Annotated in this window: 43 protein-coding genes (1 of these 43 cut by a window edge); 18 read left to right on the top strand and 25 right to left on the bottom strand. The window is 42.7% G+C overall.

Annotated features, from left to right (window positions below):
- Positions 1-609 precede the first annotated feature (609 nt).
- Positions 610-900 carry a hypothetical protein gene (locus J2X69_RS05785; protein ID WP_310099860.1) on the top strand — a complete coding sequence of 97 codons (291 nt, stop codon included), beginning with the start codon at positions 610-612 and terminating at the stop codon, positions 898-900.
- A 146-nt stretch (positions 901-1,046) separates the two neighbouring features.
- Here the strand turns inward: J2X69_RS05785 and J2X69_RS05780 are convergent, their stop codons facing one another.
- From J2X69_RS05780 to accD, 7 genes are all read right to left on the bottom strand, one after another.
- The gene (locus J2X69_RS05780) at positions 1,047-2,372 is read right to left on the bottom strand and encodes a pseudouridine synthase (protein WP_310099857.1); all 1,326 of its coding nucleotides are present in this window, start codon (positions 2,370-2,372) and stop codon (positions 1,047-1,049) included.
- A 336-nt stretch (positions 2,373-2,708) separates the two neighbouring features.
- Positions 2,709-3,521 carry an N-acetylmuramic acid 6-phosphate etherase gene (gene murQ / locus J2X69_RS05775; protein WP_310099854.1) on the bottom strand — a complete coding sequence of 271 codons (813 nt, stop codon included), beginning with the start codon at positions 3,519-3,521 and terminating at the stop codon, positions 2,709-2,711.
- A 152-nt stretch (positions 3,522-3,673) separates the two neighbouring features.
- Positions 3,674-4,516 carry an N-acetylglucosamine kinase gene (locus tag J2X69_RS05770; RefSeq protein ID WP_310099851.1) on the bottom strand — a complete coding sequence of 281 codons (843 nt, stop codon included), beginning with the start codon at positions 4,514-4,516 and terminating at the stop codon, positions 3,674-3,676.
- On the bottom strand, positions 4,517-4,744 hold the full coding sequence (locus J2X69_RS05765; RefSeq protein ID WP_310099848.1) for a cytochrome b5 domain-containing protein: 228 nt from the start codon (positions 4,742-4,744) through the stop codon (positions 4,517-4,519).
- Positions 4,744-5,895 (bottom strand): formimidoylglutamase, encoded by a 1,152-nt coding sequence (locus J2X69_RS05760; RefSeq protein ID WP_310099845.1) that lies wholly within the window; start codon positions 5,893-5,895, stop codon positions 4,744-4,746. Before J2X69_RS05760 ends, J2X69_RS05765 begins: the two co-directional genes overlap by 1 nt.
- An 83-nt stretch (positions 5,896-5,978) precedes the next feature.
- Positions 5,979-7,283: an NADH:ubiquinone reductase (Na(+)-transporting) subunit F gene (nqrF, locus tag J2X69_RS05755; RefSeq protein ID WP_310099842.1), complete on the bottom strand. Its 1,305-nt coding sequence runs from the start codon at positions 7,281-7,283 to the stop codon at positions 5,979-5,981.
- Between the two features lie 132 nt (positions 7,284-7,415).
- Complete coding sequence (gene accD, locus J2X69_RS05750) at positions 7,416-8,258, bottom strand: acetyl-CoA carboxylase, carboxyltransferase subunit beta (RefSeq protein ID WP_310099839.1); 843 nt, start codon at positions 8,256-8,258, stop codon at positions 7,416-7,418.
- A gap of 288 nt (positions 8,259-8,546) precedes the next feature.
- On the opposite strand from accD, the gene J2X69_RS05745 reads away from it, so the two are divergent.
- The 7 genes from J2X69_RS05745 to J2X69_RS05715 all read left to right on the top strand — a co-directional run bounded on the left by J2X69_RS05745 (position 8,547) and on the right by J2X69_RS05715 (position 20,976).
- Complete coding sequence (locus J2X69_RS05745) at positions 8,547-9,191, top strand: sigma-70 family RNA polymerase sigma factor (protein ID WP_310099836.1); 645 nt, start codon at positions 8,547-8,549, stop codon at positions 9,189-9,191.
- A gap of 137 nt (positions 9,192-9,328) precedes the next feature.
- On the top strand, positions 9,329-10,372 hold the full coding sequence (locus tag J2X69_RS05740) for a FecR domain-containing protein (RefSeq protein ID WP_310099833.1): 1,044 nt from the start codon (positions 9,329-9,331) through the stop codon (positions 10,370-10,372).
- Positions 10,373-10,526: 154 nt separating this feature from the next.
- A complete protein-coding gene (locus J2X69_RS05735; protein ID WP_310099830.1) occupies positions 10,527-13,880 on the top strand; it encodes a TonB-dependent receptor in 3,354 nt (1,117 codons plus the stop codon).
- Positions 13,881-13,892: 12 nt separating this feature from the next.
- Positions 13,893-15,572, top strand: a complete 1,680-nt coding sequence (locus J2X69_RS05730; RefSeq protein WP_310099825.1) for a RagB/SusD family nutrient uptake outer membrane protein — start codon at positions 13,893-13,895, stop codon at positions 15,570-15,572.
- A gap of 130 nt (positions 15,573-15,702) precedes the next feature.
- Positions 15,703-17,364: an FAD-dependent oxidoreductase gene (locus tag J2X69_RS05725; protein ID WP_310099823.1), complete on the top strand. Its 1,662-nt coding sequence runs from the start codon at positions 15,703-15,705 to the stop codon at positions 17,362-17,364.
- A 44-nt stretch (positions 17,365-17,408) separates the two neighbouring features.
- Positions 17,409-19,091, top strand: coding sequence for an FAD-dependent oxidoreductase (locus J2X69_RS05720; RefSeq protein ID WP_310099820.1), 1,683 nt, complete (start codon positions 17,409-17,411; stop codon positions 19,089-19,091).
- 253 nt (positions 19,092-19,344) lie between these two features.
- A complete protein-coding gene (locus tag J2X69_RS05715) occupies positions 19,345-20,976 on the top strand; it encodes a carbon starvation protein A (RefSeq protein ID WP_310099816.1) in 1,632 nt (543 codons plus the stop codon).
- A gap of 39 nt (positions 20,977-21,015) precedes the next feature.
- On the opposite strand, the gene J2X69_RS05710 is transcribed toward J2X69_RS05715, so the two are convergent.
- From J2X69_RS05710 to rimP, 13 genes are all read right to left on the bottom strand, one after another.
- Positions 21,016-21,564 (bottom strand): peroxidase-related enzyme, encoded by a 549-nt coding sequence (locus J2X69_RS05710; protein WP_310099813.1) that lies wholly within the window; start codon positions 21,562-21,564, stop codon positions 21,016-21,018.
- A 3-nt stretch (positions 21,565-21,567) separates the two neighbouring features.
- Entirely contained in the window at positions 21,568-22,119 is a 552-nt protein-coding gene (locus J2X69_RS05705) for a peroxidase-related enzyme (protein ID WP_310099810.1), read from the bottom strand.
- Positions 22,120-22,122: 3 nt separating this feature from the next.
- The gene (locus tag J2X69_RS05700; RefSeq protein ID WP_310099807.1) at positions 22,123-23,376 is read right to left on the bottom strand and encodes an MFS transporter; all 1,254 of its coding nucleotides are present in this window, start codon (positions 23,374-23,376) and stop codon (positions 22,123-22,125) included.
- Positions 23,376-26,141: a TonB-dependent receptor gene (locus tag J2X69_RS05695; protein WP_310099805.1), complete on the bottom strand. Its 2,766-nt coding sequence runs from the start codon at positions 26,139-26,141 to the stop codon at positions 23,376-23,378. The genes J2X69_RS05700 and J2X69_RS05695 overlap by 1 nt, the downstream gene beginning before the upstream one ends.
- 16 nt (positions 26,142-26,157) lie before the next feature.
- The gene (locus J2X69_RS05690) at positions 26,158-26,724 is read right to left on the bottom strand and encodes a peroxidase-related enzyme (RefSeq protein WP_310099802.1); all 567 of its coding nucleotides are present in this window, start codon (positions 26,722-26,724) and stop codon (positions 26,158-26,160) included.
- 8 nt (positions 26,725-26,732) lie between these two features.
- Positions 26,733-27,881 carry a DUF3179 domain-containing (seleno)protein gene (locus J2X69_RS05685; RefSeq protein WP_310099798.1) on the bottom strand — a complete coding sequence of 383 codons (1,149 nt, stop codon included), beginning with the start codon at positions 27,879-27,881 and terminating at the stop codon, positions 26,733-26,735.
- Positions 27,882-28,159: 278 nt separating this feature from the next.
- Positions 28,160-29,281: a transporter gene (locus tag J2X69_RS05680; protein WP_310099795.1), complete on the bottom strand. Its 1,122-nt coding sequence runs from the start codon at positions 29,279-29,281 to the stop codon at positions 28,160-28,162.
- 18 nt (positions 29,282-29,299) lie between these two features.
- Positions 29,300-30,841 (bottom strand): phosphatase PAP2 family protein, encoded by a 1,542-nt coding sequence (locus tag J2X69_RS05675; protein WP_310099791.1) that lies wholly within the window; start codon positions 30,839-30,841, stop codon positions 29,300-29,302.
- A gap of 4 nt (positions 30,842-30,845) precedes the next feature.
- Positions 30,846-31,787, bottom strand: coding sequence for a transporter (locus tag J2X69_RS05670; RefSeq protein WP_310099788.1), 942 nt, complete (start codon positions 31,785-31,787; stop codon positions 30,846-30,848).
- A 136-nt stretch (positions 31,788-31,923) separates the two neighbouring features.
- Positions 31,924-32,469, bottom strand: coding sequence for a hypothetical protein (locus tag J2X69_RS05665; protein ID WP_310099785.1), 546 nt, complete (start codon positions 32,467-32,469; stop codon positions 31,924-31,926).
- Between the two features lie 384 nt (positions 32,470-32,853).
- Positions 32,854-35,787, bottom strand: a complete 2,934-nt coding sequence (gene infB / locus J2X69_RS05660; RefSeq protein WP_310099782.1) for a translation initiation factor IF-2 — start codon at positions 35,785-35,787, stop codon at positions 32,854-32,856.
- 62 nt (positions 35,788-35,849) lie between these two features.
- Complete coding sequence (gene nusA, locus J2X69_RS05655; protein ID WP_310099780.1) at positions 35,850-37,094, bottom strand: transcription termination factor NusA; 1,245 nt, start codon at positions 37,092-37,094, stop codon at positions 35,850-35,852.
- Between the two features lie 5 nt (positions 37,095-37,099).
- On the bottom strand, positions 37,100-37,576 hold the full coding sequence (rimP, locus tag J2X69_RS05650; protein ID WP_310099777.1) for a ribosome maturation factor RimP: 477 nt from the start codon (positions 37,574-37,576) through the stop codon (positions 37,100-37,102).
- A gap of 317 nt (positions 37,577-37,893) precedes the next feature.
- Between rimP and J2X69_RS05645 the strand changes: the two genes are divergently transcribed.
- The 5 genes from J2X69_RS05645 to rodA are packed head-to-tail and all read left to right on the top strand — an operon-like array spanning position 37,894 to position 43,353.
- Complete coding sequence (locus J2X69_RS05645) at positions 37,894-38,922, top strand: rod shape-determining protein (RefSeq protein ID WP_057939075.1); 1,029 nt, start codon at positions 37,894-37,896, stop codon at positions 38,920-38,922.
- 7 nt (positions 38,923-38,929) lie between these two features.
- Positions 38,930-39,766 carry a rod shape-determining protein MreC gene (mreC, locus tag J2X69_RS05640; RefSeq protein ID WP_310099766.1) on the top strand — a complete coding sequence of 279 codons (837 nt, stop codon included), beginning with the start codon at positions 38,930-38,932 and terminating at the stop codon, positions 39,764-39,766.
- Positions 39,756-40,277: a rod shape-determining protein MreD gene (locus J2X69_RS05635; protein WP_310099763.1), complete on the top strand. Its 522-nt coding sequence runs from the start codon at positions 39,756-39,758 to the stop codon at positions 40,275-40,277. Before mreC ends, J2X69_RS05635 begins: the two co-directional genes overlap by 11 nt.
- The gene (gene mrdA, locus J2X69_RS05630; protein ID WP_310099760.1) at positions 40,277-42,079 is read left to right on the top strand and encodes a penicillin-binding protein 2; all 1,803 of its coding nucleotides are present in this window, start codon (positions 40,277-40,279) and stop codon (positions 42,077-42,079) included. The genes J2X69_RS05635 and mrdA overlap by 1 nt, the downstream gene beginning before the upstream one ends.
- The gene (gene rodA, locus J2X69_RS05625; RefSeq protein WP_310099757.1) at positions 42,079-43,353 is read left to right on the top strand and encodes a rod shape-determining protein RodA; all 1,275 of its coding nucleotides are present in this window, start codon (positions 42,079-42,081) and stop codon (positions 43,351-43,353) included. The genes mrdA and rodA overlap by 1 nt, the downstream gene beginning before the upstream one ends.
- Here rodA and J2X69_RS05620 read toward each other — a convergent pair.
- The 3 genes from J2X69_RS05620 to J2X69_RS05610 all read right to left on the bottom strand — a co-directional run bounded on the left by J2X69_RS05620 (position 43,350) and on the right by J2X69_RS05610 (position 45,777).
- A complete protein-coding gene (locus tag J2X69_RS05620; protein ID WP_310099752.1) occupies positions 43,350-43,925 on the bottom strand; it encodes an HD domain-containing protein in 576 nt (191 codons plus the stop codon). The two genes, rodA and J2X69_RS05620, sit on opposite strands and share 4 nt — an antisense overlap.
- A 20-nt stretch (positions 43,926-43,945) precedes the next feature.
- On the bottom strand, positions 43,946-44,506 hold the full coding sequence (locus J2X69_RS05615; protein WP_310099750.1) for a Pycsar system effector family protein: 561 nt from the start codon (positions 44,504-44,506) through the stop codon (positions 43,946-43,948).
- Positions 44,507-44,652: 146 nt separating this feature from the next.
- On the bottom strand, positions 44,653-45,777 hold the full coding sequence (locus tag J2X69_RS05610; RefSeq protein ID WP_310099747.1) for a hypothetical protein: 1,125 nt from the start codon (positions 45,775-45,777) through the stop codon (positions 44,653-44,655).
- A 33-nt stretch (positions 45,778-45,810) separates the two neighbouring features.
- Here J2X69_RS05610 and J2X69_RS05605 point away from each other — a divergent pair, with 33 nt between their 5' ends.
- From J2X69_RS05605 to J2X69_RS05585, 5 genes are all read left to right on the top strand, one after another.
- Entirely contained in the window at positions 45,811-46,137 is a 327-nt protein-coding gene (locus tag J2X69_RS05605; protein ID WP_310099744.1) for a 2Fe-2S iron-sulfur cluster-binding protein, read from the top strand.
- Positions 46,138-46,145: 8 nt separating this feature from the next.
- Complete coding sequence (locus J2X69_RS05600) at positions 46,146-46,730, top strand: thymidine kinase (protein ID WP_310099741.1); 585 nt, start codon at positions 46,146-46,148, stop codon at positions 46,728-46,730.
- A gap of 225 nt (positions 46,731-46,955) precedes the next feature.
- Positions 46,956-47,645, top strand: a complete 690-nt coding sequence (recO, locus tag J2X69_RS05595) for a DNA repair protein RecO (RefSeq protein ID WP_310099738.1) — start codon at positions 46,956-46,958, stop codon at positions 47,643-47,645.
- Between the two features lie 205 nt (positions 47,646-47,850).
- Positions 47,851-49,659, top strand: a complete 1,809-nt coding sequence (gene rho, locus J2X69_RS05590) for a transcription termination factor Rho (RefSeq protein ID WP_310099736.1) — start codon at positions 47,851-47,853, stop codon at positions 49,657-49,659.
- A gap of 632 nt (positions 49,660-50,291) precedes the next feature.
- Positions 50,292-51,902, top strand: coding sequence for a hypothetical protein (locus J2X69_RS05585; protein ID WP_310099733.1), 1,611 nt, complete (start codon positions 50,292-50,294; stop codon positions 51,900-51,902).
- A 68-nt stretch (positions 51,903-51,970) separates the two neighbouring features.
- Here J2X69_RS05585 and J2X69_RS05580 read toward each other — a convergent pair whose 3' ends face one another.
- Both J2X69_RS05580 and J2X69_RS05575 read right to left on the bottom strand, forming a co-directional pair.
- Positions 51,971-56,326 carry a hypothetical protein gene (locus J2X69_RS05580; RefSeq protein WP_310099730.1) on the bottom strand — a complete coding sequence of 1,452 codons (4,356 nt, stop codon included), beginning with the start codon at positions 56,324-56,326 and terminating at the stop codon, positions 51,971-51,973.
- Positions 56,327-57,432: 1,106 nt separating this feature from the next.
- Positions 57,433-57,671: the 3' portion of an RluA family pseudouridine synthase gene (locus tag J2X69_RS05575; protein ID WP_409014395.1), read on the bottom strand. 790 nt of this gene lie beyond the right edge of the window; the window shows 239 of its 1,029 coding nt (coding positions 791-1,029); its start codon lies off the right edge, out of view; its stop codon occupies positions 57,433-57,435.

The raw sequence follows: 57,671 nt of genomic DNA, 5'->3' as shown, positions 1-57,671 counted from the left end.
ACTGAAGTTTTCGCCGAACCATCGCGGCACTATGCATCACTCTCCAAACAGCCTGATTTTCTTGCAATTAATATCTTTTCCCATTAACTAGGACAGGCTATAACGAAATCTACAATGCATAATCCGGGTTTAATTATGTCACTTTCTCTTACTCATTCTTTTTTCTTCTTCTTTCTTTTTTTTCTTGCTTCACTTTCTTGATTCTGCTTCTGAAAATTAAAAATGCGATAATGATAACCGCGGGTATGACCAGAAAAATGACCTGGTTACTAGTCTCGGAAAAGTTAATCGGCCCTGTTGGTTTTGGTATATTTGGTTGGCTTTGGGAATATGATATGCATGGGATTAGGAGGAATGCAAAAAGAAAAACCAAAGCGGAGGAAATATATTTTGAGAGTTTGTTCATCATCATTGTTAGTGGTTTTTATTACTATAGGGAAAACTGCACTGAACATTAAGTCTGGATAACAGGCTGAATTGGAGGCTTTAGTTTACACAAAATCTGATCCGGCTATGACATTCAGGTAGATGCAGGATAGGGCTGTCTTTGCCAAATATCTTCCCGGCTCATAAAACCTGCTCAATGTATCTTTGATTGACCGTTAAGGCATGTTTGAGACCAGAATACGATTGATGCGCGCTCTGTGGTGGTCTGTGACTTCGCCGACCGACTTCGTGTCTTTATCAGAAAGAAAATACCACAATTGGGGAGCTATTGCCTACCGGCATAAGCACGGACGATCCGTAGTCTCAACACTGCGGATGGACATTAAAGAGAAAGGGCACTTGGGTAGTGCTATCATTGGTTTCTGTATCAATAGTTTTTTGATGATTTCCGGATTTAAGCCCGGAGGGATGATAAAAGTTGGTTTTTCTACCTCATCCCGGTCTGACAAATAGCGACATCCTCCCTACAGGAAACAGGTCTGATAGACAATTATTTCCGAACTGTGCCCGCTGCGAAAACCTTGGTTGGTGAGCTGGCCGAACTACTGTGTCCTCCGTGGTTAAAAAAGAAAAAAGCTCCCGATTTGGGAGCTTTTATACTATACAAAGAATTTCAAGCGGATCACTTCCTGCTCAGAGAGGAAGCGGTAATGTCCTCGCTTTAGATCTTTTTTGTCCAATCCTGCAAAAACCACCCGATCCAGTGCTGTCACCTCATAGCCTAAATGAGCAAAGAGCCTACGCACAATCCTGTTTCTTCCTATGTGAATCTCCAGACCAAGAATAGTTCTATCCAGAGATAAAACCTGCATATCATCCACATCTGCCTTTCCATCTTCCAATGTCAAGCCTTCTATAATCGCTTCTTCGTCCTTTTTATTCAAAGGCTTATCCAAGGTCACTTGGTAAATTTTCTTGATTTCGTTAGAAGGATGGGAAAGCTTAGCCGCCAATTCACCATCATTGGTAAACAACAATAATCCAGTGGTATTCCTGTCCAATCGCCCAACAGGGAAAATCCGCTCCTCGCATGCATTGCCAACAAGGTTCATCACTGTCTTACGGTCCATTGGATCATCGGTAGTCGTAATGAAATCCTTAGGTTTGTTCAGCAACACATAAACCGGTTTTTCGGGATTGATTTTCCTACCCTGATATACTACGCGGTCAGTTTTCTTTACTTTACGGCCAAGCTCAGTGCAGATTTCTCCATTCAGCGTCACCAATCCTTGGCTGATCAGTGCATCCGCCTCTCGTCTGCTACATATGCCGGAATTGGCAATGTACTTATTCAAGCGAATCAGATTATCCTCGTTCTCCAGCTTTTTCTTCTTCTGGGGAAGGGAATCAAAATTATAATCCGGTCTTTCTACGTTCGTATCCTGATCTACAAATCGTTTTTTGCCAAATCCTCTTGTCTCTTTCTTATCAGACTTGTAGGTAGGCTTGCCTTCGGCAAAAACCGGCTTTTGGTCCCGGCCACGTCCTTTGTAAATAAGTCCACCTGTCTTCTCGGAAGATTCAGGCTTGCCGGATTTAGCATCTCTTTGGTAAGGCTTTGGTCCTTCTGCCCCATCCTTTTTGGCAAAAAACTGCTTTTTCGGTGAGCCAAAGTCCTTCTTGTCGGAAAAGTCAGAACCTTGTTCTTTTTTATTTCCAAAAGGCCCCTTAGAGCCAAATTTCTTCTCTCCAATATTTTTAAACCCTTCTTTCTTGGGTCTTGGCTTTTTGCTGAAGTCAGAAAAGTCATCTTCACTTTTCCCGAATGGCTTCTTTCCAGGAACGGATTTGGAATAGCCCGCATCTTTGGACTTTTTAAATCCTCCGGACTTCCCTTTAAAACCGCCTTTTTCTTCTGATTTAGAAAAATTGGAATCTTTTTTCCCTTTGCCGAAAAACGGCTTTTTTGAATTGTTATCTTTCATAGAATTGCAACATCACTGCTGTATTGATTGTGTATAATTAAGCAATTGGCTATCAATCGCTTAATCGGGCTGCAAAGATACAGCCTATCCGGAGATATCTAATCATCTCTCTCAAAAATATTCTGGAAGTATTAGTCCAATGTTACTTCTAAAAAAACGAAAATATGTGTATCCGCTTAGCTGCAAGTGTGTATATGGAACCAATTATAATTCCGGTACGTGCATTCATGCGGATAGTCATAAAAGAAAAGCCTGCCGGGTTTCATACTAAGCATCTTGCAAGCCGAAAATTTTATCAAATCCGGATCGTGCAAACCCAGCTGGTTTTGGCAAACACTATTTCAGGTTTTTATAAAAATATTCAGTTGCCTTACGCACAGAGCCTTCACTAAGCAAGAGCCCCTTGGCAGTCTCTTCATCAAGTCCTGTCGCCTCCATGATCATTTTGGTCCCTCGCTGCACCAATTTGGCATTGGAAAGCTGCATGTCCACCATTTTATTTCCTTTCACTCTTCCCAGCTTGATCATCACAGTCGTAGAGATCATGTTGAGAATAAGCTTCTGGGCGGTACCGGCTTTCATCCGTGTGCTACCCGTAATGAATTCCGGGCCTACGACTGCTTCAATCGGATGATCAACTTCCCCGGAAAGTGGAGAATCAGGATTACAGGTGATGCTTCCTGTCAAAATACCTTTTTCACGGGCTGCTTTCACTCCTCCAATCACATAGGGAGTAGTGCCCGAAGCCGCTATTCCTATGACAGAATCATTGGGGTTGAATCCGTACTCCAGAATATCATTCCATGCCTGATCAGGATCATCCTCAGCATTTTCAACTGCCTTTCTGATCGCTGTATCTCCTCCGGCAATAAGTCCTATCACCATATCAAAAGGAACTCCATAGGTCGGCGGGCATTCAGAAGCATCCAATATCCCAAGTCTGCCGCTTGTACCTGCTCCGATATAGATCAAGCGTCCTCCTTTTTGCATTCTAGGCACAATTTGATTCACTAATCCACTGATGTTTGGGATTACTTTCTCCACTGCAGCTGGCACTTTTTTATCCTCGTTATTTATATTATGCAGCAAATCCAACAAATCCATTTGCTCCAAATTGTCATAATGAGAGGTGCTTTCGGTTACTTTCATGTGTTTATAATTGTTTTCTATTGGCCACATGGAATCTCGCTCGGTGAATAATCATCCCTCTGTGTGTTGTCTTCGACATGCTCGATTTCATCTGATTATTTTTTGATTTTAGAGGTCAGACATGCCTGCCTGGCCGGTAGAAAGGCTCGATTTCATACGATTTCCTGATGGTAAAGTGTCAAACCTGCTATGGGACTTTCGATAATTAAATTCACGTTGATCTGCACATCTGCCGCAGCTTTACGGAGAATATCACTGTTATAGTAGGCAATCGAACCCACAAAATTCACCGGTTTTTCAGTATAATCACTGTACTTCATCACATGCTGCTTGAAGAAGTCCTGAAAAGAACTGTAGTAGAGCATGTAGCAATACGGATTGGATTTATGCTCCGTGATAAATCTACAAAAACTAGCCATGTATCTGTTAGGAAACGGCTTCTGGTAGACATGCTCCTGAATGGAGATATTGGTGAGATTGAAGTTGTCAATCAAATCTTTCCTGATCTGGACAGGCATCTCCTCATTGATAAAATCCTTCAACAACTTCCTGCCCACATAGCCTCCACCTCCTTCGTCTCCGAAAATATAGCCTGGAGAAGGACGGGTGTCAACTATCTGTACACCGTCATAATCACAGCTATTTGATCCTGTCCCCAAAATACAGGCAATTCCTGCCCCGTGAGCACAGGTAGATCTTGCGGCTGCAATGAGGTCATGATCCACCGTGATATTAGCATGCGGGAAAACTGTCCTAAGCGCCGAAGTAACCTCATTCTTTCTATCCGGGGAAGAGCAGCCGGCTCCATAGAAATAAATTTCTTCAATTTCACCAGCCAACTTAATCAGGATATCATCCTGCATCTGAATTGCCATCTCCTCAGCCGTTTGATAATAGGGATTAAACCCAATACCCCGATGTTGGCTAATTCTTCGGTCTGCATGAATTACTCTCCAGTCCGTCTTGCTGGACCCACTATCTGCGATTAATATCATCTATGCTAATTGCCCAATGGCTTGAAATTTCCCAAATACTTTCTCTGTGTGCGGCGCGTCGGGCAATTCATCCGTAAGGTCCTGCCCTGCCCAATGTTCGTAGTGCATCCCCTTCTTCCAAAGCTTGGAACTGCTTACATCATAGATTACACCTTGGAAAGCGACCCATATTTCGGGCTTATCCTGACCATTACGCAATGCTAGCTGCTGTTTGGTGTAGATCTTCATCAAAGGAGCTTGATTTGGGCATTTATCCAGCGCTCAGGAATCTCACCTTTTTGAGCCATTTGATAATCAGCATAGCTACAAGGCACAGTACTCACCCGATCAAACTTCTCCGTTTCGTTCTGTGGGATTTCCATCCACCATTTACCGCTTCTTTTACTTTTGTAGAAAACAAGTGTGTTCGGTTTAGTATCCAACGAAACAGTGTACTTGGTGTAATCACTGCTTTTGAATGAAAGGCTGTCCTTGCGGGAATAAAACCCCTCCAAGAAATACCAGATCATCACCGAGACTACTTTTGCAGTCTTATTTGCCGCATCGTCATAATAGGGTTCATAACCATAGATCCCTATGGAACTGAGCTTCTCATTGGTACCCGCAAACCAACAAATCTGGCAGGCTTCTTCTGCTGTCAGTCCAAAGGGTTCAGCATTCACTGCACCCGGAGCATCTGCAGACTGTATAGCACATAAATCAAAACTCAATAAATCTGCATTCCTGATAAGCGGCTCTACTTCCTTGAATTCACTTCTCAATTCTCCCAAACGTACATGCTCAAAATAGAGCTTTTCGACCACATTGATCAGCGAGGGATCCACCAGAAAACTCTGATAGGCCAAATGCGCTGAGGAAAAGAGAAAATTTGGCTGGTGAAGAATGATTTCCTGAGTATGCTGATCAGCCAGTGGTCCTTCTTCTTCCATATCCAATTTGGCATCCACCGTCAATAGACTTACCAGCTTTTTCATTTTCTGATAGGACAAATATTGTCCATAATCCAAATCATGGGATCCTCCGAAATAAATAGGCAGAATCTGATGCTTCATCAGGAAGTCTCCCACTTCCTGCATTCGTTGGTAAGTATCGCTTAATTTCTCTCCGGAAATCAAGTCTCCCAAATCCGCCACCCGATATGGCCCAAGACCCTTTTTGAGATCGTAAAGCTTCTCCCTAATCTCACTACTGCCCCGGTCTGCACTCTCTATCTTCGCAAGTCCCCGATTCTCTTTGATGCCCACGAGGGCAATTTGAACTCCCTTAAGGTCAGGAAATTCCTCTCCGAAAAAATGGATTTGTTTGAAGAATGAATTTTCAGGATATTTTTTCTGCCAAAGGTATTCGGCTACAGGATCAAAGTAGGATTGGATATTCATATGGGGTAATAGTCTGTGGTAAAAATAATCAAAAATGGGTCTTAAATAAAAAATCCCGCCTGAGCGGGATCTTTTGTTTTATATCAGCCTCCGAAGTCATCAAATCGGATATTTTCCTGAGGAATCCCCAGATCATCCAGCAGCTTCAGTACTGCTGAGTTCATCAAAGGAGGCCCACATAGGTAATATTCTACCTCATCCGGCTCAGGGTGATCCTTCAGATAATTGTCATAGAGTACCTGGTGAATAAACCCAACGTATCCATCGGCATCCTTATCATCAGCCGACTTTTTAATCTTCCAGTTATCTTCAGGAAGAGGCTCCGATAGACCAATGTTAAATTGGAAATTAGGAAAATCTTTTTCGATATCTCTGAACTGAGGAACATAGAAAAGCTCCTTCTTAGATCTACCTCCATACCAGTAAGAAACTTTTCTGCCGGTCTTTTCTGTATGGAAAAGGTGGAAAATCTGTGCTCTCAATGGAGCCATCCCTGCACCACCGCCGATGTAAACCATCTCGCGCTGGGTAGGATTGATATGGAATTCGCCGTAAGGCCCTGAAATAGTTACTTTATCACCCGGAACTCTGGAGAATACATAAGATGAACAAACACCCGGATTCACATCCATCCATTTGTTATTCGCTCTATCCCACGGCGGAGTAGCAATACGGATGGTAAGCATGACGATATTACCTTCTGCCGGGTGGTTAGCCATAGAGTAAGCTCTAAACAATTCCTCGTCATTCTTCATCGTCAAGTCCCACAGACCGAACTTATCCCAGTCACTTTGGTACACATCATCAGGGTGACCAAGATCAGGATGCGGGGTGATATCCATTCCTTTGAAGTTTACCGTAACTACCGGCACATCTATCTGAATGTATCCACCTGCTTCAAAATCCAGCGTCTCCCCTTCAGGAAGCTTAACTTTAAATTCTTTGATGAAAGTAGAAACGTTGTAGTTGGAGATAACCTCACACTCCCATTTCTTGATACCGAAGATTTCTTCCGGTACGCGGATCTTCATGTCATTTTTCACTTTCACCTGACATGCCAAGCGGACGTTGCTTTGCTGCTCTGCTCTGCTTAAGTGGCCTACTTCGGTAGGAAGAACTTCTCCTCCACCTTCTTCGACCACGCATTTGCACATTGCGCAAGTGCCGCCCCCACCGCAAGCAGATGGAAGGAAGATTTTCTGGCCTCCCAGCGTAGAAAGCAGGGTGGTTCCCGCTGACGTCACTATTGGAGAGCTCTCATCGCCATTGATGATAATGTTGACATCACCTGAGTTGACCAGCTTAGACTGGGCAAAAAGGAGAATAAATACCAGTAGCAGTATGATTATCGTAAAAGCTACAATGGAGGTAATAATTACTGAACCCATGAAATTTTGGTTTAATTTTTCTTATGGATTGGCCCAATACGGGAGCACAAATATATTTATTAATCACTAAAAGAGACCAAATCTCCGGTCAAATTTGACCCGAATAATCAAATCCCTCTAATAGAATACTGATTAATTATTTAAAAGGTTAAGGAGCGTGGTCAATCGGCCTTTCAGCTGACGTCGATCTACGATGAAATCAAGGAATCCATGCTCTAAAACGAACTCGGAACTTTGAAAGCCTTTCGGCAAATCCTTTCCTATCGTCTCACGGATTACTCTAGGCCCCGCAAAACCTATCAATGCTTCAGGCTCTGCGATATTGAAATCTCCCAACATCGCATAGGAAGCAGTCACCCCACCCGTAGTAGGATCTGTAAGCATGGAAATGTAAGGTATTCCAGCCTGGTCCAGAAGCGCCAGCTTGGCAGAAGTCTTTGCCATTTGCATCAAGGAAAATCCTGCCTCCATCATACGGGCACCGCCTGATTTGGAAATCATCAGGAATGGAATTTTATTTTTCAGTGAGTGGTCGATCGCCCTGGCGATTTTTTCACCCACTACGGAGCCCATCGAGCCGCCGATAAAATTAAAATCCATACAGGCTATGACGATGTCCAAACCGTTCATTTTTCCCACAGCCGATCTCACAGCGTCATTCAACTCTGTTTTCTTGATCGTAGCTTCAATTCGGGAAACGTAAGGTTTAGTATCTGTGAATTTCAGAGGGTCTCCGGATGTCATAGTGGCATCGAGCTCCTTGAATTTGTTGTTGTCAAAAAGAATTTCGAAATATTCCTTCGAACCGATTTTCACATGAAAATCATCATCAGGACATACGTAAGCGTTATTCTTAAGCTCTCTAGTATGGATGATATTTCCATTTGGGGTCTTAAACCAAAGGCCATCAGGTGCATCTTTCTTCTCAGCTGTAGATGTTTTGATGCCTTTGTCAGTTCTTTTAAACCAAGCCATATTGAGTTTTTAGATTGTTTTTTTGACGAGTCAAAGGTTACAAATTTAGTCGTTAAATCCGTTAAATAAAACCTCCTTGGGATAAGGTGAAAAATTAGATCGCATAAAAGAAAACGATACGCTACTAAAAACAACTTTTGAAGTGATGGAAAGCGTAAGATGTTTTGTGTTGGCGTTTGTAGATTAATGAAGGGGAATTTGATTGCGCTTGAATGCAATAGGCTGATCATCCGAATTTTAATTCAAGAAAATTCTTGTTTCCTTTAAAGGACAATAAACCCTCTTGTGATGAATGTCGATTTACAAAACTCTACTTCCAAAGATTCGGAATTAGAGATTAATCCTAAAGACTCCCGCTCTTTTTCGAGTGATCTTGAAACTTGGAAAGCTTTTAAGTCAGGAAGTAATTCTGCTTTTATCTTCATTTATGAACGATATTTCGACAGTCTCTATAGTTATGGCATGCGGATAAATGGCATGGAAGATTTAGTCCGGGATGCAATTCATGATGTTTTTCTTGACCTGAAAAATAGCAGTAGTTCACTTGGTGATACTGATTCAATCAAATTCTACCTTTTTAAGTGCCTCAAAAGAAGAATATACAAAGAGTTAAAAACATGGTCAGGTCTGAAGCAGGAACTCGCCTCTCAAGATAGCTTCTCGATCACCTATTCTCACGAGCAAACCTTGATCGATAAGCAGATTGATCTGGAGATGAGCCAAAAAATCAATGCGGCAATTGCCGGTTTATCTCAGAGAAAAAGGGAAGCTATTTATTATGTCTACTTTGAGGGTATGTCTTACCTACAGGTATCTGAGCTAATGGAACTCTCAGATCCTAAATCTGCCAGAGATCTTGTGTATAAAGCATTGAAGTGTCTGAGAGAATCTTTAGGATTTCTACCTTTATTTTTTACTGAGTTTCTACCTTAAACAGACACTATATTTGGCAACTATATCGCATCCCATTCTCTTGTACCGAATATTCTGAAAAATAATTGATTTTTTTTGGCGTTGTTTTGAGACTTTTCTGCTTTACCTAGTGTAATCGCTTTTTAACACTGGAGTAAATGAGTCAAATAAACGACCTTTTGGAAGATCTGGAATTTGTTAGATGGGTAAAATATCCTGATAATGAATTGACTACTTTTTGGAAAAGTTGGATAGATGCAAATCCAGACCGAATTGAAGACGTCAAGCTTGCCAAAGAAATTGTTGTAGGTTTTCATTTTCCTGCACCTAAAGCTACTGAAGCAACAAAGAAAGAAGTTCTTACAAGGATTCTACGTAGCAGCAAAGACCTTACGGGGCCATCAAGCTATAGAATTCCGCTGCATCCGCAAATCAACAAATCCAGAATCCGGCAATTTCCAAGAGTCGCTGCAATTTTAATCGGTGCAATCTTGCTTTCCTTGATAATGATAAACCTTAAAAAGGATCAGAATCCAGCATTGGAACACACTGTGGCCCATTGGGTTACTAAAGAAACAAATGCAGGGGAAAAACTCAGTTTCAGACTTCCCGACCAAACAATTGTCTGGCTCAATGCAGGAAGCAGCTTGAGCTTTCCCGAATCCTTTGATTCCACAGTAAGGCTGGTGAAGCTGCGGGGGGAAGGTTTCTTCGAAGTGTCTGAAAATACCCTACAACCTTTTCAAGTATTATCTGACAGCCTAATCACCACTGCATTGGGTACTTCTTTCAACATCAATGCGAGGGGAAAGGATGAAGTAAAAGTCTCTTTGGTGACAGGAAAAGTATCTGTAAGCTATCAATCTGTCGACAAAGATTATTTTTTGACCCCGGGAGAGGAATTAAATTATAGCAAGACCGCCAATAAAGGAGATGTCAATCCATTTAACGATGAACTGGTATTAGGCTGGCGGTTTGGCAAGTTGATTTTCAAGAAGTCCAGCTTAAAGGATGTAAAAGAAAAGCTAGAGGAATGGTATGGAGTCGAAGTCAGCATCTCGGGAGCTCCCAAAAGCCATTGGCGCTTCAATGGAATCTTTGAAAATCAAACTTTGGAGAATGTATTAAAAAGCATGTCGAATATTGAAAACTTCCACTACAAGATTGAGAACAAAAAAGTAAGCATTGTATTTAATCCATAACGCATGAAATCAGCATTTATAGATGACTCCTAACAGATAAGCCAACCGATTAGATCAGTTGGCTTAAGGGTGGTCTTTGGGCAGTTAAACTATTGGGGAATAGAGAAACCCGCGGACCCAGTCTAATGAAATTTTCAATAAACCAATCAAAATTATGCATTTAAACTTACAAAAGACAATCTATATGTTGTCCAAGTACTTCTTGTATGGATTTATAGTTCAAATGATGGTTTTTAACTTTGTCTTGGCAACAAATGTTAATGGCCAATACAAGTCGATAGACCAGGTCCATATAAGGATTGACAAGGAGACGATTACCCTCAATCAGTTTTTTAAATCAATCGAAAAGCAAACACCATTTAATTTTTTATACGATACCGATCAGATCAATCCTTCCACTATCATAAACCTTCAGGAGCATTCAGGTTCGGTAGAAAGCTTTTTGAGGCAGGTTTCTTATCAGTCAAACTTGCGATTTCGGCAGGTGAACAACGGGATAGATGTCAAGGAAGACCCCGGTCTTCCCTATGTGACCATAGCTGAGCAGGCAGCAGAGGTGGAGATCAAAGGAACCGTATTGGACGAGGCCGGACTTGGTCTTCCCGGTGTTACAATTATTGTTCAGGGAACTGCTCAGGGGACCGTATCGGATGTGGATGGCAAATTCTCAATCGATGTGCCTGAAGGAGGTACGCTTGTATTTTCATTTATAGGCTTCGAGCAGCAAACTATGCAAATAGGCAATCAAACAGAGATTACCGTAACTATGTTAGAAAGCCTTTCGGCTCTTGAGGAAGTGGTGGTAGTAGGCTATGGTACACAAAAGAAAGTGAACCTTACCGGGGCGGTCAGTTCTATTTCCTCTGACGAAATCATCAATCAACCGGTAGGTCAATCATCCATGGTCCTCCAGGGAGTTGCTCCCGGCGTTACTGTCACCCAGCGAAGTGGGCAGCCGGGGAGTGATGGCGGAACTATCAACATACGGGGAGTAGGGACTATCGGAGATTCCAATCCTCTGATCATGGTGGATGGAGTGGAGACCAATATGAACAATGTGGATCCAAATGAAATAGAAAGTATTTCAGTTTTGAAAGATGCCGCTTCTGCGGCTATATATGGATCAAGAGCTGCAAATGGCGTGGTATTGATCACGACCAAAAGAGGCAAGGAAGGAATAAGCGTAAACTACAATATGTATGCGGGACTGCAGGTACCTACACGCTTACCGAAGATTGTAGGAGCATTGGACCATATGATGATGGCCAATGAAGCTTTTACCAACATCGGGAATGACCCTCAATATTCAGAGCAGTTTATAGAAGCTTATAGAGCAGGAATGCCTTCTGACCAATATCCTGATACGGATTGGCAGAAGTTGACGATGAGCAATTCAGCCTTTATGCAAAGCCACAACATAAGCGTCAATGCGGGAAACGATAAGGCTAAAGTTCTGGGATCTTTCAGTTACCTGGATCAAGATGGGATTATCCCCAATACCAGCTTCAAGCGCTACAATCTAAGGTTAAACTCAGACATTAATGTGACAGACAAGCTGAAGTTATCCATGGATATTTTCTTGAGGAAGTCTGATCAAATAGAGCCTTCAAGTGGTATTGGATATGTGTTTCACTGGATGAGAAGGATACCTGCAAACGAAGTTGGTGTGTTATCCAACGGGCGATATGGTGAAGGATGGAACGGCGATCATCCACTGGCAAGGGCTAAAGACGGGGGTATTAAAACGATTGAGATTCTGGAGACCATTTTGAACTTCAGGCTCAACTATAAATTGACAGATTGGCTTTCGGCTGAAGTGATGTATGCTCCTAAATTGTGGAATCCCCATGAAAAGAACTTTTCCAATATTACTCAGACTTATGCACGTGATGGCGAAACACCGACCTTTTTTGTACCCCAACGAAATTCATTGGAAGAAAGATATGATAGACAGTGGTACAATAACTTCCGGGCCATGGTTTCCATAGACAAAACCTTCAATGAAATCCACACTATTGGATTTGCCGGAGGCTATCAGCAGGAAGATCAGACTAACCAGTGGATCTCCGCATATCGCGAAGTATTTCCACTTCCCGACTATCAAGAGATCAATGCAGGAAACAGACTCAATGAGCAAACCGGAGGTTCTGCAAATCATTGGGCTTTACAATCCGTTTTCGCAAGAGCCACCTACAACTTTGATGAGCGCTATTTGCTGGAAGCGAATCTACGGAGAGATGCTTCTTCCCGCTTCGCTGATGGCAATAGAGCCAGTCTTTTCCCTTCTTTCTCTGCAGGATGGAGGATTTCAGAAGAAGCATTTATGCAGGGAACCAGCAGTGTGATTGATCAGCTAAAGCTTAGAGCCTCCTGGGGACGATTGGGCAATCAGAACATAAGACTTGATCCTACAAGACATCCTTCTGTAGGGCTTTATCCTTATACGGCGTTCATTTCACTGGGAGAAAGTGGGCAGGACTATGCCTTCGGTGGAGTACATGCTCCGGGCGCGGCATTGAACAGCATGGCTAATAAGGATATCCAATGGGAAACTACAGAGACCACCGACATTGGATTGGAATTCAATCTTTGGGGCAAGCTGGATGTCACTTTTGATTACTATAAGAGAAAGACAAAAGATATCCTTCTACCGCTCAATATTCCCTTGACAATTGGGCTAAGTGAACCTTTGCAAAATGCGGGAGTGGTACATAATACCGGATACGAGCTTATGCTGAACTACCGTAACCGGATTGGAGATTTTAATTATGGGGTGATGGTGAATTTTTCGGATGTGATAAATGAAGTCATTGATATGAAAGGTATTGAGAACACAGGAAATGTTGTCAATAGAGAAGGGTATCCGATTAGGTCATTTTTCGGATATGTGGCAGATGGATTCTTCCAGTCTCAAGAAGAAGTGGATAATCACGCCACTCAGTTTGGAAATGTAGCTCCCGGGGATATCAGGTATAAAGATTTGAATGGAGATGGTATGATCAACGACAGGGATCTTGCTGTGATTGGGAGCGATATTCCAAGGTACACCTATGGAATAAAATTGAACGGTGGATATAAAGGACTTGATCTGTCCGTATTTTTCCAAGGCGTAGGACAGGCTGACGGTTACTTGTATGGACAAGGGATTATGCCTTTTTTCCTGGGAGGAACAGTTCAGGAACAGCATAAAGACCGCTGGACCCCCGACAATCCCAATGCAAGGTATCCACGATTGGCCTGGAACCAGACCAATAACCAACAAAACTCCAGTTTCTGGATGAGCAACGCTGCTTATTTACGTCTTCAAAGCGTGCAGTTGGGTTATGTATTCCCTCCCCATATTCTGGAAAAATTGAATGTCCGGAATTTAAGGGTTTACCTAAGTGGACGTAACCTTTTTACGGTTACCAATTTTTATGAAGGGTATGATCCTGAAGCCCCCCGAAGTGATGGCGGGTGGTATCCACAGATGGCTGCCTATACCATGGGATTAAATCTCACCTTCTAAACCTCTACAACTATGATAAAGCTAATTAAATATATATGTACGGTTTCGCTTTTGATTTTCACCCAATCATGTGATGATGATTATTTGAATAGACTACCACTTGACTCACCGTCCAGCGAGACCTTCTTTGCCAACGAAACCGAGCTGGAAATGGCAGTCACCGGGGTATATAACAGACTCTGGTACAAACCTCAGGGTGCTGTGTGGTTCTTGTCTTTTGACTTTGCCTCCGACGATGGATGGGACAGAAACGGAAGTGGAATTCAGGCGCTAGGAAGAGGGGAGCAAAATGCAGACAACGACTACACCAATGGTTTTTGGGGAAGATTCTATCAAGCAATCAACCGGGTGAATTATATCACTTCAGGTGCAGAAGAGCTCAGGGAAAAGATGGATCCCGCCAAGTACGATAGATTAGTCGGAGAAGCAAGATTCTTAAGAGCCTACTTCTACGCATATCTGGCAGAACTCTATGGCGATGTACCCTTGGTCACTACTACACTGACTCTAGAGGAAGCCCAGACACCTAGAACTCCAAAAAGCGAAGTGATCGATTTTGTGCTGGCAGAAATGAATGAGGTAAAAGAATACCTCCCATTGGATGCTTCCGAAAAGGGTAGAGTAACAAAGGGAGCCGTGCTGGCCATGATCTCTAGAGTAGCCCTTTGGAATGAGAGATGGCAGGAAGCTGCAGCTGCTGCAAAGGAATTGATAGATTCAGAAGCCTATCGTATCGATCCCGATTATCCGGGAATGTTCACTTTTTCAGGAGACAATTCTCCGGAAGTGATTATGAGAATTCAGTTTCTGAGAGGAGTGGAGACACACAATACCCCAAGGGACTTTTTATCCAGAATGGCACTGGGGCATTCCAACAAAAAGCCCCCTCAGAATTTTGTGGATACTTTTGACTGCATTGACGGTTTACCCATTGACAAGTCTCCACTATATGATCCGAAGCATCCATTTGAAAACAGAGACCCCCGACTGGGTCATACCCTAGTTGTACCAGGCTCCAGATTGGTAAACTGGACATTTGAAACCCATCGTGACAGTACTCAGATTTGGGAGTACAGAGGTAGTGATATGGTGCGGGTACCGAACATAGAAGCTCAGCATGCCTATGCTTCTTTTACAGGATACTTGTTTAGAAAGCATGTGGATGTAGCTGATTACCCTACCAACGTAGGCGCTTCTGATCAGAATCTAACCATTTTCAGACTTGGTGAAGTATTGCTCAATTATGCTGAATCCAAAGTAGAACTGAATGAACTTGACGCATCAGTCTATGAAGCTCTAAATTCACTTCGGGGAAGAGAATCCGTACAGATGCCGGCTATCGCAAGCGGAAAATCGCAGGATGAGTTGAGAAACATAGTTCGCAAGGAAAGAAGAAGCGAATTGGGAATAGAAGGATTCCGCTATTTCGATATACGCCGTTGGAAAATCGCAGAACATGTAATCCCTGGGCCTGTAAGAGGACGTGTAAACCGGTATGGCGAAGGTGGCTGGTTAAATGAACCTCCGATGATTGATCCTATAGGAACACCTAGTTACAACAACGTCAGCAATGCTAATGAAATGGTAGTTATTGAAACACGTGCCTTTAATCCCTCTAGAGATTATCTATGGCCAATTCCACGGATTGAATTGGAAACGAACACCACTTTGACCCAAAATCCAGGGTATTGATTTTAACCACATAATTATTTTAAAATCCGATTGCATGGAAATGTTTGTTTCAACAAACGTATTGAGGCAAGCTTTCCATGTGTCCGGAAGCGGTATATGCCGCTTTGTAAACAATCTCAATTATCAAAAAATGAAAAATATACTAATCACTTTATGTGTTCTACTATCCACATGCCTATCTCAACATGCCTATTCCCAAAAGTATGACATTGTCATTTACGGAGGCACATCTGCCGGTATAGCCGCAGCCATTCAGGCATCCAGACTGAATAAGTCAGTAGTGCTTATCGAGCCTTCTCATCGTCTGGGTGGGCTGACCACAGGAGGGCTGGGGCAAACAGATATTGGCAACAAACAAGCCATAGGGGGTATTTCGAGAGAATTTTATCAAGGAATCAAAGCCTATTATGATAAGCCGGAGAACTGGAAATGGCAAAATAAAAGCGAATATATGGACAGTGGACAGACGAGAACCCAAGAAGGGGAAGATGCCATGTGGACGTTTGAGCCTTCGGCCGCATTGAAGGTCTATCATGAAATGCTTGAAGGCGAAAAAATAGATATTATATATGGTGAGCGGCTGTTAAGAACCGATGCAGGTGTGAATAAGTCCAATGGTGAAATTCAATCCATTACCATGGAAAGCGGAAAAACCGTTGAAGGAAAAATGTTTATGGATGCCACCTACGAAGGTGACCTGATGGCTGTGGCAGGGGTAAGTTATACGGTGGGGAGAGAGAGTAACGATCAGTATAAAGAATCACTCAATGGAGTTCAGGCCAATTATTGGAGTGTTACACTCAAGGGCAAAGCATCCAGAAATGCCAGAAATCACAATTTCGTTCCGGGTGTGGACCCTTACATTGAGAAAGGAAAACCGGCAAGCGGGCTTCTTCCTTACATTATAGAAGGCGGTCCCGGAATTGATGGGTCAGGTGATAACAAAGTCCAGGCCTATGGGTTCAGAATGTGCCTGACAGATCACCCGGAAAACAGAATTCCTTTTGAAAAACCTGAAGATTATGAAGAGCTAAATTACGAACTGCTTTTCAGGAACTTCGAGGCTGGCGAAACCCAATTGCCATGGATCAATTCCTCCATGCCAAACCGGAAAACAGATACAAACAACAGACAAGGATTTTCTACTGATTTTGTAGGCCAAAACCATGATTACCCTGAAGCCAGCTACGAAGAACGTGAAAAGATAGTCGCCGCTCACCGTAACTATCAACAGGGGTTAATGTGGACACTTGCCAATCATCCAAGGATCCCTGAGAAAGTCAGGAATGTGTACGCTCAGTGGGGAATGACCAAGGATGAATTTGAGAATGGTGATGGCTGGCAGAACCAGCTATATATACGTGAAGCAAGAAGAATGGTCAGTCATCTTGTGATGACCCAGCTTCACTGTGAACGAATTGAGGTTATAGAGGATGCTGTTGGTCTAGCTGCTTATGGAATGGATTCTCATCACATCCAACGATATGTAGATCATAATGGCTATGTACAAAACGAAGGAAATGTGGAAGCTCATGTAGATGGCCCCTATCCTATCAGCTATAGATCTATAGTGCCGAAGAAGGAAGAAGCAACCAATCTGTTTGTCCCTATCTGCCTGAGTGCTTCGCACATCGCTTTTGGCTCTATTCGTATGGAACCTGTTTTTATGGTTCTTGGACAATCGGCCGCGATAGCCGCTTCTCTGGCGATTGATGAGAACGTACCTGTACAGGACCTATCTTACGAAAGGCTAAAATCTGAATTGCTGGTCAATAAACAGAGACTAGAGTAGTTATTATTTGGGACTAAACCATCTACTTTTAAACAAAAAAACACATGGAAATTATAAATAGCATAAAATTTTGCTTGTTATCATTTTTGATAATTCATGCTTTTGGATCATGCAAGCCAAGTGAAAAGCAGGAAAACATTACCGATGTAATTGTGTATGGAGGCACCTCAGGTGCTATCACCGCGGCTATTCAGGCTAAAAAAATGGGAAAATCAGTAATTCTTGTTTCCCCGGATATCCACTTGGGAGGGCTTTCTTCCGGTGGATTGGGTTGGACTGATACAGGCAAAAAGGAAGTGATCGGAGGATTGTCCAGGGAGTTTTATCAAAGAGTATACGATAAGTATCAAGCTGATGGAGCTTGGAAATGGGAAAATCAATCCGAATTTGGAAATCAAGGACAGGGTACACCTGCGATAGACGGGGAATTCCGTACGATGTGGATTTTTGAACCACATATTGCAGAAGAAGTCTTTGACGCTTGGGTTGAGGAAATGGATATTGAGCTTTATCGTGAGGAATGGCTGGACAGAGAAGCCGGGGTGACTGTGCATGATGGACAAATCACGGCAATTCGAACTTTGAGTGGAAAGGAATTTAAAGGAAAAATGTTTATTGATGCCACTTATGAAGGGGATCTGATGGCCGCGGCAGGGGTAAGCTATCATGTGGGAAGGGAAGCAAACAGTGTGTATGACGAAGAATGGAATGGGATACAAACCGGTGTCTTTCATCATCGGCATCATTTCAAAGTTCTGGATCATCCTATAGACCCCTACCGGACACCCGGTGATCCTTCCTCAGGCCTTATTCCAAAAATCAGCGCAGAAGATCCGGGCGTGAAGGGAGAGGGTGATAATAAAATCCAAGCTTATTGCTTCAGAACCTGCATGTCCAATCACCCAGACAATCGAGTGCCTTTCCCGAGGCCTGATAATTATGATTCTACCCAATACGAACTTTTGGTAAGAATCTTCGATGCAGGCTGGCGGGAATGGTTTGATAAATTTGATATGATTCCAAACAGGAAAACTGACACCAATAACCATGGTCCATTCAGTTCGGATAATATTGGGAAGAATTATGACTATCCCGAAGCAAATTACGAGCGCAGGAAGGAGATCATCAAAGAGCATGAGGATTATCAGAAGGGACTGCTTTACTTCGTGGCAAATGATCCAAGAGTGCCTAAAGAAACCCAGGAAGAATTTCAAAAGTGGGGATTGGCAAAGGATGAATTCACCGATAATGGAAACTGGCCTCATCAAATCTACGTGAGAGAAGCGCGGCGAATGATCGGTAAGTACGTGATGACTGAAAATGAATTACTACAAAAGAAACCCACTCCTGAATCTATCGGAATGGGCTCATATACCATTGATTCCCATAATATTCAGCGCTTTGTCGATGAAAATGGGCATGTCCAAAATGAAGGGGATATTGGAGTGGGATTGCCTGGCCCCTATGAAATAGCCTATGGTTCCATCGTTCCCAAAAAAGAGGAAATCACAAATCTCGTCGTTCCTGTGGCAGTTTCGGCAAGCCATATTGCATTTGGGTCAATCCGAATGGAACCTGTATTTATGATCTTGGGACAATCGGGAGCTACGGCAGCAGTCATGGCATTGGAAAAAGGAATTAGTGTTCAGGATCTTCCATATGAGGATCTGAAAACCCAATTATTGAAAAATGGGCAAGTCTTGACGATGGCAGATCAAATCCGATGATAATTTTACGGTTCAGTTAGTATAACTCGTCGGATAATCTGCCTGAACAAAAATCTATATGATTACCCACTTAACTGCACATATGCACTTTGAATTAATGTTAGAAGTTCAAATTTGGCAATTACCCTTTCTAAAGGGGGTAACGGGGATTTTCTCAGTATAAATTCTTCCTTTGAGAAGTAGTACAAAACATCTTACTTTGAAAACAGATTAGATTCCATTGTAAATTCTCCGAATACCCAAATTTCCATTCATGAACCTAGCCGTTCTATTACTCATTTCAGCAGTCATACTTTTCATAGCCTATAAAGTTTATGGTAAAATTGTGTACCGGAAATTTGGCTTAAACGACAAAAACCCAGCTCCGTCCCATACACATCGGGACGGGGTAGATTATGAACCAAGTAAGCCTATAGTGGTTTTGGGTCATCATTTCGCTTCAATTGCGGGAGCAGGACCGATAGTCGGTCCAATTATAGCGGTAACTTTTGGCTGGATACCTGCTGTCATTTGGATTTTGGTGGGTGGTATTTTCTTTGGGGCTGTACATGACCTCGGGAGCATGGCTACTTCACTGAAAACAGATGGCAAATCCATCGGGGTAATCATCCGAAATCAAATCGGAATGAAAGGAAAACAGCTTTTTGTTATTTTCAGCTTCTCCACGCTTATCCTCGTGATTGGTGTGTTTGCAGACATCATTGCCAAAACATTTGTTACAAATCCCGGTGTGGCCTCTGCCTCTATTCTGTTTATTTTATTAGCTATTGCTTTTGGCATAGTGAATAAACTAGTAGGCGACAAAAAGACTGCATTCATCTTCATCTCGGTAATAGGGGTGATTTTAATGTACTTTTTCGTGTATCTGGGCATGAAAATCCCTTTTGCTCTCGATTACAAAATCTGGATTTTGGTGCTCTTGGCTTACGCATTTCTGGCCTCAGTGACACCCGTAAGTATGTTGCTACAGCCGAGAGATTACCTGAATAGCTTTTTGCTTTACGGGTTGATTATAGCGGGAGTATTAGGTGTTTTCATCGCCAATCCTGAAATCCAAATGAGTAATGAAATCCATGTTTCTGATGAAAACTTGGGCTATATTTTCCCGGTTTTATTTGTGACCATTGCCTGTGGAGCCATCAGCGGGTTTCATTCCTTAGTAGCTTCGGGAACCACTTCCAAGCAACTGGATAAAGAATCCGATGCCAAATTGGTAGGATTCGGAGGAATGCTGATTGAGTCTTTTCTGGCAATTATTGCAGTCGGGGCAGTAGTTATTCTGTCCAGATCAGAGTATATAGACCGGCTTTCGGGCGAAGGTCCAGTGGCACTTTTTTCCACAGGTCTGGGAGGTATGATCGCCACCCTGGGAATTTCAGAAGAATTTGCTGTAGGCTTTGTGGCATTGACTGTTTCAGCATTCGCTCTTACTACGCTAGATACCTGTACCCGACTGGCACGGTTCACTTTACAGGAATACTTTGAAGATGTGCCTCAGGCGGCAGGTCAGTATTTGGCTAAAAACAGATATGTATCTACCGGAATTGTAGTCCTTTTTTCCATACTCTTATTGCTATCAGGAGAGTTTACTACGCTCTGGCCAATCTTCGGTTCAGCTAATCAACTACTGGCAGCTCTAGCACTCTTGACCATAGCTGTTTGGCTGATCAAGAAAAACATCAATGCACTCTTCGTGACCATTCCCATGTTTTTCATGTTTACGGTGACCCTTTCCTCCTTGGGCCTTTTTGCCTGGAAAAATTTTCAAGACGAAGTCTATGTGCTTTCCATCATTGCAGCTCTGCTGTTTATTTTAGCTATTTCTTTGATGATTTTGGCTACGAAAAGCTTGAAAAGTAAGGTGAAAGTAACTTCAGGAGCCTGACAAACCCAGACTCCCTAAGTTCTTTATTTATTATACTGACTAATTCTCGGGATTGTAATTGGCATATCCTTCATTTGCTCTAGCTTCTGCCCTGTTTTTATAGAATTCCCGATCCAGGGGCGCTTCAGTCCCCAACCCATCCACATAGCGATTGAACATACAAAAAGCAGCAGCAATTAAAACTGTATCGTGAATTTCTCTATCTGTTGCTCCTTCAGCTTTTGCTTTTTCGATCTGATCAGGTGTCACCTGAAGTCCGCCTTTTTGAACACTTCCGGCGATCTTGAGCAGGGCTTTCATTCTATCGGAAAGATTAGCCTGATCAGGATTCGCTTTGACTTCATCTAACTTCTCAAAATCACATGCTAGGTAATACCCTGCCAAAGCCTGATGGGCATGCTGACAATAAAAGCAGTCATTCAGGTAAGAAACATGGGTAGCAATCAATTCCCGTTCACCCCTTGTAAGCGAATTTTCGGATCTGAGGAGTTCTTCCGCGAGTTGGTTTAGGTGTTTGGCGGTATCCGGTCTGAAGACCATCAAACCACGGATTCCCGGCAGATTGTCAGGAACATGAATGTAGGTCATAGCTTAAGGATTTGAATTTAGGTGAAATTTATACTCATTTGAAATCATGAAATGTCCCATTTCTTCAAAATCAGCTGAATTCTCAGGAAGGGAAGTCCCCAAGCCATCTACATAGCGGTTGAAAAGACTAAAGACGGCCGATATAAGTACCACATCATGGATTTCAAGATCAGTTGCGCCGCAACCCTTCGCCCTTTCTATATCTTCTGACCTAACTTCCTTTCCACTTACTTGCACTTTCCCCGCTAGTTGGAGGAGAGAATTCATTTTTATGCTCAAAATCTCAGATGTACCATTCTCCAAAACCTCATCGACCACCTCCTGTTCGCTTTCGAAGAGAATTCGGGCTGCTGAGGCATGGCTTTCAGTACAAAACATGCATCCGTTTCGACTGGAGACGAAGGCTGCTATCAATTCCCTTTCTCCTTTGCTCAGCGTAGAAGGCCCTGTAAGAAGTACTCGAACTAAAGCGTACAAATGTCTACCGGTTTCCGGTCGGTATTTCACCAAACTTCTAATGCCCGTAAGCTTATTTTCTAAATTTATATAAGGCATAATTTATTGGTTTGTAAGCTGTGAAGGAGATTTACTGACTAAGACAAAGAAAAATCCGACTAGTAGGAATCCTGAAAAAAGCAGAAGCGCATTGCCGTATCCACCAAGGTACATCACCAATGAACCTAGGGAAAAGACTGCCACTGCCGTGATCACCCTTCCCGCATTAAAACAAAAACCTGTCGCTCCCGCCCTGATCTCTACTGCAAAAAGCTGTGGGATATAGAAAGAAAGTAAACCCTGACTTATACCAAAGAAAAAGGAGAGGCAGGTAATCGCGGGATAAATCCAAAATGAGAATTCCCTTGTAAAGCCATAAAGCAAAATGGATATACCCAGTGCCCCAGAAAAGCAAACCAACGTCGATTTCCTTACCCCAATCACTTTTACAATCCACCCCGAAAGTATCCCTCCTATTATTCCCCCAAAACCCAAAATCATCATCACTGATCCCCGCTCAGTCTGGCCTGATGACTCTTGGAGCAAACTTTGCACCCAAGTAGGCATCCAAGAAAATGCCGACCATAGTGCAATCAACATAGTTCCAAAAACTACCGCACCGTGTACCAGTCCCGGTGCTTTAAAATGAGAATTCTTTTGGGAATTGTCACCCGCAATAGTCAGTTGGGAAAGCTTCCACTTGGAGGACTCCTTTAAATGCACAGAAGAAACCGCTGCGAGGATAAGAGGGAGTACTCCGATAAAAAATGCCTGTCTCCAATCATTCACCCAGACATTGACCAATCCCGAAGAGAATATTCCCACAGGGAACCCAATCGAAACTACCCCCATCACCACTGAGCGGGTCTTGGAAGGCCAAACCTCAGATAACAAAGTCATTGTGATGACCATCACCCCGCCCACAGCGAGCCCTCCTAACAACCTGAGCACAACTACAACTTCCCATGAACTGGCATATGATACACAAATAGTAAATATCCCTACTGATGCCAGACACATCGCCAGTGATTTTACCCTGCCGATTTTATCAGAGATTATTCCCCATGACATTCCTCCTATTGCCCACCCGACCAGATAAAGGGCATTGATATAGGCACTTATCTCATGGATCTGCTCTGCGGATCCAGCACTTGCCAATTGATCTGCTATTACAGGCAAATAAACTGAAGCGATAGTAGATATCGTTCCCGCACTTGCATTCCCCAAAAAACATATCAGGAAAACGCTCCAAAGGTAGGCAGAGATCCTATCCCTGCCCATTTCGGAATTGCTTGCTATGGTGATGGTTTGCTCCATTACCTAAACATCTCATCAAAAGTCAAACTGATGTAATACATTCCTCCGACAGTCGGAGACCCATATGCTTGATACACTTGATTGTCAAACAAATTGTTAGCCCCGACTTTCACTACCGATTTCAATTGTGGAAGTCTGTAGCTGAGCTGCGCATCTACCATTGAGTATGCGTCAATTCTACCCGGCTGCAACTGAGTCAGTGTTCCGCTCCAGTCAAATGCATCCTGCCATCTCCAAGCAATACTAAACCCTAGCCGCTTGGTCAATTCGGAGTTTCCAAAAGTGACTCCGGTCCGGAATTCCGGCGTGTTAAATGCGGGTATGTTGTTGGCATCTGCTTCCATCAAGTCAAAAGATGCCCAAGTCCCATTAATTCCCAAGGAATAGCCTCTAGGCAATAAGTAATTGAAGCCCAGAGTAGCTCCCTGAGAAGAAACCACATCTGAAGCATTGGTGTAGAGCTGGAATGCCTGAATGTTTCCATTGAGGATATCCATCGCAGCAGCTGGATTGTAGCCGCCATTACCCAACAGAATCTCGCTGTCAGGCCTGATAACTACCGTATTGATAATAAAGTCAGTATAGCGGCTATAGTAATAATTAAAATCCACAGAAAGATTATCCATCCATAGCCCCCGATATCCGACTTCAAAGGTTGAGATACGTTCAGGTTTGATGTAATCCACATCTGATTTTTGGAGCAGATCAAGATTGGCCATCAAGGCTTCTTGTGGAGGCGTTCCTGTTCCAACTGCCTGTCCAAATGCAGATCCAAATGCCCCGACTGATTCTGCAGTATAGGAATTCTCATATACATTCAGCCCTTCGCTATTGCTCGGAACACCCCCTAGAATGATAATTGGCCCTACGTTTAAGAAAATATATTGGTCTCCGGGAGTTGGATTTCTAAATCCGCTTTGAAAAGAAGAGCGGAAGCTGTGCTTTTCCGAAGGAGAAAACACACCGGAAATTCTCGGAGTAAACCTTCCCTCGAAGTTTTCATTTTTATCGTAGCGCTCAGAAAAAGTGAATTTCAACTTCTCCCTGAGAAATCGCTTTGAAACTTGGGCAAATGCACCTCCCTCTCTGATTTTGACATCTTTGTTCAGATCATCATATAAAGTCCCGTTGGTAAACATATCGTAGAGTCTGAAATTTCCTCCAACAAGGACATCCACAAACTTAATTTTATTGCTAAAATCATATTGTCCTTCTGCATGGTAATACTTACTTTGGCTTAATATCCCAGCACCGGCTAACCCTTGCACTTGGATCAGACGATCCCTTTCTTGGTTGTAATTTTCCGATCCGGGAAGGAGCCTTCCCTCATCTGCAAATGACCTTGCAAAGTTGTGGTTCCCACTCTCCACAGCCGGAATGTTCCCGTTAAAAGCCGCCGCGTATCGGGCAAACCAAGTATCGTCAGCCTGATTCGAAGAAACCACCTGTCCGTTCAAGTCCCTGACCCATGTTCTGTTGATATGCTGGCCAAGTGCTCTGGTATTGTAAGAATCATTGGAATTTTCAGTAACCAAGTAGCCCCTTAGGAAAAAGTTGGTTCCTTTCAGCTCCAATTTATGTTGTTGCAAAACGAAGTTGTTCAGCATAAAACGGTTGCTACCTGTATAAGCCGCCCGTCCCTTGCCTGCCTGATAGCCATAGATTAACTCCATATTTTCAGTGATTCGGTAATGAAGCGAGGTATTGAATCCCATTCCTTTAGAATCGTAATTCATGAGGTCTTTTTCTTCATACCCGGTACGGGATACCCTGCCTATTCCCGGTAAAGTTCTGGCTACTTCGTCTCCATAAATATTGAGCGCATCTCTAGCAGGATTGTTTTCTCCTCTGAATTCAAGTGGGGTCTGTGCATCAATATCTTTATAGTTGGTAGCATACCAATCCAATCCTGTGAAGTGGGAAGCGTTTAACTTAAAGGCAAACTTATTGTTAAAGGCTTTTGCATAGCGGATTGAAAAATCATAAACACCACTTGGATCAGCGTGGGCATCATTGATATGATTTAATCCAGTCTTTGCCTGTACGCTTAATCCTTGATAAAAAAAGGGATCTTTGGTCCGCATCATCAGGACGCCATTGAATGCTACCGGACCGTAAAGCGCAGAAGCTGCGCCTGGAATCAGTTCGACACTTTCTATATCCAGATCGTTAGAACCAAAAAGATTGCCTACTGCAAAATTCAGTCCCGGGGTCTGATTGTCAACCCCGTCCACTAACTGGAGCATACGTGAATTCCCAATACTGTTGAAGCCTCTGGTATTGATCTGCTTATAGGTCAATCCGCTGGTCACCAATTCCACTCCTTTGAGATTTTGGATTCCCTCATAAAAATTCATGGAAGCTGATTCCCGAATGGTCTTGATATCCATCTTTTCTATACTGATCGGAGATTGGAAAATAGTTTCTTCTATCCGGGAAGCGGAGAAGACCACCTCGCTAAGTAATTCTATAGAAGGACTTAATTTGACCTCAATCGGTGCTGAGGAGCTTACCTCAATACTGGTCTTTTGGAATCCCATATAAGAAATCTCCAAAATCAAAGGCAACTCCACTGCCGTATTTAATTCAAACTTACCGGTATCGTCAGTCACTGTTCCCGTAAGTTTACCTTTGATCATAACAGATGCTCCGATGATATTGTCACCGGATTCGGAGTCTGTGATCCTACCTGAAAGTTTGGTTTGCGCGATCAGCATCAGGCTGGAAAAGCCAACAATCATCAGCGTAAGTAACGTTTTTTTCATTTTGGGTCAGCTTTTGCTAATTGTTGCTTTTGAGATGATCATATCCCTCGGGATTTCGACGATAGCCTTGAGTGGTCAATCTTTCTGCAAGCGATTTGAAGTAAGAAGGGTCCTTTGGAAGAAGGGTGCCCAATCCATCAACATATCGGTTGTACAGGCAAAAAAGTGCTGCGATCAGAACCGTATCGTGAATTTCCAGATCCGAAGCTCCAGCTTGTTTTGCCCTTTGGATATGGGCCGTGGTTACATTCTTCCCACTCTGTTGCGTTTTCCTTGCAACAATTAGCAAGGCTTTCATTTTTTCAGAAATAGGAGCTGACTCCAAGTCATTCAAAACTTGCTGTACCGTGTTGGTTTCATGTAGTAACTCATTGACTGTCTCAGCATGAGCCGTCGTGCAGAATTTGCACTCATTCCCATGAGAGACGATCGTAGCAATCAATTCCCGCTCCGCTTCCGTCAAAGAGGAAGGACCTCTCAAGAGCAATTGTGTTAGGTCTCTGATCGGTTGGGCTGTGTCTTTTCTATATTCGAGCAATCCGGTGATACCGGGAAGATGCTCTTCAAGTTCGATGTGAGGCATGTTTTGGGTTAGTTAAATTTTTCAGTATTAGGCTTGAAAGTCCTCCAGCTATGCCAGAATTCCTGGTAAGCCTTAAGGCGTTTCAAATCTGATTGTTTTGGATCCAAAGATTTCCCGGTGAAGGAATAGGCTACAGAATCCAAGTACAAGGTGTCTCCATTCCAGAGATGCTCCCTTGTACCTTGGGGAATCTCAAAAACCACAAAGCTTTGGGTATCCTTGTTCAAAAGGAGCACAATGTCCTTTTCACCGACGCGATCACGGATAGACTCAGTTTCGGTAAGGGAATTCCAGTCATAGGCTTTTGCACTATTTCCTAAATCCACTCCTATCACCCATGATTTTTCGTTCCAGGAAAAAGGGTCTGTTCCGGTAAGTTTGCTTTCGCTTGTCCCTTTTTCAAATTTTCCCAGAGAATCATATTTCGAAATGAAATTTGGATCCTCAGCCATAATTTCCCCTTGGGGGAAGGCTTTGAAGAATGCTCCTGCAGTCAATTGTATAGATTCTATTTCATCCAGTTTTTCTCCTTTCAATTTACCTGCAATAGCCTCTCCTGTGGCCTGTTGCCACCAGCTACCTGTCTGTGAATCTTCAAACATGGCATTGAAATGGTCCATCCCTACCAAGCGGAATTTTTCGGCATTGCCATCGACAAAGGGAGAATAAACCCGTCCTGTACGACATACAGAACAGTAGGTTATCATCACAGGATTACCTGTCAGGATATCTCTCACCTGGTGGTGGTAGACTATGTATCGAATAGGGTAAGCTTTGGCTACTTGTCCATTCTGAATTGCAATAACCAGTGTGCTGTCGTTTCCTTCAAAAGTTTCGCGGGTTTGGAACTTAAGCTCCTTGGGTTCTTTGAACATGGCATCAGCTGCCATTTTGAAATTGAAGAAACCGATCAGTCCTACAGTCAAAACAAGACAAAGAAAGGAGATCCACTTTTTTGAACCTGAAATGGCTGATTTGAAGCCAATACCGGTCAAGATCAAAGCGGTGATCCAGAACACTACTTTATAGCGATGCAGAAAATAGGCGAAATCAATGCTGTCCCATTGCTGACTACCGGGAAAAGGCATAATGAAATAAATCTTCAGAAATTCAAACAGCAGCAAGAAGCCTAAACCACAGTAAAACAGGATTTTCATAGGAGAGTTAGTTCAGAAGAAAGTGAAACTGCTCATTCACCGATGTAAAGCATATCATCCCTGTGAACTATGGGAAATCCATTTCACAGGAAATTTGCAACAAAGGGAAAAACAGAGGCTATCTCATAATCAGTTTTTCTTGTCAGACTGAGCAGCTTGCCTCGCCTTGGCGGGGAGTCGAAGTTTTGTATGTGCCAATTAAGCCCATTTCTACTTCCTGCCTTCCGGGAAAACGTCCGCTCAACGTGACAATTATGAGTTATGAGATAGCCTCATGATTAAAGTGAATTAAAAACTTCCGTGGCTTTTTTGGGAATCCTCCATGCCAGTCCCACATTGATCATATAATCTGCAAAGGCAGCGTCTCCGTGGGATCCACGGATTTTGTCCGTGTAGTTTTTGGTGCGGTTACGTTCTACGGCGATAGGAACGGACAGCAAAGCTGCAAAATCACCCTTACTATAGGTGATTCCCGGTTCTACAGAAATCACGTATCCAGGTCTTCTATAGCCTTCACTGCTTCCGAACAAATCACTGGCAGTAAGACATTCCATGCGGCCTCCTCCATATATACTCACTCCGGGCAGTGGAGTCATATAAGATGCTCCTATACGAACGGCATATTGATCAGGTACGGAAAACTCATCGAACTCAGGGGTTTCAGGATTCCCGCCCCGTCTTACTGTGCCGTTAGTCGCTTGAGGATTTGCCAGATAAAAAAGGCTTCCGCTCAAGACCACATTGTGGGATAGCATATAAAATCCCTGTACATCCAAAGTGGCTCCCACTCCTCCGTCCCCGGGCTGGATTGACTGGTCCAACACGGCAATTCTGTCAATGTTACGATCAGGTCCCTGATTATAAAACTTCCCTTCAGCTCCATAGGCACCAGTAGGCAGTTTGATTCCCAACCCCACGGATACATTTCCATGCTGAGCTTTTGCAGGACTAATCAACCAATAATTGGCTGACAAACGTAGATCAGCGATGCCACGGGCATACGTATGGTGACGCTCTCCCAGACCATTTGGAGGATTTCCTCCGTGCTCATACATGGAAGATCTGTCATGATAAACAAATGGAAGAATCACCGAACCGAAAAACCGATCTGTAAACGAATAGTTTACTGCCAGATCTACGAAATGGGATTTATTGATAACCTCAGTTCCCTGCTCTACTCTATGCGGGTGTTCCTCGGTACCGCTGAAATGCCGGAAAGATTTGAAATATCGATAATTTAAAGCGAGGTTCCAATCCCCGGCTGACTGTCCTCCCACTTGACCGGTGGTAGTGCCTACGCCTGAAAACTGTCTGATAGCTACACAGCCTTGAGCGTATGAATTCAAATAAGCCAACGACAGTGCGACAGCTAATACTATTATTTTGGTATATTTTTGCATGAGTTTATTGTCTAATAATTAATTATCTGCGCCGTCAAATCTGGCGACGTCAATTGTGTATTGTGCCACATTTCTGCCTTGAGCAGTGCCTACCGTAGCATCAAAAGTCCAGTGAATACCTCCGTAAACCCGGGAAATAGCAGCTTCATCCGCCCACTTCTGAAACACATTTCCTTCTTGGGGAAATAGATAGGTTAAGACTTCCGCTGCAGCGGCCGAAAACACAGAATGTCCGGAGGTATATGCGGGGAAGTTTGGCGTACCTGCAATAGTCTCGAAACCCTTGATCATCTGTATAGGTCTGGGGTAATAGTAATAGTACTTGGCATCCCAACAACTGATTCCTCCATCCATGATAGCCATATTCATATAGGCGAATGTCCGGGCAGTACGTATAGAGTTAAACTTGTATTTGAGTATAAATTCGCCTGCTATGTCATTCCAGTGTCCCGGAGGTGTGTAAGTACCGAGGCCATCTTGCCAGAAATTGGCAATCCTCCTGCGCTCATGAGTCACATTTTTAGCATAATCCTGAAGGGTTTTTACATCTTTTTCGAATACTTCAGAACCTGGAACCGGTGGAAGGCCAGGTCTAGTATCTTCTACATTTTGTACACTCCACATTTTTACTTTTCCAAATAGCGGAGTCAACCCAACCGGACGGGCAGGACTTTCCAAATTTTCCCATTGCCATCCAAACCGCTCAAATGCGGCGGCTCTCAGAGAATCGGAAACTGCCTTTGGTGCTTGGGCATTTTTCATTCCATCATTGGATGCCCTTGCAAGTGCAATATTGGCGATCTCTTCTCCTATTTTTTTCCCAGCCTCCAAATCACTTGGCACATTTTCTCCCGCCAAAATCAAGCTTTCCAAATGCTCATGCTCTAATCGCAGCAAGTATTCGGCTTCTAAAGGAAACATGGCGGTCAATATCTTCCGGGATACAGTCGCCAAAACTGCTCCTTCCGAAGGATATGAAGGCAAATTATTGGAAACATACGCATGGGGAATATCAGCGTCTACCTTATAAGGGGCAGATCTTTGATAAAGAAATTTGTAGTGCCAGGCAGAAATCAACCCATCGTATTGTGCAACAGAAAGATAAGCCAAAGCTCTGCTCGCGTAGGGAGGGTGTGCAAACGGAAAAGCAGGAGGGCCTGCAGGGTTCGCCGGATTGGGAAGTGTATAAGAGTCATCCTCATTGGGGCCCGGTATCAAATTGTATTTGGCAATAAGCCCCAGCGCAACTTCATTCCAACGGATAACAGAATTATTGGTCCAATGTGCCACACTCTTCTTCTCATCACTTGACATTAAGGTTATTCTAGATTTCACACCATTCACTTCTGCCAAAAACTGAGGAGAATTCTCTGCTGTAGGCGGGTCAATAGAGATGTCACTTCCAGCTGCAATCAAAATCGGTTTCCATGTGCCGGCATTCTGATCAATTCCTGAAAATTCATAACTCCCGTATTCCAATTCTGTATTTAAATCCATGTTGCATCCAGTCACAGTGACCAGAGCAACCAGTACTACTAGTAATAGTCGAAGTATTTTCATCCGTTCAATTTTTAGGTGAGAAAAGGCCAAACTGATAGGTAACTCCGGCACTGAATACAGACAATTCAGGTGCATTGCGACCATTAATTACTCTACTGTAAGCCGCTACCAAACCTAAGCCCTTGGGATTGGTAAAGAAATATTGGGCAAATACACCTACACGGTCCATATTGACTTTATTGGTAGGCTGAGGCGCATTGTAGGCTCTGATATCATCGCCCGAAGTGGATATGGATGAGTTATAACTAAACTCTGCTCTAAGAGATTTATTCATGAACCACTTACCTACCACGGCTTCATAAGTCCAGGCACTGGGCACATCCATCCATGAAGTGAAATAGCTGCCATCGTTATAATAATATTCACGTTCAGCTTGCGTATAACCCTTCCAGATATAGGCACCATTTCCTCTTAGGTAGAGTCCACTGTTCCACTCATATTCGACTATGCCTCTCCAGTCTATTTGCGGAGCGCCAATCCCAATACTATAAGGCTGATAATCTGAGAGGTAATTGGAGACAGGCGTAGAGAAAACCACTGAGCCGAATGCGCTCAACTCCCCTTTTTCACCTTTGTACCTAAGAGCTTCATACTTAAGACCCAGTGTCAAATCCTGAATTCCCGAGGCTCCTGCAAACTTTCCTCCGTTTGGAGTGGTAGAATTGGTACTCACATAAGGAAGTCCCACATATGCATCCAGACGTCGGGTAATTCCATAAGCTGCCATCACCATAGCCGTTCTCCGCTGTACTTTGGCTATAGTTCCGTTTTTCCGAAGGGTTTCACCTTCCCAATAATGATCAAATTGCCCATATTCGAAATTGAACAAGAAACAAATATCACCTTTGGGCATCATCAATCCATCGGTAGGAGTCTGTGCCAAAGACAAATAGGGCATACAGAATACTCCTATCAGGAATATAAGTTGCCTGAAATGCACTTTCATAAAATCTAAATTAAAGTTCCTGAATAGTTTAAGACGATTCATCCCTCTGCAACTAAGCACAGGGAGAATGACAACTATCTACGTCCGCACAAGCATCAAAAGCATGACGAAACATAAACAGCACTCAAAAAATCAATCAGGAAAAACGGGGAGGCGGGCAGTCAATCCCGTCTACAGGGTTAGTATACCGAAAAGTTAAGTGTCCTTGGAGAGAATTTCCCGCAGGCACATTATTGACTGAAAGCCCAAGAGATTGGGGCATAATATAATCTTTCACAAAGAGTTTTACCTCAGCTTTACCTTTTTCTCCTGTAGGAAGCTCATCATCCACAAGAGAGGATATCCATTTCTTAACAGTATTGTCCAACACTTTCCGGGAAGTATCCGGTACTACTACTACCTGAAGTGTATCATTTTGATACCGCTGCTTAATTGCCCGATAGTATTTACCGTCTTTCTCAAAAGGAGTATTGGTAGCTTGAAAACTCTCCTGGTTCATCATGTAAGGTGCCGAAAGCGGAATCTCGATTAATTCCTGCTTAAGATTTACGGGATCACTGCCATAAATATAATCCACCCATTTGCTTTCCAAATGACTCTCGTAGGTCATATAAAAAGCATAATAGCCAAAGTTGTAAATGGCAAAACATGCAAAAAGAAATATGGAAAGGACTTTTTTCAATTCTGGGATTATTACAATTCGAAAAGTATTAAAATTCAATTTGTAAAACCAGTGCTAACGAAAAAATATAATTTATTATTTCAACATTCGACAATAAATCAAAATGATTCCCTCTAATTTATTTTTAGTTGAAATAATATTTTGCCAATACACCAATCAACAAACATAAAACGGAAGCAATACCATAAAATTTTAGGACTTTAAGGCGGTTCATTCTATCCATAAACCAAAGCACAAGTACCGGACGGATCAATCCTATGACTAGACTGATCAAAGAAAAATAAAATAAAAACCAAATCAGATACTGTAAGGCTGTCGTCATGGTACAAAACTAAAAAAGGGACAGCAATGCTGTCCCTCTTCATCAATATATCTTAGCGAAAATTATTTTTTACGCTTGATTTCCTTCATTTCGTAGCCTTCAATTGTATCATCAATCTCGATATTGTTGAAGCCCTTGATAGAAATACCACATTCGTATCCGGCTTTCACTTCAGCTACATCGTCTTTGAATCGCTTCAATTGATCGATCTCACCTTCATGGATCACAATACCGTCTCTGATCACACGGATCTTATTTTTTCTGGTGATGAAACCATCTGTCACGTAAGATCCTGCAACAGTACCAACCTTAGTGATTTTGAATACTTCACGAACCTGGATATTACCGGTGATTACTTCTTCGAATTCCGGCTCAAGCATACCCTCTATAGCATCCTTGATTTGGTTGATCGCATCGTAGATGATAGAATAATGTCTGATTTCGATCTCTTCCTGTTCCGCAAGTTTCTTTGCGTTAGGAGAAGGTCTCACTTGGAATCCAAGGATAATCGCATCAGAAGCTGAAGCAAGCAATACATCAGATTCAGAAATCTGACCCACACCTTTGTGGATAATACTTACTTTCACTTCATCTTTAGAAAGTTTCAGCAACGAATCAGAAAGTGCTTCTACCGATCCATCCACGTCACCTTTGATGATGATATTGAGTTCTTTGAAAGAACCGATTGCCAGACGGCGACCGATCTCATCCAAGGTGATATGCTTCTTGGTTCTTAAGCTTTGCTCTCTCTGAATTTGCTCTCTTGAGTTGGCAATATCCCTTGCTTCACGCTCAGTATCGTAAACTTTGATAATATCACCCGCTTGTGGAGCTCCACCAAGACCTAGCACCTGAACAGGTGTGGATGGTCCGGCTTCTTTTAGTTTTTTGCCTTTGTGATCAAACATCGCTTTCACACGACCATGATGCTGACCGGCAAGAATTATATCTCCGATTTTCAACGTACCTGCCTGTACCATGATAGTAGATACATAGCCACGTCCCTTATCCAATGATGCTTCTATAACTGTACCTGCAGCATTCTTGTCCGGATTGGCAGTGAGTTCCAATACTTCAGATTCAAGGAGAACTTTCTCCAGCAAATCATCAATACCTTCACCTGTTTTGGCCGAGATATCCTGTGATTGATATTTACCACCCCACTCTTCTATCAAGAGGTTCATGTTTGCAAGTTCTTCTTTGATCTTGGCAGGGTTGGCATTTGGTCTATCTATTTTGTTGATGGCAAAAATCATCGGTACACCGGCAACCTGTGCGTGGTTGATTGCTTCTTTGGTCTGAGGCATGATGCTGTCATCAGCTGCAATCACGATAATAGCCACATCCGTGATTTTAGCTCCACGGGCACGCATAGCTGTAAACGCTTCGTGTCCCGGAGTATCAAGGAAAGCAATTTTGTGACCTGTTTTGGTCATTACATCATAAGCACCGATGTGCTGGGTAATTCCCCCCGCCTCATCAGCAGTCACTTTGGACATACGGATGTAATCCAGCAAGGAAGTTTTACCGTGATCTACGTGACCCATGATAGTAACGATCGGAGCTCTTTCTACCAATTGTTCCGGAGTGTCCTTTTCCTCCACCTCAATTTCGTCTTCAATTGATTTGGTGAATTCTACTTCATAACCGAACTCATCGGCAATAATGGTAATTGCCTCAGCATCCAAACGCTGGTTAATCGAAACAAACATGCCTAAAGACATGCAGGCAGAAATAACCTGATTTACAGACAGATCCATCAATGCCGCCAGATCATTTGCTGAGATAAATTCTGTAACCTTTAAGATTTTTACCTCATCCGTTTCAAAATCTACATCTCTGTCTCTTTCGGCCTTCTTATCTCTACGGCTTTTGCCTTTTCCTCCTCCGGCACTTTTACCTTGAAGACGGGCCAAAGTCTGCTTGATCTGATCCTGTATCTCCTTCTGGGTAGGTTCAGCTTTCTGAGCTCTGACAGGAGGGCCAGTTCTTGGTTGGTTTCCACTACGTGGGCCTCCCTGTGGTCTGTTGCCAGGCCCGGCTGCCGGACGAGGCCCTTGCCCCGGACCTCCTCCCGGCTTATCGATACGCTTACGCGGACGTTTTTTATCTCTTCCTCTCTCATCAGAAGAAGCTACCGGTCCGCCTTTTTTCTTAGGTCGGTCAGCAGGCAGCTCTATTTTACCCAAGACTGTAAGTCCCTTAAGAGATTCTGCTTTGGCAGAGATCACCTGATCATTAGCAGCTGGTGCCACAGGCGTGCTAGGAGTTGCAGGCTGCTGAGGAGCTGGCTTAGGCTGTTCTTTCTGTGCCTGAGGTGCAGGCGGAACATGTGGCTTTTTGACTTCTTGAGCCGGTTTTTGTTGAGGTTTCTGTTGTTGTGCAGGATGAGGCTTTCTGGAGTCTCCCTGTTTTTGACCATACTTATTCTGACCGTGCTGCTTATGCTTGGGTACCGAAGAAGTGTTTTTGCTTAAGTCAATTTTACCCAAAACTTTAATACCCTCTAATTTTGGAGATTCGGCAGAAATTTTCTCCGGCTCGGCAGGCGGAGAAGAAGGAGTAGTAGTAGGCTCCGGCTTAGGATCCTCTTCTGCCTTAGGGGCAGGTGTAGGAACCAGGGCAGGCGCCGGTGCTTCCGGCTTTGGCTCCTCGGCTGCTTTAGGAGCAGGGGCGGGAGTCGGTGCAGGAGTTGGCGCCGGAGTCGGCGTGGGCGTTGGTGCCACTGGTTTAGGCTCCTCTTTTGGCGTTTCCGGCTCTATGGAGGAAATAGGCTCATGCCTCTTCCCTATAGAGAGGTGCGAAGCCTCTTCTTTATCCAGGGCAGAAGATTTGAATTCCTTATTCAACATTTCAACTTGATTCATGTTGATCTTGGAATTCGGATTATTCTCCACCTCATAGCCCTTTTTAGCCAAGGACTCAACTATGGTTGCCGTACCCACGTTGAGTTTTCTGGCTATCTGGCCTAAACGCATCATTTTTTCTTCTGACATAAGCAAAAACTTCTTTCGAAATCTTAAATAATTAGGGTATTACACGGGGATTTTTTCCCGTTTTATTGATCAAATTCTTGTCCGAGAATCCTAAATATCTCATCCACAGTCTCTTCTTCAAGCTCTGTTCTTCGAGTCAGGTCCTCTTTGGTCAGGCTCAATACGCTTTTTGCAGTATCTAAGCCTGTCTTTTTTAATTCGTCGATGATCCAGCTGTCGATTTCATCAACAAACTCCATCAAATCGACATCTTCTTCTTCGTACTCGTTCAACTCACGGAATACATCGATCTCATAACCAATCAATCTACTCGCAAGTTTGATATTATATCCTCCTTTACCAATCGCAAGCGATACTTGATCAGGCTTAAGGAAAACAGAAATTCTCTTGGTCTCTTCATTCGCATTGATTGAAGACACCTTGGCAGGGCTCAATGCCCTAGTGACATACAAGTCTAGGTTTTCGGTGTAATTAATCACATCAATATTCTCATTCTGCAATTCTCTTACCACAGCGTGAATTCTTGATCCTTTCATCCCCACACAAGCTCCTACCGGATCAATACGGTCATCATACGATTCCACCGCAACCTTGGCTCTTTCACCCGGTTCTCTTACAATCTTGATAATCGTAATCAAACCGTCGTACACTTCAGGCACTTCATTTTCGAACAGACGCTCCAAGAAAACAGGGGATGTTCTTGAAAGAATGATTTTCGGATTGCCATTGGACATGTCCACTCTGTGGACAATCGCCTTCACAGTATCTCCTTTTCTGAATCTATCCTTTGAGATCTGCTCTGCTTTGGGCAAAATCAACTCGTTGCCTTCACCATCCATAAGGAGGATTTCTCTCCCCAGAATTTGGTAAACCTCCGCACTGACTATCTCTCCTACCAGCTCTTCATACTTGTTATAAAGAATATCTTTCTCAAGATCCTTGATTCTTTGGATCAATGTCTGACGAGCCATCTGCACAGCACGTCTTCCGAAATCCTCCAATTCGATTTTCTCGTAAACTTCTTCTCCTATTTCAAAATCAGGTTCGATTTTACGGGCTTCCGTAAAACTGATTTTATCAAAATCCCAAATATCCTCAGAATTGTCGTCGACAATTTCACGGATACGGAATATCTCAAGGTCACCTTGATCAGCGTTAATGGTCACATCGAAGTTCTCGTCTGTCTCAAACTTCTTGCGAATCATCGCTCTGAACACATCTTCCAAGATACGGATCATTGTAGGTCGATCCACATTTTTAGATCTCGCAAATTCAGCGAAGGATTCTATTAAGACTTTGGCATCCATTTTATTTATTTAAAAGATACTTGTACAATTGATTTCTTCATCTCTTCAAAAGGAAGAGAAACCTCCTCCTCTGTGGCTTTCTTGCCTTTTTCCTTCTTCTTTTTCACCAGTAGTTTCACACCGGCTTCCGTTACTTCCAGTAGTTTGCCCTGAACTTCTTCTCCCGAGTTCAAAGAAATCTTTAGCTCCCTGTCAATATTTTTCTGAAATTGTCTTCTACTACTCAAAGGAAAATCCAGCCCTGGGGAAGAAACCTCCAGAATATATGCTTCAGGCATCATCTCTTTTGCCTCCAGCTCTTCCGAAACCGCCCTGCTTAGCTTAGCGCAAGCCTGGATAGTCACACCTTCATCAGCGTCCAGAAGGATGTTGAGAAGCTTTTTGCCTGATTTCTCCGACATTTTCACCTCTACAATGAAATGATTTTCATCCGGAAGATGCTTCTCTACAATCTCTTCGATAGCTTGTTTCAATTCAGTCATAGTATGCATAATGAAAGAGGGGACATATGGTGTCCCCTCCAGAAACTTTCGAATACGACGCAAAGGTAAAATAATTTTACAGTAAAAACAATGAGGCTGCTAAATCAAGAGATAGAGATAATTAGGTTTTTTTTCGGCGAAAAAATTTCAACAAACTAAAGCCGCCTGAGAATCATTTGATTTTGTTGCCAAAAAATATCCCGATTCTATCAAATTTGTCCCATTAAGATAATAATTTTGCCGACCCCCGTTTAATATGAGTGCTTAGCATGCTATATTAAACTCTTAACTCCAGTAAATAAAATCAATACCTAAAAATGGGATTATTTGACTTTTTCTCTAGTGATATTGCAATCGACCTCGGTACAGCAAATACCCTGATCATTCATAAAGATAAAATTGTAGTTGACGAACCTTCAATCATCGCAATAGACAAAACCACCAATCGAGTATTGGCAGTGGGACGTGAGGCGATGAACATGCATGAGAAAACGCATGAAAACATAAAAACTATCCGTCCACTGAAAGATGGGGTAATCGCCGACTTCTACGCCGCGGAGCAAATGATCAGAGGCTTGATCAAGATGATCCCCGGACAGAAAAAAGGCCTATTCCCCCAATCGCATCGTATGGTGATCTGTATCCCCTCGGGAATTACGGAAGTGGAAAAAAGGGCAGTCCGTGATTCGGCTGAACACGCAGGAGCCAAAGAAGTGTATATGATATTCGAACCCATCGCTGCGGCGATCGGTATAGGTATCGACATAGAGAAGCCTATGGGATCCATGATCGTGGATATAGGAGGAGGTACTACCGAGATCGCATTGATAGCACTATCAGGAATAGTGGCAGATCAATCCATCAGGGTAGCGGGAGACACATTCACCAAAGACATCTTGGACTACATGCGCCGTCAGCACAACTTGCTAATCGGTGAGCGATCTGCCGAAAAGGTTAAAATTGCTATCGGATCCGCGCTGACCGAACTGGACGATCCGCCGGAAGATTACGAGATCAGAGGACGTGACTTGATGACAGGTATCCCTAAGGTGATCAAAGTTTCTTATTCCGAGATCGCTTTCTCCCTTGACAAATCAGTGTCAAAAATTGAAGAAGCCGTACTAAAAGCTTTGGAGATTTCTCCGCCTGAACTTTCTGCGGATATCTATGACAACGGTATTCACCTGACAGGTGGTGGCGCATTATTGAAAGGTCTGGACAAAAGATTGCACCAGAAGACCAAACTTCCAATCCACATTGCAGAAGATCCACTGAGAGCTGTGGTAAGAGGAACAGGCACTGCCTTGAAAAACGTACAAAATTTCCGAACAGTATTGATGACTTAAACCCCGAATGCTACGCATCCTTCAATTCCTTTATAGCCTAAGGTCTTTTCTCTTATTTGTTTTACTTGAAGTATTGGCGGTAGGATTAATTGTCTCCAATAATTCACCTCAGGGTGCAGCTTTCTTCAATAGTTCCAATGCAATAAGCGGGTCTGTTCTCAAGACACGTTCAGATATCGTGGATTTCTTTTCACTTGCAGAAGCCAACGAAATGCTCCTAAGTGAAAATGCGATGTTACTTGAGCATTTTAAAAACATAAATGCGATTCCTGATAGTGTCTCTATCGAATTGGATTCTGCATTTGAAGCTCAATTCAATTTCAAAGGAGCCAGGATTATCAGTAATTCCCTGCGTTTTGCACAGAATCATATCACCCTGAACAAAGGCTCAAAAGATGGTGTAAAACCGGGCATGGGCGTATTCAATGAACAAGGAGTTATAGGAAGAGTAAAGTCGGTATCTAAACATTATTCGGTAGCCATTTCTTTGCTGAACACCGAAATGAACCTTTCCTCCAAAATCAAGTCCAATGAATCTTTCGGAACAATCAAATGGGACGGGAAGGATTCCCAGAAAACAAAGCTTCTCTATGTTCCCCGCCATGTGACTGCCAGCCCCGGAGATACGGTCATCACCACAGGTTACAGTGCAGTTTTTCCGGAGGGAATCATAGTCGGCTTCATCGAAAGCATAGATCAGAGCGGAGACCCAAACTACCTGGACATTGTCATAAATCTAAGCACCGATTTCAGCAAGGTTCACTATGTCTATTTGGTTGAAAACACACAGTTGGATGAGCTTGATTCTCTTTATAAGCAATCAGAAATAGAAAATGAATTTTAGAAATCTGATCACTTACATCTTTCTGGTGGCATGTCTCATTTTGGTGCAGGTATTACTGCTGAAAAACCTTGCGCTTTTTAGTGTGGCTTTCTGCTTCATTTATTTACTGGGCATATTGAGTTTCCCGATAAATATGAGAAGTTTCCCCTTAATCTTGATCAGCTTCGGACTAGGCTTATTTGTGGATATGTTTTACGATACACTTGGACTGCATGCGGCGGCGGCAACACTTCTGGGTTTTTTGAGAAACTATTGGATCAAAGCAATCAGCCCCAACGGAGGATATGACGATGCCAACAATCCCACCCTTCCGGAAATGGGAATAGGATGGTATATCAGTTACTCGTTGCCTTTGGTTTTCGCCTATTCACTGACGTTTTTTATTGCCGATCAGTGGGGGACAGGAGAAATGTTTGGCGTGTTAAACAAAAGCCTTTTCTCCTCGATATTTACAGTCATTTTGGCTATAATTGTGCAACTACTGTTCTTCAAACGTAGGAGAGGAATCTGATGAACGACCAAAGGCCCGTAGTAATAATCATCTTTGTCTTCTTGATAGGTTTGGTTCTCTTGACCAAGCTATTTATGATACAGGTGATGGACGACAGCTTCCTAAAGAGAGCTGAACGAAATGCCATTCAACGAGTGGTCGATCATCCCTATCGTGGACTAGTCTACGACCGCAAGGGGAAGCTACTTGTGTACAACAATCCTATTTTTGATTTGATGATTGTTCCAAAAGAGTTTCATGTGGGAGACACTACCCGTTTTCTGGAACTTTTTGGGATTTCAAAAGAGCATTTGATCGAATCATACCAGGCTGCAAAAAAATATTCTTACGTCAAGCCATCCACTTTTATCAAGCAGATATCTACCAATGATTTTGCAAGAATTCAGGATTTTCTGATCGATTATCCGGGTCTGTTTATCATGACCAGATCTATTCGCTCCTATCCTAATCCTATCGCTTCCCATGCCTTGGGTTATATCGGGGAGATCAGCGGAAGGCAACTTGAACGTGACAGCTCAAGGTATTACGTGCAGGGTGACTATGTAGGGCTGAGCGGAATGGAACGCTTCTATGAAGATGAGCTGCGCGGCAATAAAGGGGTCAAATATAAGATGGTCAACGTGCGTGGTGTGGACAAAGGCCCCTTCAAAGAGGGAGAATACGACACCGCATCCATAGCAGGACATAACATCAACTCATCTATTGATATGGAGTTGCAGAGATATGGGGAGAAGCTGATGATGGGTAAAACAGGATCAGTGGTAGCCATTGAGCCGAAGACCGGAGAGATTCTCTCCATGATCTCCGCTCCTTTCTATGATCCGAACAGTCTCACCGGTTCGGATTTTGGCAAAAGCTATTCTGTATTGAATGCTTTGGAGACTAAGCCACTGTTCAACCGCCCGATTATGGCTACCTATCCTCCGGGATCGATTTTTAAGATTGTGCAAAGTTTGATTGGCCTTCAGGAAGGGGTTCTGACTCCCAATACTACCTTTGCCTGCAACAGGTCTTTGGTCGCATGTCACAACCACCCATCCCCTGTGAACCTATTCGGGGCTATCAGAAACTCCTGCAACCCATACTATCACCAAGCTTTCCGTCAAATCATCAATCAGGAGGTTTCCAGCAACACCTTCAAGGACACCGAAATAGGCCTTAACGCATGGCGTGAGCATGTCTTGAAATTCGGTTTGGGCGGTACTTTGGGAGTGGATATGCCCAATGAGAAAAAGGGACTGGTGCCAAACAGTGATTATTATGACCATTATTATGGCAATGGAAGATGGAAATATTCCACCATCTATTCCTTGTCAATAGGACAGGGCGAATTGCTGGTGACTCCGCTACAGATGGCTAATTTAGCCGCAATCTTTGCAAATAAAGGATATTACTATACCCCTCACTTAGTAAGAGCTATAGATGGGGATAAGAATAAAATCCCCCAAGAGTACCTTACCAAACATGAAGTGGGCGTGGATGCCCATCACTTTGATATGGTACAGGATGCTATGGTTCAAGCATTATATGGCACAGCCCAGCGTGCACTTATGAAGGATATTCAGATCGCCGGAAAAACCGGAACTGCCCAAAACCCACATGGGGAAGACCACTCTGTATTTATTGCTTTTGCACCAAAGGACAATCCGCAAATTGCAATAGCCGTCTATGTGGAAAATGCAGGCTGGGGAGGTAGGGCCGCAGCAAGTACAGCTTCTCTCATGATAGAAAAATACCTAAAAGACAGCATCTCCAGGCCTGACCTTGAAAAATATGTCATAACAGGAAATTTCGTTTATTAATGCGTGAAAAAGATATCAACATAAACCGGGTGGATTGGATCACCGTTATGATCTATTTCGCATTGGTAATGATTGGGTGGTTTAATATCTATGCCGCCGTCTATGACGGGCAGATTGATAAAAGCATCTTCGATACCTCTATCAATTCCGGAATCCAACTGGTATGGATAGGAACAGCGATCGCCATCATCATCGTAATCATGGCGGCCGATTACCGACTCTTCGAAAATCTGGCTATTCCTATCTATCTAGTGATGCTGGTATTACTGCTACTTACACCTTTTCTGGGAAAAGAAGTAAATGGACAGACACTCACGATTGGCATAGGCTCTTTCCGTATCCAACCAGGAGAGTTTGCCAAATTTGCGACGGCACTGGCACTGGCCAAATTTATGGAAAGGCCAACCTTTGATCTTTCCAAACCCCAGTACCAACTACAGGCATTTGGCATACTCTTACTGCCAATAGTCCTGATCATCCTTCAGCCCGATACAGGTACGGCTATGGTATACTTCGCCTTTTTGATCATGTTTTATCGAGAGGGACTTCCACAGAAATACTATGTGCTCGGTTTCGGCTTAATCGCGCTTGTTCTGCTTGCTCTAGGTATAGAAAACAATCTCTACCTGGCAGGAGGGATCGTTGTGATCGTTGTCATCCTAATTATGCTGGGCAAGAAAACTCCTCAGCAGATTGTCGCATTTAGTCTGATAGGAATAGCGTTGATTGCTTTCACCTACAGTATTGATTATGTCGTGTCCAAGCTTCCGCAGCATCAGCAAAACAGAGTTATGGTACTCTTCAATCCTGATCTGGATCCCTTAGGCGTTGGCTGGAATGTCACCCAATCCAAAATTGCCATTGGTTCCGGCGGCCTTACAGGTAAAGGGTATTTGCAGGGCACGCAGACCAAGTTTGACTTTGTCCCTGAGCAGCATACCGATTTTATCTTTTGCACGCTTGGGGAGGAATTTGGTTGGCTCGGCAGTCTGGTAGTAATTGCACTTTTTGTAGCTCTGCTCACCCGATTGGTTTTCATGGCAGAGCGTCAAAAGAATAGATTCAACAGAATATATGGCTATGGGGTGATTTCAATCCTGATGTTCCACTTCATGATCAATATCGCCATGACCATTGGTCTGTTCCCTGTAGTAGGGATTCCGCTGCCTTTCTTCAGTTATGGAGGATCATCGCTGTGGTCATTTACCATTTTGCTATTTATCTTTATCAAAATGGACAGTTCCAGAGCACTTCAGCTGGGTAGGATGGGTTAAGAATCCAGCAGTTCTTTTAGCCAGATTTGCTTTTGTGGCTCTCTGTTATTTATTGCGAAAGGGGTGTGAAAATGATGCGCTCTCAAAAAATCAATCTGGAGGTCTTTCCACTGCCCGGCAGTAGAGATCACGTTCATATTTTTCAATTCTTCGAACAATTTCAGGCTGGTTTCGGGATAATCTGACCTTCCCAAATAGTCTAAATCTGCATCGCAGATAATTCGCTGAAGGTGATTTTGTGGGTTTTGAGGGATTTTGGTAGCCATCACCAATCCTTTTACCACTTCAATATCTTTTTGGTCCACTTCCAGATTCTGTAATAAAACCTCCGCCATAGATGCCCCCACTTCTTCATGGTTTGCGGACCCTTTCAGAAACCCCATATCATGCACTATGGCTCCGACTCTAAGCAAGTATCTCTCTTCTTCAGGCAGCTTATCGCGCTTGATGTACTGATTGCAGACGTTCAGCACATCCAGGGTATGCTCCAGTGCATGATAAGTCAATGACTTGGGCAAATTAGCCTCAAGATTGGACAATACTTGATTTCGGAGCGTACGATATCCTTTCATGGACGAAACAGGGCTATTTGCTAAAAGGCCGTCTTGATGGCATAATACAAAATAAAGACAAACATCAGTGCGATGTTAAATGATAAATATCTAACGGAAAGGTTGACGTTTCGGAACTTTGCTGCCGTGATCTTGGCATTGATGTAAACCTGCTCTCCCAACTGATCAAAGAGCGGTCGCCTGTTGGTACTCACTTTCTCCAGCTCTTTCACGTAATCTTTGATCGGGCCATAGGAAGAAATGATATTCCCAAAAAAGAAAACGCTCTTGTCATACTTAGTCTCTATCTGTGGCATAAAGCATCTGAAACTATAATAAATAGAAACTACAGTGAATACAAACCATGCTCCCATGAATCCATAAGTCAGAAAGTCTGAGGAAGCCAACTCTATCAGATGCTCATAAAACTGAAAAAAGACGTTCATCAATAATCCATAAAAAGACAGCACTAAGCCGGCTTTGATCTCGGAAGCTTTGATTAAATCCCGCAAATACATGATTAGGTACCAATAATTATCCACAGCATCTACGCCGGGATCTAATGGAGGCAGGTCTTTCAGGTCTTGAAGTTTTTTACGCATTGATTGAAAAAAGCTTACTCAAAGATATCAATATGTAAAAACAAGATAATTTGTGAATTAAGCAATTCCTATAAAAGAGCATTTGATTTTCTACACAGAAAAAGAGCTGGTTTACAGCTCTTTTTCTGTGTAGAATTATTTAGCACCTAAATTTCGAATTTTCTATAGACAAGCAAAAGAAATTCCTGCACAGGTTCCGCTTCGGATTCCCATCCCAATTCTGCGGCATAGCGTGAATTCACCACTCCAATTGCCTCGTCAAAGGAACTACACTTATCAATTGATTTAAGCGCATGTTTGAGCAAATCAGCGTTTCCGTCAAATAGTACTTTGGTAAACATAAAGCGCTGGTTGATGGCAACACTTTCTGCCAGCTCGCCCATGATGCCTTTCATGCCCTTGTAGGAGAGGGTCTCAAATTTTGCCCTCAAATTATATGGATCCAAGGTACCCGCGGTTCCATATGCATAAGCAGTCTGGAGTGGCTTGATAGGTTCCGATTCCGGCTCTGCTACCTGCATCCGCTCAGGAGCCACATTCCTGATTCCGGAAACGTCTATTTCTACCTGATCAAAAAATGAGCTTTTGGATTCCTGTTCTTTGTTCGGCTCAGGACTGGGGTGAGAAGCAGCGACAGGTGCTATGGGTTCCTGAACCAAATAGGCATCCAAATCAAATGGCTTTACATCTCCCAATGTTGCAAGAAGTAAATTCACTGATTCCAAAGACTCCTTTATCACTTGATAATTGGCAGCCACTGCCCGCAGGTAAGCACTTTCGTCATGCCCAAATCCCGCTTTATCTATCAGAAATGAGACTACCTGATCATGCCATTTATAGTACTTCCTATTTTCCTTCAAGAAATCATTGATCTGCCCTGCAGGTGCTTTAGAAATTTCATTTTGATAAAAGGTAACCGGATCAGTAGCAAGCTGTATTGCCTGCTGCACGGCTGTGCTCAGTAGCGGCTGCAATTGCTCTTTTTCAATTTTGATCCTTTTGGAAAGTACGTTCATAAATTCCGTCAATGCCTCATGAACCGTAATATCCCGGTAATCAAAATATGGGCTGCTTTTGAGCTTTACAAGTTCCTCCTGCCACAGCTCGAATAGTCTTTTGATAATAAAGAAATTCACCTGAGTACTATTGGTCAGCTGCACGATATCCTGCCCGGTCATGTATTGTTTGGAAGAGAAAAACTTCCCACAAACTACCGCGGCATAGTCTTCGGAGTATTTTTCTAAATAATTGCTGTTAATTTGAGTTGTCATTGAAGAGTGGTGTTTACAAAAGTCAACGAACAAATGCCTCAAATCGTCATAGAGAATCTATTTAATCTGAGGATTAATTCCATTAACATCCATCGTAAAGTTATCGAAATTATTCATGAAAACGGAATCGACTGGATGCATGCCTGTGGGAAAAAAGGCAGATGTACCACCTGCAAAATTATATTGAAATCCGGGGAGGAGAATCTCACCCCTCCTACCAAGCCTGAACTTGATTTTCTTAAGCAAGGTAGGCTGAGAGATGGAGAAAGACTGGCGTGCCAAGCTGAACTCCCATCCGGCGAGATTGTTGTCCGGGTAGGCGAATTCAATAAGTTTCCACATATAAAGTATAGCGAATAGCATCAGCCATGTTTATAGAACCTTCCATAGGCAAGTTAAAGTCTTCAGGGAACAAAGGTCAGATCGAAGTGATCTGTGGATCCATGTTTTCCGGTAAAACTGAAGAATTGATTCGACGGCTGAACCGTGCCCGTATAGCAAAGCAAAAGGTGGAGATATTCAAACCCGCGATCGATAAACGTTACGATGAAAACGATGTTGTCTCCCATAATGACACCTCAATCCGCTCCACTCCGGTGAATTTCGCCGACGACATCTTATTACTGAGTGGTGATTGCGATGTGGTGGGTATAGATGAAGTGCAGTTTTTTGATGAGCAGATAGTACCTGTAGCTCAAAAGCTTGCCTATCAGGGCAAGCGGGTCATACTGGCCGGACTTGACATGGATTTTGAAGGAAACCCCTTCGAGCCCATGCCCAAGCTGATGGCGATTGCAGAGTATGTCACCAAGGTAAATGCCATCTGTATGAAGTGCGGGAGCTTGGCAGCATTCTCATTTCGCCTATCCGATGCTAAAGAGAAAGTCATGCTCGGAGAAAAAGAAAGCTATGAAGCCCGGTGTAGGAAATGTTTTTATGAAGATAAAAAGTAGTCGGATGTGAGATGTCCGATGTCAGATGTGGGAATCAAAGAAAAACAGACCAACTTAGAGTTGTGTTCTCCGGTTCACAGGCTGTGTGCGCTTTGGCCAAGTAGATGTCTTCAGAAGCTCATTGGAATAAGACTTCACAAACTGGATAAATTATAGGATTTTATTACTTAGAATCCGCGGAGATTTGCGCGCTTTTCTGCGTTAATCTGCGGGAAAGATGAAAGAATGCTCAAAAAAACCCAAGGGATAGTGCTCAGTTCCATTCGATACAAAGAGACTAGCATAATCGTGAAGATTTTTACCCGGGAACTCGGACTTAAATCCTACTTGGTGAATGGGGTCAGGTCTCAGGGCAGTAAATCAAAAATAGCTTTATACCAACCGCTAACCATTCTTGAACTGGTAGTATACGATAAAGACAATGGCGGTTTACAACGAATCTCTGAGGCTCAGCTTCACCGGGCTAATCAATTGATACCATTTGACTTTAGCCGAACGGGAATTGCGCTGTTCATTACCGAAGTAATCAGTAAGTCTATCTATGAAAATTACCAAAATGAAGCTCTTTTTGATTTTCTCAAAGAGTGCGTTATACATTTAGATAGCAAAGATGCCCAGCTGGGACAGTTTCCGCTGGTTTTCCTTATAGAGAAAGCCAGTTTTCTGGGCTTTGCGCCGGAAGAGGCCCTCGGGTTTCTTTCAGAAAGCCGTTCACAACCATTTTCTCCCGCAGAGCTGGTTCAAGCTGAACTATATTTGACGGCACTTATGACCAACTCTTTTTCCAATGAAACCAAGATAGGCAAATCGCTCCGCCAAAAACTTTTGGATCACCTACTCGACTTCTATAGTCAGCACTTGGACAATCCCGGAAACTGGAAATCTTTGGAAATATTGAGACAATTAAACAGCTAATCCTTACTATATCACTGAAATAACTGTCTATCGCAAATAAATATTTGCTAAATACAAACTCATAAGTTAATATTGTGACATCACGTGAATGAGCAAGTCAGCCCACTTTGGCTTGAGTATTTCCTGCAGATCTTTTTTGCTCAGAAAATCATCCACGATCTCAAATACCGCATTTACTACATTATATTTATTTCATCCCCTCTTTATGTACAACATAGAAGAACTCAGAGTCAGATTATTATCTGAACTGAAGGAAATCGCTGAGGAGCTAGGTGTCAAAAACCGCAAATCTCTAAAGAAAGACGAACTCGTCTATGCTATCCTTGACCAACAAGCCATTACCCCAGAGCAAGCCCTGCCTAAAAAGAAGCCCTCTACTTCCGAAGAACCGACTAAAACACCGGAGACACTTGTAGAAGCTCCAAAAGCTGTCGAGGCTCCCAAGAAACCATCCGAAGAACCGGAATACAAGCCGAAGTTTAAAAGACAAAACGTAACGGCAATTCCAAAACCTGAGGAAACTCCAGCCGAAGAGCAAAAAACTTCCCCGGAGCCTAGAAACATTGATACTAAGCCGGACTGGAAAGCAAAAAAAGAAACTCAGCAAGAACGGCCTGAAAGAAAGCCACAACCTCAGCCTGAGTCTAATTCAGAAGAACCGAAAACTTTTAGACCAAGAAGGAAAGCTTTTGAAGAAGTAGAATCCACAGTACCGGCAGATGCTAAAGAAGAAAAGTCTACACTTCCATCCACACCTAAGCCTGCACAAGCTAAGTCTGAGCAAGAAGTAGAGCTTCCAAAAAGAAGAAACTTCAAATCGCCGGATGAAGTGATGGCTCCGGCAGCCGAGACAGTTCCTCATTCAAACCGCAGACGTCCGGGAGTGAACCCACGGGAATTTGATGGAGTGATAGACAATGAAGGCGTTTTGGAAATGATGCAAGAAGGCTATGGTTTCCTTCGCTCATTGGATTACAATTACCTTGCTTCACCTGACGATATTTATGTATCTCCAAGCCAGGTAAAACTTTTCGGTTTAAAGACTGGTGATCATATCAAAGGATCTATTCGCCCACCAAAAGAAGGCGAAAAATACTTTGCCCTCTTGAAAATCGCCACTGTAAACGGCAAGACTACCGACGAGATCAGAGACCGTGTTCCTTTCGAGTACCTAACTCCTCTCTTTCCGGAAGAGAGATTAAACCTATCCACTACCGGAGATAAATTCTCCACACGGGTGGTAGATCTATTTGCACCTATAGGAAAAGGGCAGAGAGGCATGATCGTAGCTCAGCCCAAAACGGGTAAGACTGTTTTGCTACAGCAGATTGCCAATGCTATTACTAAAAATCACCCCGAAGTTCACCTGATGATCTTGCTGATCGATGAGCGTCCTGAGGAAGTGACAGATATGGCACGATCCGTAAATGCAGAGGTAATCTCCTCCACATTTGATGAGACTGCAGACAGACATGTAAAAGTGTCTAATATCGTTTTGGAAAAAGCCAAACGAATGGTGGAAGTGGGCCATGACGTGGTGATCCTTTTGGATTCCATTACCAGACTTGCACGGGCACACAATACTGTTGTTCCGAGCTCTGGAAAGATCCTTTCCGGTGGTGTGGATGCCAATGCACTCCATAAGCCTAAGCGTTTCTTCGGTGCGGCTCGTAACGTAGAGAACGGCGGCTCGTTGACTATCATCGCTACGGCACTGGTGGAGACAGGCTCTAAAATGGATGAGGTAATCTTTGAAGAATTCAAAGGAACCGGCAATATGGAACTTGCTCTGGATCGTAAGCTTGCCAATAGAAGAATTTATCCATCTATCGATGTGCTTAACTCAGGCACTCGTCGTGAGGACCTTCTGATGGACAAAGAAGAGATGCAGCGTGTATGGATCCTCCGTAAGCTTATGAGTGACATGAACTCTCAGGAGTCTATGGAATTCTTACTACAGCGAATGAAAGGAACCCGTGACAATGCCGAATTCTTAATCAGCATGAATGGGTAACACTCCGTTTCATAATTAATTTGAAAGCCCTTGACCTAAAAAGTCAAGGGCTTTTTTTATAATAAACTATTCAGGCAAATAATAGCTACAGAACTTCCAAAACCAATCTGCCGGTGACTACCGAAAAGCACCGGGATTTGGATAACCTATCCTAACACAAGGGCATTTTTATGGCCCCCTCTCTAGGTAAACGGGTAATCACATACAGTATCTCGAAAAACCTAGGTTTATATATCCTCGATATCTACGGAGGAGCTAACTCTCAGAAAGTCAAATTGATTAGAAAGTAGTCAAGTTTTCATATCCAGTTAAACCATCATTATAGCATCCTAAAGGTGAATCAATCCAAGTATGAAAAAAAATACTTGATTTTTCTCCCTAAGTATTTGACAAACTGATAGAAAGAACAAAAACTCTATCTACATTTGCGCGATCAAAATTTTAGACCCCAAAAAACCAAAACTTGAGGCTCGCATAAATCAAAATATTCTATCAATCCTTGATAATATCAAGTCAGCATTCGAAATCATCATTTAAAAATACACCAGTAATCGGAATTATATTCCACCTATCAGAATTTGAAATTCACTTTTCGTGCTGAAATATTCGGCAAGAGATTCAATAACTAAACTATGAAAAAACATTATCTACTTGGTCTAATCCTTGTCTTTGCGTTTTACTCATGCAACGACACCACTGACCCTATCAGAGGCGGGGCGATCACTATTAATTCAGACAGTCAATTACTCACTGCCCGTGTAAAAATGGATAATGCCGGAGTAATAGAACTTATTGACCCTAATGCACCTGCGGGGAGAATTCAAGAAGTAGCATCAGACCTGCCCCTTATTCTGGTCTCCCAAGTAGACGCCCCGCAAATCAACGGTAAAACACTGAAAGCGACGCATGTGGACATAGATGGCAACTATGCTTATGTGTCATATAATACAGAAGGAGACACCTATTTAGGAGCTGTTGATATATTTGATATCAGCAGCCCATATAGTCCGAAGATTACCGAGCAAGCTATATTCACGGACACGGATATCAGCTCTCTTGAATATAAAAACGGCAAACTCTACCTTGCTGCCGCAGTAAATATCGATGAAAATTCTGATGTGACTTCTCCTGCCAACCTAATCACGGTCTCTGTGTCAGGCGGTAGGTTTACTTCGGGTTTTGTCTATACTTCTCTTCCTGGCTTTGTGGCCACAGATGTTGCAAACACCAATTCGGGTACAGCCGTAACAAGTGGCAACGACGGAGTTATCGGTATATTCGATGCATCTCAGACACCGGGCAATTCCATACAAATGGACGATCTCCGAGCGGTAGCCTTTGGGAGTGACAAACTTGCAGTTCTTAGCGGTAGCACAGGAATCCATATCTTGGATCCCAACAGTCTTTCTGAAGTAATTTCTATTGCATTGGCTGCAGATGTAGCCGGTGCAAAAAGAACTTTGGATATCGACAATGGCATCCTATATGTATCTGAAGGAGCAAATGGGGCGGGCATCTATAAAATGACTGACGGTAGTTTCGTCAGCAGATTGGCTATTCCTATCCGACCCACCGATGTAGAAGAGGGAGATATTGTAACCAATGCAGTTTCTGTGGATGACAATTTACTTTTCATGGCCAATGGTGCAGCAGGAATTTCCATCTCAGACGTTTCTAATCTTGCAGCAATCAAGCAATTTGGAATATTGGATCTGGATGGTTCTTCCAATTTCGTTAGAAATGAGGAAGAGTTTGTTTTTGTAGCTACAGGACGTGGAGGCCTTCAGATTCTTAAAATAAACAAGGTATCCCCTAACCCTACAGAAGCAGTATGCTCAGGACTTCCGGCTTATCCCGGAGACTATTGGCTCAACGTAAATGGTGGGGAGACTAAAGCGTATAGCGGCTCAGCCTCGATCGGCGGCCTTAACAACAATGCAAATTTCCTATTCTGCGGATCTCTTGCTGTCCTTGACCAATTCAACATGAATGGCGGAGCAGTAACAGAAGTCTACGGCTCTCTGGTATTTGGCAGAATGAATTCCAACAGCACAATGCACATTAACTCTACACTTAAGCTTTCAGGTTCTGTAGTAATCTATGGCGACCTAAATCTAAACAGCGGCGGAAAAATTGAATTTATAGGCCCAAATAATAGCATTACTGTATTTGGTAAAGTCACTCAGAACACCGGGTCTTCTATCACGGGTAACTTCACTGATACGGAAGGAAAAATAAAATAAGGATTAACATCCTGTCAAAAAAATCAAAGCCGGGTCACTTGGATCCGGCTTTTTTGTGCCTTCACTTTTTAATCTTCTTCATCTTCCTTTTTAGGCACCGTAGCCTGGCCAAGCCCCACAGCACCTTTCAATCCACTAAAAGTTGCTCTCCACCAACCTCCAAAAATAAATTTGGACTTATCCCGCTCAAAATAGACCTGGGAAGTTATTCGACGATTAAACAGCTTTCTCGGATTACTTTTCTTCGCAACAATATTTGCCAAGAAAGACATAAGCCCCAGTTTACCCCTGCCCCGCTCCAAGGTCAATGAATCCACAAATTCTATTTTCAGATCTTCATACCTGAAATTCATCTTTCCTTTGGCCACATCGTCATCCATTGTAAAGTCCCACTGACCATCAGTCACTTTACCGTCAAGAACCCTGATAAAAGAACCTCTTGTCAAAATGCCATTTAACTTGGTCAAGTCAAATTTTCCCAGCCTGACATCTACATCCATGGGATAAGGATACCCAAAATGCATATCGGCGGCCAGTGTAACGTCCCCATCCCCCATCAATTGAGTGGTAGCATACAACAAACTGGACTCCAATGGGAATTTCTCGGTGCTTTTTCTCAAAGCAAACGGAGTAATAAAAACGTCCAAATCCTCAAACCGTATAGATCCGGGTAACATGGCATTGGGCGAAAATTCCTGATATCGAATGATCCCATCACTTAAAATCACCGAATCCAACTCCATATCAAAGGGTGCGTTTTCCATCAAATATTGAGGCATGGGCTTGATTACCCCTTCTTTTAGTGGCATTCTCTTATCTCTGAAAACATCCAAGTGCAAGCCTTCCAGCCTTAGCGCATGAGCCTTTAGATTTTTATTGGCAAAATACTCCTCAAAATCGATCTCCTCCAATTTAATCTTAGCCACAAAAGCATCCAATGCATCATCTTGGTACCCTTTGGCACGCAAAAACTCATAGCGACCTAGTGCAGGCCGGAAGTATACACTATCAAGAATAATAGTGTTATCCATATACCTGATTTTCCCGATGCTCAATTTGTTAAGGCTGTCTTTGGTATAAACCTGATAATTGGCAAGTGAAAGACTCAAATCCTTTTCCAAAAGGAGTCTGGGACTTACTCCATTGGTTTTTTTCATCAAATCCAGATTCAGATCATACAAGCCTAAGCTGACATTATTGAATGCCATTCGTGGAATCTGGCCGGTTTCTTTATTATGGAGAGCGATAGTTCCCTTATTGATCAGCACATCCTGTAGCAGGATAGATTCAATCAACCCTGCATTTTTAGCGCTTACCGAATCTGTCTTTAGTTTGGCCTTATCTGATTTGCTTACAGTATCGAGGTAAACATCGATTTTGGGATTCATCAATCTAAGCTGCGTAAAGTCCAGGACTCCCGTGGACTGAATCTCCCGGATGGTGTTATTCCTCACTCCAAGCTCATCAATCCTTGCCGAAAAAATAGGAGACCCTAAATTGCCAGAGGTAGTGCTTGGGACTATTTCAAAGTTGGAAAACACGGTCTCATCTGCCGTATTGTCCACATATAAATCCGAGAATCTGATGGTATGAATACTATCAGGCAGCGCATAGGAAAAATCCTTCAGCGTAAGACTGATCTCGTCAAATAAACCGGCGATATCTTTTTGTGCATTTGCGGCAGAGTCTAAATTCAGGCCTGTAATCCCCAGATCAAAATCGGTCTGGATCGATTCAAAATCATTTTGGCCTACTCTGTAATTCAAACTCAACTTGGAATTCTTAGCCTCTATAGCTCCGATGGATACCAATTCAATAGATTTCGGAAGTGTCTTAGCAGCTCCATTAGGAGGAGTTTCTTGTGTAACTTCCCTCCGGTAATCTTGATTAATCTCCAGTTTTATATCACTTCCATCTACGGCGAGTTTTTCCAATCGCAGTTGATTTTCAAATAAAAACGCCTCTATATCTACCCCCTCAAAAGAAACACTAGGAAGATTCAAAGACAAAGCGATTTTACTGTTAATTGATTTACTGGGCTTTAGCGTGAGGTTATCTATCTCAATGGTTTTTGATCTGGAATTAAACCGAAGCCCGTCTGTATCTACTTCATAGTTTCCCCCTGCCACGCTGAAGTCATATTTTGTCAAAATAAGATCGATTTCATCTGAGAAAAAAGTTCTGTCAGGACTCTTGGCCAGTCCCTTTTCCAGATAAAATCCCTTCAGATTTAACGATAGACTATCCTCACTCAGCGAGATATTCTTCCTTCCTGCAAAGTTTTTGTATTGCACTTGACCATCACTGAAGCTTACAGAGTCTATCTGAATTGTGGAAAAATAGGATGTCAACAAGTCTTGTATTTCACCGGATGATTCTACCTGCATCGCAGAGGTAGTCGTGCTGTTCTTTCTAAATCTCGTGAAATTTGCTACAGGAGAGGGTATCAAAATTTGATTTACCACCAATCTCTCATCCAAATACGCCGACATCAATTCAATGCCCTCCACACGAAACTCAGGAACGGAAATATCCATAATTACCGACTTCCCATACGAATCCAGAATTACTTGTATAGAGTCGGGATTCTCAGGCCTGAGGGTGAAATTATTGACCACAACAAGTGACCGCTTGGAATCTATCAGGACTTTATCGGCAAGAAACTCATGGAGATTATCCCGCAATTTTAACCTGTATTTATCTAAACTAAGAACCATTTCCTCTGCCAGAAATTGGTTTCTCACATCGCTGCTTACATTGGGCTGCAAAAAGACTTTCTCAAGCAATAGGCTGAATTTTTCAAAACCTATGTCATCACTTCTCACTCCCTTTTCATTCTTGAATTGAACCTCACCATCTCTGAGATCCATTTTACCGATGGCTATCTCATTCATATACCCTTCCAAAAGTTCCCTTACAGGTATTCTGTTCAGATTTTCTTCACGTTGACTGAGCTCGGTTATTTCCACTTTGGGAGATTGCACAAGCATTTCTTCAATTGTGAAAATCCCCTCATTGTACAGTTGCTTCAAATTGGTATTTGAAAGAGACAGTTTAGGAAGGGAAATACGCATGATATGATCAGCCTGCCCTATATCCAACGCATCTTCTCTGGGCTCTACGCGCACATTTTCTATGATAATCTCATCTTTGAAAGATGATACACTCACCCGGTCTCCATAGATCACATGGACATTGTCCGATAAGTACAAGTCCGCATGTTCGATATCCATAGCAGCCTCCTGTCCATAGAAAAACTGATCCGTTTTTTTGGATTCATCCTCCCCCAGATAGAAATTGATCATCTTAAAATCAAGCCTGTTGATATCAATCCGATTTTTGAGGGTATCGATCAGATTATGTGTTGTGAATTTCCCATTATTCACGGACAGTTCCTTTACTGCAAAGGACTTCAATATCCCTTTAATCAATTCATTCAGATCTCCGCTTGCTGTACTATCTTTTTCACTGAAGCTGTTATTTTGAACCTTAAACTCGGGATCGTTTAAGACAATTTCATCAATCCTGACATCTGAAGTCATAAATGCCTCATTCAGATCAACGTTCCCAACCCGCAGCTCACTCAGGTAAACATCGTAATAAGCCTTACTTTCAATAGATTTATCCGAATTAAGATCGAAACCTTTTATATCAATCACATTCCCCAAAGAACTTATGTACACTTTCTCAGAGCGGATGGAATGCACACCATCCGGCAGGGGGAAATTCACGTTTTCAAGATCAAACTCAAAACCTCTGGCATTGAAGGGAGTTGCCCACTCAGCTTTCGTCGCCCAGTTGATATCCTTGATCAGCAATCTCGTATTTTGTGCTTTAAGAGAATTATGACTTAAAAAATTCAAGAAGAATAAATCAGCGTGGTCGATCTCCAACTCACTGATGTAAACACCCGTGAAGTTCATTTTGTCAACCAACTTTTTTATTTCGTCCTCAAGTTCCTTTATCGGAGAGTCTTTCTCATCTCTTTTCCCATCCTGCTCGGAATTTTTATGAGGGGGCAGATCCATGCTGATGTTTGGATTGTCAAATTCTAACCTGCCTACATACAACACCCCCTCAGACAAGTCAAACCATAGGTTTTTGAGCGCTATCTGATCCAAAGTCAAGTCAAACAATGCCTGATTCTGCCCAGGCTTTCTTTCTCCCTTGGGTTTCATTACGATCCCATCCATGAATAGCCCACGACGAAACAGCGATAACCTAACCCGATTAAAATCAACTACATATACATCTTTTGCAGCTTCATTGATTTTTCGTCGTGCCCAACTGGAGAGCATCAGGTTGGAGCCAAAATAGACAAGGAATTCCAGAAAAAGTATGGACAGAAGAATAAACATGAACCATCTCAGTGCCTTCTTTCTCAAAGGATGTCTGGAATGCTTCTCTCTATGCGCTTCTGTCATTCAGTTGGTTTTTGTCTAAAATAGGCATTTAACGGCAAATTTAAACGAAAAAAGCAGCACAATAGTGCTGCTTTTTTTTGCTGTAGGAGAAGGATTCGAACCTCCACGGGGTAGTTAGGCAATAGTCCGGTAGAATTACGCTTTGTCCTTCCAATCCCGATAGTTATCGGGACAGGATCCCCACCCCCGAGACAGGAGGGCTTGTCTGCCAGTTTCAACATCCTACAATGATGATTTAATACTAGTGGCCTTATGCCGGTAGGTTGATGGCTTTTCCCTATTTTTCAGGAAAAAAAACCAAAGGTTCAATAGGTCTGAGAACGAAGATTTAATAAGTGCCGAATCAACTAAAGCCCGACAGATATAAATTTTGCTGGGTCAAAATTAGAAATACCATCCGTTTATTAAAATTATAATAACAAATAATTATTTTTTTTACAGTATTTATACAATTTAGATCAAATAATTACGATATAATCAATTAGACCTCCTATTTAAGCATAGTATTTACTAAATCATTAAAATAGGCCGAGGCACATTTTAGCAAAATCTTATTGGGAAAAATGATCTAGACTCCAAATTAAAAAAGATACGCACTGCGAAATGGGCATAAAAAAAACCATGAAACAAAATTTCATGGTTTTAGTCAATTAACAATAAACCCAAAATAACCTGCTGTAGGAGAAGGATTCGAACCTCCACGGAGTAGTTAGGCAAATTTACGAGCTCGCTAAATGCTTTATCCTATGACCTCCACCCCCGAGACAGGAGGGCTTGTCTGCCAATTTCAACATCCTACAGTGTAGTGTAATTTCAATGTATTTTGAGTGCTTACCGTTTGTTTGCTCTCTTTCTATGATTCAAATATAGCAGACGGGTTTGTTTTTTAAAAATAATTCAAAAATAAAACTGAATATTTACAGTATTTTTAATGAAATCGTTTGAAAAATACAGTATCGTCAAAAACAGGTTTAATATTGACTGGAATATTGACTATTTTTCAATGTAAGGTCAAATAATTGCCAAAACAGCCTTAAAACAGCCATTTTATTGCTAAAAACGCATCATTTTCACCGAAAAATTGAACATATCCTAATAGAACAAACTTATTCGAAGTGCACATAATTCTCCCATTTGTCTAAAACAGCCTGAAAATCCTCGGGCAGTGGAGCTTCAAAATATAGTTTCTCCTTAGTCACAGGATGTATGAAACCCAAAGATTTTGCATGTAATGCCTGTCTTGGCAAAAGATTAAACGCATTATGTATAAAGGTCTTATACTTAGAAAACTGAGTTCCCTTCCGTATTTTATCTCCTCCATAGGTTGTATCATTGAATAGTGGAT

It is taken from the genome of Algoriphagus sp. 4150, from assembly GCF_031457395.1.
GTDB lineage: Bacteria > Bacteroidota > Bacteroidia > Cytophagales > Cyclobacteriaceae > Algoriphagus.
Note: the sequence above shows the minus strand (reverse complement) of the source record. Positions and strands in the feature narration are given on the sequence as shown.

What these genes read in the sequence shown, in the direction of transcription:
- J2X69_RS05785 (WP_310099860.1), top strand. Translation starts at nt 610, where the DNA reads ATGTTTGAGACCAGAATACGATTGATGCGCGCTCTGTGGTGGTCTGTG.
- J2X69_RS05780 (WP_310099857.1), bottom strand. Translation starts at nt 2,372, where the DNA reads ATGAAAGATAACAATTCAAAAAAGCCGTTTTTCGGCAAAGGGAAAAAA.
- murQ (WP_310099854.1), bottom strand. Translation starts at nt 3,521, where the DNA reads ATGAAAGTAACCGAAAGCACCTCTCATTATGACAATTTGGAGCAAATG.
- J2X69_RS05770 (WP_310099851.1), bottom strand. Translation starts at nt 4,516, where the DNA reads ATGATATTAATCGCAGATAGTGGGTCCAGCAAGACGGACTGGAGAGTA.
- J2X69_RS05765 (WP_310099848.1), bottom strand. Translation starts at nt 4,744, where the DNA reads ATGAAGATCTACACCAAACAGCAGCTAGCATTGCGTAATGGTCAGGAT.
- J2X69_RS05760 (WP_310099845.1), bottom strand. Translation starts at nt 5,895, where the DNA reads ATGAATATCCAATCCTACTTTGATCCTGTAGCCGAATACCTTTGGCAG.
- nqrF (WP_310099842.1), bottom strand. Translation starts at nt 7,283, where the DNA reads ATGGGTTCAGTAATTATTACCTCCATTGTAGCTTTTACGATAATCATA.
- accD (WP_310099839.1), bottom strand. Translation starts at nt 8,258, where the DNA reads ATGGCTTGGTTTAAAAGAACTGACAAAGGCATCAAAACATCTACAGCT.
- J2X69_RS05745 (WP_310099836.1), top strand. Translation starts at nt 8,547, where the DNA reads ATGAATGTCGATTTACAAAACTCTACTTCCAAAGATTCGGAATTAGAG.
- J2X69_RS05740 (WP_310099833.1), top strand. Translation starts at nt 9,329, where the DNA reads ATGAGTCAAATAAACGACCTTTTGGAAGATCTGGAATTTGTTAGATGG.
- J2X69_RS05735 (WP_310099830.1), top strand. Translation starts at nt 10,527, where the DNA reads ATGCATTTAAACTTACAAAAGACAATCTATATGTTGTCCAAGTACTTC.
- J2X69_RS05730 (WP_310099825.1), top strand. Translation starts at nt 13,893, where the DNA reads ATGATAAAGCTAATTAAATATATATGTACGGTTTCGCTTTTGATTTTC.
- J2X69_RS05725 (WP_310099823.1), top strand. Translation starts at nt 15,703, where the DNA reads ATGAAAAATATACTAATCACTTTATGTGTTCTACTATCCACATGCCTA.
- J2X69_RS05720 (WP_310099820.1), top strand. Translation starts at nt 17,409, where the DNA reads ATGGAAATTATAAATAGCATAAAATTTTGCTTGTTATCATTTTTGATA.
- J2X69_RS05715 (WP_310099816.1), top strand. Translation starts at nt 19,345, where the DNA reads ATGAACCTAGCCGTTCTATTACTCATTTCAGCAGTCATACTTTTCATA.
- J2X69_RS05710 (WP_310099813.1), bottom strand. Translation starts at nt 21,564, where the DNA reads ATGACCTACATTCATGTTCCTGACAATCTGCCGGGAATCCGTGGTTTG.
- J2X69_RS05705 (WP_310099810.1), bottom strand. Translation starts at nt 22,119, where the DNA reads ATGCCTTATATAAATTTAGAAAATAAGCTTACGGGCATTAGAAGTTTG.
- J2X69_RS05700 (WP_310099807.1), bottom strand. Translation starts at nt 23,376, where the DNA reads ATGGAGCAAACCATCACCATAGCAAGCAATTCCGAAATGGGCAGGGAT.
- J2X69_RS05695 (WP_310099805.1), bottom strand. Translation starts at nt 26,141, where the DNA reads ATGAAAAAAACGTTACTTACGCTGATGATTGTTGGCTTTTCCAGCCTG.
- J2X69_RS05690 (WP_310099802.1), bottom strand. Translation starts at nt 26,724, where the DNA reads ATGCCTCACATCGAACTTGAAGAGCATCTTCCCGGTATCACCGGATTG.
- J2X69_RS05685 (WP_310099798.1), bottom strand. Translation starts at nt 27,881, where the DNA reads ATGAAAATCCTGTTTTACTGTGGTTTAGGCTTCTTGCTGCTGTTTGAA.
- J2X69_RS05680 (WP_310099795.1), bottom strand. Translation starts at nt 29,281, where the DNA reads ATGCAAAAATATACCAAAATAATAGTATTAGCTGTCGCACTGTCGTTG.
- J2X69_RS05675 (WP_310099791.1), bottom strand. Translation starts at nt 30,841, where the DNA reads ATGAAAATACTTCGACTATTACTAGTAGTACTGGTTGCTCTGGTCACT.
- J2X69_RS05670 (WP_310099788.1), bottom strand. Translation starts at nt 31,787, where the DNA reads ATGAAAGTGCATTTCAGGCAACTTATATTCCTGATAGGAGTATTCTGT.
- infB (WP_310099782.1), bottom strand. Translation starts at nt 35,787, where the DNA reads ATGTCAGAAGAAAAAATGATGCGTTTAGGCCAGATAGCCAGAAAACTC.
- nusA (WP_310099780.1), bottom strand. Translation starts at nt 37,094, where the DNA reads ATGGATGCCAAAGTCTTAATAGAATCCTTCGCTGAATTTGCGAGATCT.
- rimP (WP_310099777.1), bottom strand. Translation starts at nt 37,576, where the DNA reads ATGACTGAATTGAAACAAGCTATCGAAGAGATTGTAGAGAAGCATCTT.
- J2X69_RS05645 (WP_057939075.1), top strand. Translation starts at nt 37,894, where the DNA reads ATGGGATTATTTGACTTTTTCTCTAGTGATATTGCAATCGACCTCGGT.
- mreC (WP_310099766.1), top strand. Translation starts at nt 38,930, where the DNA reads ATGCTACGCATCCTTCAATTCCTTTATAGCCTAAGGTCTTTTCTCTTA.
- J2X69_RS05635 (WP_310099763.1), top strand. Translation starts at nt 39,756, where the DNA reads ATGAATTTTAGAAATCTGATCACTTACATCTTTCTGGTGGCATGTCTC.
- mrdA (WP_310099760.1), top strand. Translation starts at nt 40,277, where the DNA reads ATGAACGACCAAAGGCCCGTAGTAATAATCATCTTTGTCTTCTTGATA.
- rodA (WP_310099757.1), top strand. Translation starts at nt 42,079, where the DNA reads ATGCGTGAAAAAGATATCAACATAAACCGGGTGGATTGGATCACCGTT.
- J2X69_RS05620 (WP_310099752.1), bottom strand. Translation starts at nt 43,925, where the DNA reads ATGAAAGGATATCGTACGCTCCGAAATCAAGTATTGTCCAATCTTGAG.
- J2X69_RS05615 (WP_310099750.1), bottom strand. Translation starts at nt 44,506, where the DNA reads ATGCGTAAAAAACTTCAAGACCTGAAAGACCTGCCTCCATTAGATCCC.
- J2X69_RS05610 (WP_310099747.1), bottom strand. Translation starts at nt 45,777, where the DNA reads ATGACAACTCAAATTAACAGCAATTATTTAGAAAAATACTCCGAAGAC.
- J2X69_RS05605 (WP_310099744.1), top strand. Translation starts at nt 45,811, where the DNA reads ATGCCTCAAATCGTCATAGAGAATCTATTTAATCTGAGGATTAATTCC.
- J2X69_RS05600 (WP_310099741.1), top strand. Translation starts at nt 46,146, where the DNA reads ATGTTTATAGAACCTTCCATAGGCAAGTTAAAGTCTTCAGGGAACAAA.
- recO (WP_310099738.1), top strand. Translation starts at nt 46,956, where the DNA reads ATGCTCAAAAAAACCCAAGGGATAGTGCTCAGTTCCATTCGATACAAA.
- rho (WP_310099736.1), top strand. Translation starts at nt 47,851, where the DNA reads ATGTACAACATAGAAGAACTCAGAGTCAGATTATTATCTGAACTGAAG.
- J2X69_RS05585 (WP_310099733.1), top strand. Translation starts at nt 50,292, where the DNA reads ATGAAAAAACATTATCTACTTGGTCTAATCCTTGTCTTTGCGTTTTAC.
- J2X69_RS05580 (WP_310099730.1), bottom strand. Translation starts at nt 56,326, where the DNA reads ATGACAGAAGCGCATAGAGAGAAGCATTCCAGACATCCTTTGAGAAAG.